This window comes from Xanthomonas sp. F1 (assembly GCF_014199855.1).
In genome coordinates this window covers 57,128-112,385 of the sequence record NZ_JACHOK010000010.1, presented here as the reverse complement: position 1 = coordinate 112,385, position 55,258 = coordinate 57,128, and the positions used below count along the sequence as shown (strand labels likewise).

57 protein-coding genes and 2 tRNA genes (2 of these 59 cut by a window edge) are annotated in these 55,258 nt (G+C 69.8%); 28 read left to right on the top strand and 31 right to left on the bottom strand.

Annotated features, from left to right (window positions below):
• Positions 1-186, top strand: the 3' portion of a protein-coding gene (locus tag GGR71_RS18235) for a DUF2752 domain-containing protein (RefSeq protein WP_160958017.1). It extends 222 nt beyond the left edge of the window; the window shows 186 of its 408 coding nt (coding positions 223-408); its start codon lies beyond the left edge, outside the window; its stop codon occupies positions 184-186.
• A 219-nt stretch (positions 187-405) separates the two neighbouring features.
• Here GGR71_RS18235 and GGR71_RS18230 read toward each other — a convergent pair whose 3' ends face one another.
• Genes GGR71_RS18230 through GGR71_RS18210 form a run of 5 tightly spaced genes read right to left on the bottom strand, consistent with a single transcriptional unit; the run spans position 406 to position 3,945 of the window.
• Entirely contained in the window at positions 406-1,302 is an 897-nt protein-coding gene (locus tag GGR71_RS18230; protein ID WP_160958019.1) for a hypothetical protein, read from the bottom strand.
• 52 nt (positions 1,303-1,354) lie between these two features.
• A complete protein-coding gene (nudC, locus tag GGR71_RS18225; protein WP_160958021.1) occupies positions 1,355-2,284 on the bottom strand; it encodes an NAD(+) diphosphatase in 930 nt (309 codons plus the stop codon).
• A gap of 48 nt (positions 2,285-2,332) precedes the next feature.
• The gene (gene erpA, locus GGR71_RS18220; RefSeq protein WP_017908990.1) at positions 2,333-2,719 is read right to left on the bottom strand and encodes an iron-sulfur cluster insertion protein ErpA; all 387 of its coding nucleotides are present in this window, start codon (positions 2,717-2,719) and stop codon (positions 2,333-2,335) included.
• A gap of 31 nt (positions 2,720-2,750) precedes the next feature.
• On the bottom strand, positions 2,751-3,200 hold the full coding sequence (locus tag GGR71_RS18215) for a bactofilin family protein (RefSeq protein WP_048489312.1): 450 nt from the start codon (positions 3,198-3,200) through the stop codon (positions 2,751-2,753).
• A gap of 7 nt (positions 3,201-3,207) precedes the next feature.
• Positions 3,208-3,945 (bottom strand): DUF6776 family protein, encoded by a 738-nt coding sequence (locus tag GGR71_RS18210; protein WP_160958023.1) that lies wholly within the window; start codon positions 3,943-3,945, stop codon positions 3,208-3,210.
• 186 nt (positions 3,946-4,131) lie between these two features.
• Between GGR71_RS18210 and GGR71_RS18205 the strand changes: the two genes are divergently transcribed.
• The 3 genes from GGR71_RS18205 to GGR71_RS18195 are packed head-to-tail and all read left to right on the top strand — an operon-like array spanning position 4,132 to position 9,400.
• Positions 4,132-4,758, top strand: coding sequence for a DUF4126 domain-containing protein (locus tag GGR71_RS18205; protein WP_184452188.1), 627 nt, complete (start codon positions 4,132-4,134; stop codon positions 4,756-4,758).
• 35 nt (positions 4,759-4,793) lie between these two features.
• Positions 4,794-6,728 carry an EAL domain-containing protein gene (locus tag GGR71_RS18200; RefSeq protein ID WP_160958027.1) on the top strand — a complete coding sequence of 645 codons (1,935 nt, stop codon included), beginning with the start codon at positions 4,794-4,796 and terminating at the stop codon, positions 6,726-6,728.
• Between the two features lie 2 nt (positions 6,729-6,730).
• The gene (locus GGR71_RS18195) at positions 6,731-9,400 is read left to right on the top strand and encodes a hybrid sensor histidine kinase/response regulator (protein ID WP_202404830.1); all 2,670 of its coding nucleotides are present in this window, start codon (positions 6,731-6,733) and stop codon (positions 9,398-9,400) included.
• Positions 9,401-10,064: 664 nt separating this feature from the next.
• Here the strand turns inward: GGR71_RS18195 and bfr are convergent.
• The 3 genes from bfr to GGR71_RS18180 form a co-directional block, all read right to left on the bottom strand.
• Complete coding sequence (gene bfr / locus GGR71_RS18190; protein ID WP_048489308.1) at positions 10,065-10,535, bottom strand: bacterioferritin; 471 nt, start codon at positions 10,533-10,535, stop codon at positions 10,065-10,067.
• Positions 10,536-10,640: 105 nt separating this feature from the next.
• Positions 10,641-10,853, bottom strand: a complete 213-nt coding sequence (locus GGR71_RS18185; protein WP_160958029.1) for a (2Fe-2S)-binding protein — start codon at positions 10,851-10,853, stop codon at positions 10,641-10,643.
• Positions 10,854-10,932: 79 nt separating this feature from the next.
• A complete protein-coding gene (locus tag GGR71_RS18180; RefSeq protein WP_160958032.1) occupies positions 10,933-11,544 on the bottom strand; it encodes an RNA pyrophosphohydrolase in 612 nt (203 codons plus the stop codon).
• Between the two features lie 120 nt (positions 11,545-11,664).
• On the opposite strand from GGR71_RS18180, the gene GGR71_RS18175 reads away from it, so the two are divergent.
• Positions 11,665-11,741 (top strand) — tRNA-Met (locus GGR71_RS18175).
• A gap of 41 nt (positions 11,742-11,782) precedes the next feature.
• Positions 11,783-11,857, top strand: a tRNA-Gln gene (locus GGR71_RS18170).
• A gap of 442 nt (positions 11,858-12,299) precedes the next feature.
• On the opposite strand, the gene rpsI is transcribed toward GGR71_RS18170, so the two are convergent.
• Both rpsI and rplM read right to left on the bottom strand, forming a co-directional pair.
• Positions 12,300-12,692 (bottom strand): 30S ribosomal protein S9, encoded by a 393-nt coding sequence (gene rpsI / locus GGR71_RS18165; protein WP_010341421.1) that lies wholly within the window; start codon positions 12,690-12,692, stop codon positions 12,300-12,302.
• 2 nt (positions 12,693-12,694) lie between these two features.
• A complete protein-coding gene (rplM, locus tag GGR71_RS18160) occupies positions 12,695-13,123 on the bottom strand; it encodes a 50S ribosomal protein L13 (protein ID WP_010341420.1) in 429 nt (142 codons plus the stop codon).
• A gap of 214 nt (positions 13,124-13,337) precedes the next feature.
• On the opposite strand from rplM, the gene coq7 reads away from it, so the two are divergent.
• Together coq7 and GGR71_RS18150 are read left to right on the top strand one after the other, a co-directional pair.
• Positions 13,338-13,982, top strand: a complete 645-nt coding sequence (coq7, locus tag GGR71_RS18155; protein ID WP_160958034.1) for a 2-polyprenyl-3-methyl-6-methoxy-1,4-benzoquinone monooxygenase — start codon at positions 13,338-13,340, stop codon at positions 13,980-13,982.
• A gap of 183 nt (positions 13,983-14,165) precedes the next feature.
• The gene (locus GGR71_RS18150) at positions 14,166-14,675 is read left to right on the top strand and encodes a hypothetical protein (protein WP_237474264.1); all 510 of its coding nucleotides are present in this window, start codon (positions 14,166-14,168) and stop codon (positions 14,673-14,675) included.
• Positions 14,676-14,694: 19 nt separating this feature from the next.
• Here GGR71_RS18150 and GGR71_RS18145 read toward each other — a convergent pair whose 3' ends face one another.
• Both GGR71_RS18145 and speD read right to left on the bottom strand, forming a co-directional pair.
• Complete coding sequence (locus GGR71_RS18145) at positions 14,695-15,012, bottom strand: DMT family transporter (RefSeq protein ID WP_160958037.1); 318 nt, start codon at positions 15,010-15,012, stop codon at positions 14,695-14,697.
• Positions 15,013-15,130: 118 nt separating this feature from the next.
• Positions 15,131-15,925 (bottom strand): adenosylmethionine decarboxylase, encoded by a 795-nt coding sequence (speD, locus tag GGR71_RS18140; RefSeq protein WP_017910332.1) that lies wholly within the window; start codon positions 15,923-15,925, stop codon positions 15,131-15,133.
• A gap of 143 nt (positions 15,926-16,068) precedes the next feature.
• On the opposite strand from speD, the gene crp reads away from it, so the two are divergent.
• The 3 genes from crp (at position 16,069) to GGR71_RS18125 (ending at position 18,756) form a co-directional block, all read left to right on the top strand.
• On the top strand, positions 16,069-16,758 hold the full coding sequence (crp, locus tag GGR71_RS18135) for a cAMP-activated global transcriptional regulator CRP (protein ID WP_010341415.1): 690 nt from the start codon (positions 16,069-16,071) through the stop codon (positions 16,756-16,758).
• 27 nt (positions 16,759-16,785) lie between these two features.
• Positions 16,786-17,544 (top strand): sulfite exporter TauE/SafE family protein, encoded by a 759-nt coding sequence (locus GGR71_RS18130; RefSeq protein ID WP_048489301.1) that lies wholly within the window; start codon positions 16,786-16,788, stop codon positions 17,542-17,544.
• Between the two features lie 195 nt (positions 17,545-17,739).
• A complete protein-coding gene (locus GGR71_RS18125) occupies positions 17,740-18,756 on the top strand; it encodes a glycoside hydrolase family 5 protein (protein WP_160958039.1) in 1,017 nt (338 codons plus the stop codon).
• Positions 18,757-18,848: 92 nt separating this feature from the next.
• On the opposite strand, the gene GGR71_RS18120 is transcribed toward GGR71_RS18125, so the two are convergent.
• The 6 genes from GGR71_RS18120 to GGR71_RS18095 all read right to left on the bottom strand — a co-directional run bounded on the left by GGR71_RS18120 (position 18,849) and on the right by GGR71_RS18095 (position 24,535).
• A complete protein-coding gene (locus GGR71_RS18120) occupies positions 18,849-19,586 on the bottom strand; it encodes a haloacid dehalogenase-like hydrolase (RefSeq protein WP_160958041.1) in 738 nt (245 codons plus the stop codon).
• A complete protein-coding gene (gene trpC / locus GGR71_RS18115) occupies positions 19,583-20,380 on the bottom strand; it encodes an indole-3-glycerol phosphate synthase TrpC (RefSeq protein WP_010341411.1) in 798 nt (265 codons plus the stop codon). The genes GGR71_RS18120 and trpC overlap by 4 nt, the downstream gene beginning before the upstream one ends.
• 164 nt (positions 20,381-20,544) lie before the next feature.
• A complete protein-coding gene (gene trpD / locus GGR71_RS18110; protein WP_160958044.1) occupies positions 20,545-21,603 on the bottom strand; it encodes an anthranilate phosphoribosyltransferase in 1,059 nt (352 codons plus the stop codon).
• Positions 21,604-21,656: 53 nt separating this feature from the next.
• Entirely contained in the window at positions 21,657-22,295 is a 639-nt protein-coding gene (locus tag GGR71_RS18105) for a flavin reductase family protein (RefSeq protein WP_160958047.1), read from the bottom strand.
• Positions 22,296-22,350: 55 nt separating this feature from the next.
• Positions 22,351-22,932, bottom strand: a complete 582-nt coding sequence (locus GGR71_RS18100) for an anthranilate synthase component II (protein WP_019799299.1) — start codon at positions 22,930-22,932, stop codon at positions 22,351-22,353.
• Between the two features lie 697 nt (positions 22,933-23,629).
• Complete coding sequence (locus GGR71_RS18095) at positions 23,630-24,535, bottom strand: LysR substrate-binding domain-containing protein (protein ID WP_160958049.1); 906 nt, start codon at positions 24,533-24,535, stop codon at positions 23,630-23,632.
• A 135-nt stretch (positions 24,536-24,670) separates the two neighbouring features.
• Here GGR71_RS18095 and GGR71_RS18090 point away from each other — a divergent pair, with 135 nt between their 5' ends.
• From GGR71_RS18090 to GGR71_RS18080, 3 genes are read left to right on the top strand one after another with little or no spacing between them, the layout of a single operon-like run.
• Positions 24,671-25,297: an FMN-dependent NADH-azoreductase gene (locus GGR71_RS18090; protein WP_160958051.1), complete on the top strand. Its 627-nt coding sequence runs from the start codon at positions 24,671-24,673 to the stop codon at positions 25,295-25,297.
• Between the two features lie 28 nt (positions 25,298-25,325).
• Positions 25,326-25,649 carry a YciI family protein gene (locus GGR71_RS18085; RefSeq protein WP_160958053.1) on the top strand — a complete coding sequence of 108 codons (324 nt, stop codon included), beginning with the start codon at positions 25,326-25,328 and terminating at the stop codon, positions 25,647-25,649.
• A 20-nt stretch (positions 25,650-25,669) separates the two neighbouring features.
• A complete protein-coding gene (locus GGR71_RS18080; protein ID WP_184452186.1) occupies positions 25,670-26,452 on the top strand; it encodes an alpha/beta fold hydrolase in 783 nt (260 codons plus the stop codon).
• 96 nt (positions 26,453-26,548) lie between these two features.
• On the opposite strand, the gene GGR71_RS18075 is transcribed toward GGR71_RS18080, so the two are convergent.
• From GGR71_RS18075 to GGR71_RS18045, 7 genes are all read right to left on the bottom strand, one after another.
• Positions 26,549-27,322, bottom strand: coding sequence for an SIMPL domain-containing protein (locus tag GGR71_RS18075; RefSeq protein WP_456362639.1), 774 nt, complete (start codon positions 27,320-27,322; stop codon positions 26,549-26,551).
• A 27-nt stretch (positions 27,323-27,349) separates the two neighbouring features.
• Positions 27,350-28,423 (bottom strand): aminotransferase class I/II-fold pyridoxal phosphate-dependent enzyme, encoded by a 1,074-nt coding sequence (locus GGR71_RS18070; RefSeq protein WP_160958058.1) that lies wholly within the window; start codon positions 28,421-28,423, stop codon positions 27,350-27,352.
• A complete protein-coding gene (gene trpE / locus GGR71_RS18065; RefSeq protein ID WP_160958060.1) occupies positions 28,420-29,895 on the bottom strand; it encodes an anthranilate synthase component I in 1,476 nt (491 codons plus the stop codon). The genes GGR71_RS18070 and trpE overlap by 4 nt, the downstream gene beginning before the upstream one ends.
• A gap of 428 nt (positions 29,896-30,323) precedes the next feature.
• Positions 30,324-31,262, bottom strand: a complete 939-nt coding sequence (gene yegS, locus GGR71_RS18060) for a lipid kinase YegS (protein ID WP_160958063.1) — start codon at positions 31,260-31,262, stop codon at positions 30,324-30,326.
• Positions 31,263-31,479: 217 nt separating this feature from the next.
• Positions 31,480-31,962, bottom strand: a complete 483-nt coding sequence (locus GGR71_RS18055) for a GNAT family N-acetyltransferase (protein WP_160958065.1) — start codon at positions 31,960-31,962, stop codon at positions 31,480-31,482.
• Between the two features lies 1 nt (position 31,963).
• Positions 31,964-32,632, bottom strand: coding sequence for a ribulose-phosphate 3-epimerase (rpe, locus tag GGR71_RS18050; RefSeq protein ID WP_160958068.1), 669 nt, complete (start codon positions 32,630-32,632; stop codon positions 31,964-31,966).
• Between the two features lie 9 nt (positions 32,633-32,641).
• Complete coding sequence (locus tag GGR71_RS18045; protein WP_010341396.1) at positions 32,642-32,974, bottom strand: J domain-containing protein; 333 nt, start codon at positions 32,972-32,974, stop codon at positions 32,642-32,644.
• 141 nt (positions 32,975-33,115) lie between these two features.
• On the opposite strand from GGR71_RS18045, the gene GGR71_RS18040 reads away from it, so the two are divergent.
• The 5 genes from GGR71_RS18040 (at position 33,116) to GGR71_RS18020 (ending at position 38,410) form a co-directional block, all read left to right on the top strand.
• Complete coding sequence (locus tag GGR71_RS18040; RefSeq protein ID WP_160958070.1) at positions 33,116-34,042, top strand: phosphoribosylaminoimidazolesuccinocarboxamide synthase; 927 nt, start codon at positions 33,116-33,118, stop codon at positions 34,040-34,042.
• 261 nt (positions 34,043-34,303) lie between these two features.
• Entirely contained in the window at positions 34,304-34,693 is a 390-nt protein-coding gene (locus tag GGR71_RS18035) for a hypothetical protein (protein ID WP_160958073.1), read from the top strand.
• A 311-nt stretch (positions 34,694-35,004) separates the two neighbouring features.
• Positions 35,005-35,493 carry a hypothetical protein gene (locus GGR71_RS18030; protein WP_160958076.1) on the top strand — a complete coding sequence of 163 codons (489 nt, stop codon included), beginning with the start codon at positions 35,005-35,007 and terminating at the stop codon, positions 35,491-35,493.
• A gap of 51 nt (positions 35,494-35,544) precedes the next feature.
• Entirely contained in the window at positions 35,545-37,422 is a 1,878-nt protein-coding gene (locus GGR71_RS18025) for a C40 family peptidase (RefSeq protein WP_160958078.1), read from the top strand.
• A gap of 505 nt (positions 37,423-37,927) precedes the next feature.
• Entirely contained in the window at positions 37,928-38,410 is a 483-nt protein-coding gene (locus GGR71_RS18020; protein WP_048489284.1) for an Mpo1 family 2-hydroxy fatty acid dioxygenase, read from the top strand.
• A 141-nt stretch (positions 38,411-38,551) separates the two neighbouring features.
• Here the strand turns inward: GGR71_RS18020 and GGR71_RS18015 are convergent, their stop codons facing one another.
• Complete coding sequence (locus tag GGR71_RS18015) at positions 38,552-39,487, bottom strand: NAD-dependent epimerase/dehydratase family protein (protein WP_160958080.1); 936 nt, start codon at positions 39,485-39,487, stop codon at positions 38,552-38,554.
• 439 nt (positions 39,488-39,926) lie between these two features.
• Here GGR71_RS18015 and GGR71_RS18010 point away from each other — a divergent pair, with 439 nt between their 5' ends.
• From GGR71_RS18010 to GGR71_RS17985, 6 genes are read left to right on the top strand one after another with little or no spacing between them, the layout of a single operon-like run.
• Positions 39,927-42,758 (top strand): monovalent cation/H+ antiporter subunit A, encoded by a 2,832-nt coding sequence (locus GGR71_RS18010; RefSeq protein ID WP_160958083.1) that lies wholly within the window; start codon positions 39,927-39,929, stop codon positions 42,756-42,758.
• Entirely contained in the window at positions 42,758-43,117 is a 360-nt protein-coding gene (locus GGR71_RS18005) for a Na+/H+ antiporter subunit C (protein WP_160958085.1), read from the top strand. The genes GGR71_RS18010 and GGR71_RS18005 overlap by 1 nt, the downstream gene beginning before the upstream one ends.
• The gene (locus GGR71_RS18000) at positions 43,114-44,676 is read left to right on the top strand and encodes a monovalent cation/H+ antiporter subunit D (RefSeq protein ID WP_160958088.1); all 1,563 of its coding nucleotides are present in this window, start codon (positions 43,114-43,116) and stop codon (positions 44,674-44,676) included. The genes GGR71_RS18005 and GGR71_RS18000 overlap by 4 nt, the downstream gene beginning before the upstream one ends.
• A gap of 1 nt (position 44,677) precedes the next feature.
• Positions 44,678-45,181, top strand: a complete 504-nt coding sequence (locus GGR71_RS17995) for a Na+/H+ antiporter subunit E (protein ID WP_160958091.1) — start codon at positions 44,678-44,680, stop codon at positions 45,179-45,181.
• Positions 45,178-45,462, top strand: a complete 285-nt coding sequence (locus GGR71_RS17990; RefSeq protein ID WP_010341381.1) for a K+/H+ antiporter subunit F — start codon at positions 45,178-45,180, stop codon at positions 45,460-45,462. The genes GGR71_RS17995 and GGR71_RS17990 overlap by 4 nt, the downstream gene beginning before the upstream one ends.
• Complete coding sequence (locus tag GGR71_RS17985) at positions 45,459-45,830, top strand: Na+/H+ antiporter subunit G (RefSeq protein WP_160958094.1); 372 nt, start codon at positions 45,459-45,461, stop codon at positions 45,828-45,830. Before GGR71_RS17990 ends, GGR71_RS17985 begins: the two co-directional genes overlap by 4 nt.
• Before the next feature lie 161 nt (positions 45,831-45,991).
• Here the strand turns inward: GGR71_RS17985 and GGR71_RS17980 are convergent, their stop codons facing one another.
• Positions 45,992-46,942, bottom strand: a complete 951-nt coding sequence (locus GGR71_RS17980; protein WP_160958096.1) for a calcium/sodium antiporter — start codon at positions 46,940-46,942, stop codon at positions 45,992-45,994.
• A 206-nt stretch (positions 46,943-47,148) separates the two neighbouring features.
• On the opposite strand from GGR71_RS17980, the gene GGR71_RS17975 reads away from it, so the two are divergent.
• The 3 genes from GGR71_RS17975 to fhuE all read left to right on the top strand — a co-directional run bounded on the left by GGR71_RS17975 (position 47,149) and on the right by fhuE (position 51,355).
• The gene (locus tag GGR71_RS17975; RefSeq protein ID WP_184452182.1) at positions 47,149-48,246 is read left to right on the top strand and encodes a catalase family peroxidase; all 1,098 of its coding nucleotides are present in this window, start codon (positions 47,149-47,151) and stop codon (positions 48,244-48,246) included.
• On the top strand, positions 48,243-48,812 hold the full coding sequence (locus GGR71_RS17970; protein WP_160958100.1) for a cytochrome b: 570 nt from the start codon (positions 48,243-48,245) through the stop codon (positions 48,810-48,812). Before GGR71_RS17975 ends, GGR71_RS17970 begins: the two co-directional genes overlap by 4 nt.
• Before the next feature lie 377 nt (positions 48,813-49,189).
• On the top strand, positions 49,190-51,355 hold the full coding sequence (gene fhuE, locus GGR71_RS17965) for a ferric-rhodotorulic acid/ferric-coprogen receptor FhuE (RefSeq protein WP_160958103.1): 2,166 nt from the start codon (positions 49,190-49,192) through the stop codon (positions 51,353-51,355).
• On the opposite strand, the gene GGR71_RS17960 is transcribed toward fhuE, so the two are convergent.
• The 4 genes from GGR71_RS17960 to GGR71_RS17945 form a co-directional block, all read right to left on the bottom strand.
• On the bottom strand, positions 51,339-53,060 hold the full coding sequence (locus tag GGR71_RS17960) for a sensor domain-containing diguanylate cyclase (RefSeq protein ID WP_160958105.1): 1,722 nt from the start codon (positions 53,058-53,060) through the stop codon (positions 51,339-51,341). The genes fhuE and GGR71_RS17960 overlap by 17 nt on opposite strands.
• Positions 53,061-53,163: 103 nt before the next feature.
• The gene (locus GGR71_RS17955; RefSeq protein ID WP_026143841.1) at positions 53,164-53,766 is read right to left on the bottom strand and encodes a response regulator transcription factor; all 603 of its coding nucleotides are present in this window, start codon (positions 53,764-53,766) and stop codon (positions 53,164-53,166) included.
• Between the two features lie 52 nt (positions 53,767-53,818).
• The gene (locus GGR71_RS17950; RefSeq protein ID WP_160958108.1) at positions 53,819-55,021 is read right to left on the bottom strand and encodes a histidine kinase; all 1,203 of its coding nucleotides are present in this window, start codon (positions 55,019-55,021) and stop codon (positions 53,819-53,821) included.
• Between the two features lie 100 nt (positions 55,022-55,121).
• On the bottom strand, positions 55,122-55,258 hold the final stretch of the coding sequence (locus tag GGR71_RS17945) for an ABC transporter permease (protein ID WP_160958110.1). Its footprint extends 649 nt past the window's final position; the window shows 137 of its 786 coding nt (coding positions 650-786); its start codon lies off the right edge, out of view — the gene reads right to left on this strand; it ends in the stop codon at positions 55,122-55,124.

Here is a 55,258-nt window from a genome sequence, read left to right as displayed (position 1 = left end):
GGCGCGATGCTCGGCCTGGCCCTGCTGCCGGGCCTGATCGCCTGGAAGGCCGGCTGGCGCGCGGCCTGGTTCGCGCCGGTGATCAACGTGGTCTCGCGGCCGAATTTCTGGCTGGTCGCGCTGCCGGGCTACTGGATCGCACGCAACCTGCCGTGGTTCCCGTTCACCTTGCTGGCGCCGCACTAGCCGGCCTGCCGCATCCGCCTCGTCGCAGACTCGCGCCTCCCAACACGGCGGATGGGCACCCCTCGTCACTTCGGAACGTGTCCTGTAGGAGCGGCTTCAGCCGCGAGGGGGGGGGTTCCCGATAAGCCTAAGCCCGGCGCCGCTGAAGCCGCGCCTACGCGACAACCACATGCGTGGCAGACGCAGGTTGTTAGAGGTGCCCTGATGTCGAGAGCGGCCTCAGCTGACCCAGCCGGCGATCACCAGCAGCGCCAGCAGCACCAGCCACAGCAGCAGCACCCGCCAGACCTGGCTCATCGCATCGCGCAGTTCCGGCAGGCGCCGCAGCGCCGGCACCACCATGCCCGCGTCGCTGTAGTCGTGCGCCTCGGCATCGAGTTCGCCGCGCACGCTGGCGCAGGCCACCGGCCCGAGGAAGCCGGTGTCCAGTTGCCACCGCTTGCTGCCGGCGGCGCGCCAGGCACCGAACACCGCCTCGAAATTGCCGACCAGGGCCAGCGAGAAGGTCATCAGGTGCGCCACCGGCCATTCCAGCGCCGCCAGCAACGCGCGCGCGCCGGCGGCGGTCGCCGGCGGCAGCCGCGAGGCATAGGGGCCGACCGCGGCCAGCGCCAGCAGCCGATAGCCCAGCGCGCCGAACGGCCCCAGCAGCAGGAACCAGAACAGCACCGCGAAACAGCGCCGCAGCGCGCTGACCGCCACCGCCTCGACCAGCCCGGCCGGGTCCTCACGCAGCGGCCCGCCGTCGGCCTGCAACTGTGCCACCGCCAGCTGCCGCGCCGCGGCATCGTCGGCGTCGATGATGGCCTCCACGTCGGTGTCCAGGTCGCGCGGGCCCCAACTGAAGGCCAGCACCGCGATGCCGAACAGCAGGGCCAGCAGGCCCAGATGCGGTGCCGCCAACAGCCACTGCAGCAAGCCGACCAACAACAGCGGCGGCAGCAGCGCCAGCGCGATGCCGTAACGGCCGCGCCAGGCGCTGCCCTCGCCGGCATGGGTGTCCAGCCAGCTCAGCCAGTCGCCGAAAGCATCGAAGCGGCGCAACGAGGCCACCATGCCCGGCGCGACATGGCCCAGCACCAGGGCGACGATCACAGCGACGAGGGTCGTGAACATGCAGGTCCTCCGGGACCGTTCTGAAGCGGATGCGCGCAACGCGCCGGCGTGGTCAGGTCGGCGCGCCGTGCCGGTACCAGTCCTCGATCAGCGCGCGGGCGATGGAGATGCGTGGTGGCAGGCGCAGGCCATGGCCGTCGTCGGCGCTGTCGCCGTGCGCGGCCAGGCGCGCCAGCGCGGCGCCGACTTCTTCGCGCTCGAACCAGCGCGCGTCTTCCAGCTCACCGTCCACCTGCGGCGTATCCGCCTCCGCCTGCGCACGGAAGCCGAGCATCAGCGCGCCGGGAAAAGGCCACGGCTGCGCACCGTAGTAGCGGCAGCTGCCGGGTCGCACCCGCACCTGGGTCTCCTCGGCCACCTCGCGCGCCACCGTCTGTTCCAGCGATTCGCCCGGCTCGACGAAGCCGGCGATCACCGAGTAGCGCCGCGCCGGCCAGCTCGCCTGGCGCCCCAGCAGCAGGCGCCGGCCATCGCTGACCGCGACGATCACCGCCGGATCCACCCGGGGATAGTGTTCGCTGGCGCACTGCGTGCACACACCAAGGAAGCCGCCGCGCTGCAACGCGATGGTGCCGCCGCATACGCCGCAGAAGCGGGTGCGCGACTGCCAATGCAGCATCGCGCGGGCGTAGGCGAACAGGCCCGCCTCCAGCGCCGGCCACTCGGCCGCGGCGCGGCGCAGGTCGATGCGCTGCGGTGGCGGCGCCAGCTGCGGCACCGCGTCGGCGGCCAGCGCGAACCAGGCCTGGCCGTGGTCCAGGCCGAGGAAGAGCGCCTGCTCGGCCAGCGCGCCCAGCGCGGCGGCGCTGGCGATCAGCGGGCGTCCGTCGGCATCGGCATGCGCGTGGCCATCGGCGTCCAGCACCAGCACCCGGGCCTGTTCCCAGGCCTGGCGCAGCGCGGCCGGATCGTTGCGCACGGCATCGGCGCGGTCGATCGCGGGACCGGCGAAGGCGAAGGAGTCAGGCGTCGGATCGGACATGCGCCGCAGGGTGCAGGCAAACCGTGCGTCCCGCAAGCCGCAGCGTGTCTACACGCTGAAGCTGCTGCCGCACCCGCAGGTGGTCTTGGCGTTGGGATTGCGGATCACGAACTGCGCCCCGTGCAGGCCTTCGCTGTAATCCACTTCCGCACCCATCAGATATTGCAGGCTGAGCGGGTCGACCAGCAGGGTGACCTGGTCGGTCTGCACCGCCAGGTCGTCCTCGGCGCGGTTCTCGTCGAACTCGAAGCCGTACTGGAAGCCGGAACAGCCGCCGCCCTGGATGTACACGCGCAACGCCAGCGCGTCGTTGCCTTCCTCGCGGATCAACTCGCGCACCTTGGCCGCGGCGGCCGCGGTGAAGTTCAACGGCCGGTCCAGGGACTGGTAGTCGGGCGTGGGCGCGGCGCCGGGCAGGGAGACGAGAGTGCTCATGGCGGGAGAATGGGGACGGCGGACGGCCGAATCAAGCCTCGGCGGTGAGCGCGCGCGGCGGTTCGGCGTCGCCGGCGGCCTCGCGGTGCGCTTCCGGCGGCGCCAGCGCGACCAGGCTGCCTGCGTGGATCAGGCGCCCGGTCAGCTGCGCGCCGGCGTTCATCTCCACCACCTGGTAGTGCACATTGCCCTGTACCCGCGCCTTCGACGCCAGCTCCACGCGCTCGGCGGCGTGCACGTCGCCGATCAGTTGGCCGTTGATGATCACCACCGGTGCGCGCACCTCGCCCTCGATGCTGCCGTGCTCGGACAGGGTCAGCGTGGCCGGCGCGCCGTCCTCGGCGATGACCTTGCCGAGGATGCGCCCTTCCACGTAGAGCCCGCCGCTGAACACCAGGTCGCCGCGGATCACCACCTGCGCGCCGATCAGCGTATCGACCACGGTCTGGCCGCTGTTGCGGCTGTTCTTGTTCCCAAACATAGGCTGATTATTCCCCTTTGCCGTTACCGGCCAATGTCCAATCGAAGGTCTGGCTGACCGGCGCCCCGCCGCCGCTCAATGCCACCCGCACCCGTTGCGGAGTGAAGCCCTTGGGCAGGATCACGCTGCCATCCAGTTGCTGGAAGTAGCGGAACGAGTAGTCCTGCCCGGGCACACCGGTCTTCTGGTGCAGTTCGTCCCAGCCGACGCTGGTCAGTTTGCCGCCACGCACGCCCTCCACGTTCAGGCGCAACTGCCCCTGGCTGATCGCGCCGCGGTTGAGGTTCTGGGTCAGCACCACGTTGTAGCGCCAGGTGCCGCCGGCCTCGGCGGAGAACTCCACCGAATGCACACTCAGGCCCTTGCGCTGGCTGGTCGCGCCGACCAGGCGCTCGTAGAACGCCACGTCCGCGCGCAGCCCAGCGATCTCCTCGTCGCGCTCGGCCAGCGAACTCTGCACCTCGTTGTTGGCGGCACGGCTGATCTGGTCGGAGCGGGCCAGGGTGGCCTGGCGCTGGTTGAGCGTCTCGATCTGACGCTGCTGCGCCTGCAGGTTGCGCTCGGCCTCGCGCAACTGCGCGCTGACCGCACTCAGCCGCGGCGCGGCCTGGCGACTGGCCAGCCACCAGGTCAGCGCCAGCGACAGCAGCCACAACCCGGCCAGCAGCAGCCACAGCCGGCGGCCGGGGCGCGGGCCTCCGCCGCCATTGGGCACGATCTGGAAACGGGGAACGGGTCGGTTCATGCGCGCTGCCGCGCCACCGAGGCGGCGCCGGCGTCGATCCTCACGGGTCGGCCTGCTGGGTCACCTAGTGTAAGCCACGCTCCTGAGCGGCGCCGGACTGCGCAGCTGACCGCCGCCGCGGGCTGGCCTTCGTGGCGGGCTTGGCCGATAGTGGCCGGCATCCGTGCAGTTGCAGGAGCGCCTGCCATGACCGACGCCCATCTCTTCGTAATCGGCATCCTGCTGGCCTGGCTGGCCGGCATCCGCGTCTACCTGACCGTGTTCGGCATCGGCCTGGCCGGGCTGCTCGGCTGGCTGGAGCTGCCGCCAGCGCTGCAGGCGACGCAGTCGTGGTGGGTGCTGGGCACCTCCGGCGCGCTGGCGCTGGCCGAGTTCTTCGCCGACAAGATCCCCGGCGTGGACTCGGTGTGGGACCTGCTGCAGACCCTGACCCGAATCCCCGCCGGCGCCTTCCTGGCCGCGGCCACGCTCTCGCCCGACGGCCAACTGGGCGCCGGCGCGCTGGCCACCGGGGCCGGCGTGGCCCTGACCAGCCACGCGCTCAAGGCCGGCACCCGCGCCCTGCTCAACACCTCGCCGGAGCCGGCCAGCAACTGGATCGCCTCGCTGGCCGAGGATTCGGTGGTGATCGCCGCGCTGGCCCTGGCACTCGCGCACCCGTGGCTGGCGTTGGCCGTGGTGCTGACCGCGAGCGCGCTCGGCGCGCTGCTGGTGTGGTGGACGTGGCGCCTGCTGTGGCGGGGCATGCGCCGCCTGCTGGCGCCGGCGACGGCGCCCGCCGCGCCGCAAGGCACGCAGCCTTCGCGAACTTGATCGCATAATTGCACGCGCACCAGGAACCAGACGCGATGCCTGCCAACGACGCCGCTCCGCTTTCCCACCGCGAGGACCCGCGCGCGCGCCACGTCCGCGCCGAGACCCCGCCGCCGCACTACTGGCGCCGCTGGGTCGGCGACGCGACGCACGTCGCGGCGCCCGCCGACCTGGCCTCCGATCACGCGCCTGCCGACGACGACGCGGCGGCCGCCATGCCGCTGGCCAGCAGCGAGCACGACGACGGCCCGGCCGATGCCAGCGCAGCCGCCTTCGTGGTCGCCGACACCGACGCCGATCCCGCCGCCCAGGCCGCGGCCGCAGCCGCGCCGTACCGCGTGCTGATCGTCGAGGACGACCGCGCGCAGGCACTGTTCGCGCAAAGCGTGCTGCACGGCGCCGGCATGCATGCGCAGGTGCAGATGCAGGCCGAAGGCGTGCAGCAGGCCATCCTCGACTACCGGCCGGACCTGATCCTGATGGACCTGCACATGCCGGGACTGGACGGCATGCGCCTGACCGCGCTGATCCGCCAGCAGCCGCAGCACCAGTTGCTGCCGATCGTGTTCCTGTCCGGCGACGCCGACCCGGAGCTGGAGTACGAAGTGCTCGACAGCGGCGCCGACGACTTCCTGACCAAGCCGATCCGGCCGCGGCACCTGATCGCCGCGGTGTCCAATCGCATCCGCCGCGCCCGCCAGCAGGCCCAGCAGGGCCACGCCGAGGCGGTGCCGCTGAACAACCCCGAGACCGGTCTACCGACCCGTGCCCATGTGCTGCAGCTGCTGGACACGACGCTGCGTGCACGCCGCCCCGGCAGCCTGTACTTCGTCGAGATCGCCAGCGCGCTCGGCCTGCGCGAACGCTACGGCTACGCGGCGTTCGAGCGGCTGATGGTGCAGGCCGGGCGCCGCCTGGCCGGCGTCACCGCGCCGCAGCCGCTGGCGCGGCTCAACGACAACAGCTTCCTGCTGCTGGCCGAGCAGGATGCCGATGCCGACGCGCAGCGGCAACGCGCGCAGAGCCTGCGCGACACCTTGTCCGGCCACGCCTTCCCGCTGCGCGAGGACGAGGCGCTGCACCTGCGCTGCGCGGTCGGCTACGCCGATTTCGGCCATGGTTTCGAGGACGCCGGCAGCGCGCTGGAAGCGGTCGAACGCACCGCGCTACAGGCACGGCTGCAACCGCAGGGCATCGCTGCCTACGTACCGCCGCGCGCGGACGAGGACCTGCAGCGCATCGCGATGCTGGAAGGGCAACTGGAACCTGCCTACCAGCCGATCGTCGCCGTCGCCGGCGGCGACATCGCCCAGTACCAGGTGCTGCTGCGCCTGCGCCAGCGCGACGGCAACCTGCTCTCGGCCGGCCAGGTGCTGCCGGCCGCCGAAGCCGGCGGACGCATCGCCGACCTCGACCAGCAGGTGCTGGACCACGCATTGGGTCTGCTGCATCTGTACCAGCACGCCACCCCGCCGCTGCGCCTGTTCGTCTCGCAGTCCTCGCGTACCCTGGCGCGCACCGCCTTCGCCGAGTGGCTGATCGACACCATCGGCCGCCGCGGCGTCACCGGCACCTCGCTGGTGATCGACCTGCGCCTGGACGATGCACTGGTCCACACCGCCACGCTGCAGCAGTTCTGCGCGCGGCTGATGCCGTTGGGCGTGCAGTTCTGCATCAGCCAGTTCGAACCGGGCGCCGAGGCCGAGGCCTTGCTCGCGCATCTGCCGCTGGGCTATCTGCGCCTGTCGGCGCGCTTCGCAGGCGCACATGCCGATCCCGAATTGCGCGACCAACTGCGTGCCACCATCGATCTGGCGCATCGCGCCGGCCTGCTGATCATCGGCCAGCAGATCGAACAGGCGCAGGCCGCGGCCGCGATGTGGATGGGCGGGGTCGATTTCATCCAGGGCAACCTGGTGCAGTCGGTCGGCGACCAGTTGAACTTCGACTTCCAGAACGCGGTGCTCTAGCCATGTCCGTCCGTCGACGCCGGCCCCTTCCGTGGCCGGCGGCCTTCGCCGCGGTGCTCGCCGTCGCCGGCACCCTGCTGGCGCTGCCGCCGCTGGCGCTGCCCTTGCCGGCGCCGTGGCACTGGCTGGCACCGGTCTGCATGGCCGCCGCCGCGGCCCTGGCCACCCTCGCCGGTTGCCGCGCGCGACAACAGATCGAACGCCTGGATGCGGCGCTGGCGCGGGCCGCGCTGGCCGAGTCCGAACGCAACGCCCTGCAGCACGACGTGCACGCGCGCGAGCGGCTGGAACAGGAGCTGCTGCAGGCCAAGCAGGCCGCCGAGGCTGCAACCCAGGCGGCCGAAGCCGCGGTGCTGGCCAAGGGCGAGTTCCTGGCGACGATGAGCCACGAGATCCGCACCCCGCTCAACGGCATCATCCCGATGCTGGAGTTGATCGGGCGCGGCCCGCTCGGCCTGGACCAGCGCGAGATGCTGCGCGCGGCCAGCACCTCCTCGCTGCAGTTGCTGCGCATCGTCGACGACATCCTCGATTACTCCAAGCTGGAAGCGAACCGGCTGGAGCTGGAGATCACCACCTTCAACCTGCGCGAACTGCTCGACGGCGTGCTGGAACTGATGCAGCGCGCGGCCGAAGCCAAGGGCCTGCGCATGGCGCTGCAACTGGACCCGGCGGTGCGCCTGCCGGTGCGCGGCGATCCGGTGCGCCTGCGCCAGGTGCTGAGCAACCTGCTCGGCAACGCGGTCAAGTTCACCGCGCGCGGCGGCATCGACCTGGGCGTACGCCGGCTCGGCGAAACCCCGGCACAGCACCTGCTGCGCTTCGAGGTACGCGACACCGGCATCGGCATCAGCGCCGAACGCCAGGAACACCTGTTCCAGGCCTTCACCCAGGCCGACGCCTCCACCACCCGCCTGTACGGCGGCACCGGGCTGGGCCTGACCATCTGCAAGCGCATCGTCGAACTGATGGGCGGGCGCATCGGCGTCGTGTCGCGGCAGGGCCAGGGTGCCACGTTCTGGTTCGAGATCCCGCTGCTGAAGGTGATCGGCGACCTGCCGCAGAGCCCGGGCGGGCTGCCGCGGCTGCATGCGCTGCTGGTCGGCGCCGACCAGCGCCTGCAGCAGCGCCTGAGCGTGCTGCTGCCGAACTGGGGCGTGCAGGTGAGCAAGGTCGACTCGACCCAGGAGGCGCTGGAGCGGCTGCGCGGCAACGGCAGCAGCAGCGGCGTACGTCCGGCCTACGACCTGGTGATCGGCGACCTGGACGGGCTGCGGCAGAGTGCGCGCGCGCTGCAGCGCGCGGTGGCGCGGCTGCCGACACCGCAGACCACGCGGCTGATCTGGCTGTACGGCGAGGCCGACATTCCCGAGGAGATCCGCGCGCACGGCGCGCTGCTGTCGCGACAGGCCGCCGACATCGACCTGCGCAGCATGCTGGCGCTGTCGCCGGCGACCCCGAGCCTGGCCAACGAGACCGTGGGCGCCACCGACGACGCCGATACGTTCTACCACGACGCCTTCGCGACGAACGCCGTGGATACCCCCGCGCCCGCTCTCGCCGTGGCCGACGCCCCGCCGCCGCGCAGCGGCTACCGGCTGCTGCTGGTCGAGGACAATCCGGTCAACCTGATGGTGGCGCGGCGCCTGCTGGAATCGCTCGGCCACCACGCCGACAGCGTCGAGGACGGTGCCGCCGCGCTGGCGCAGTTGTCGCGGCAGCCGTACGACCTGGTGATGATGGATTGCCAGATGCCGGTGCTGGACGGCTACGCCGCCACCCGGCAGTGGCGCCAGCGCGAGGCGGAGGCGGCGCGCCCGCGCCTGCCGATCGTGGCAATGACCGCCAACGCGATGGCCGGCGACCGCCAACGCTGCCTCGATGCCGGCATGGACGATTACCTATCCAAGCCGATCGACCGCGCACGGCTGGAGGCCTGCCTGCAGCGCTGGCTGCCGCTGCAACCGGCAGCCATGCCGGCCTGCGCGACGTTCGCGCCGGAGCCGGCATCCGCGGCCATCGCGAGCGGGCCAGCGGCAGATGCGCTCGCCGACGCGATGCAGGTCAGACCGCAGGACACCCGCCACACCGCCATGCACACGGCGGACGCTGCCACGGCGTCCAGCCCCACCGCTACGTCGACCGCCTCGATGCCATCGCCCGATCACGCCACACTCGAAGCCCCCCTGGCAGCGCCTGCGCTGGAACAGGATGTGGCGCCGCGCGGCGCCACCGCGACATCGATGCCACCGCTCGCCGCGACGGAGGCAGACGATCCGGAACCGCCATCGGCAGTGCCGGCGCCGGTGCTGGAGATCGCCGTGCTCGACGAGTTGCGCGAGGTCATCGGCTCGGCCAGCGTGGCGCAGATCGTCGAGCTGTTCCTGGCCGATGCGCCGTTGCTGATCCAGCGCCTGGAGGAGTCCGCGGCGACGGCGCAGAGCGACGCACTGCGCGAGGCCGCGCACACGCTGAAATCCTCGGCCGCCAATCTCGGCGCACTGGCGCTGTCGGCGGCGGCGCTGCGCATCGAGTCGGGCGTGCGCACCGGCACCCTGGATCGTCCCGTGGTCGCGGTCGCCCTGGTGATCGCCGAATTCGCGCGCGCGCGCCTGGCGCTGAACGGCTACCGCGCCAGCGTCCGCGACACCACCGAACCCGCTGCGCCATAGCGCGCGATCTTGCGCTGCGCCACGACTGTAGGCGAAACGATCGCCCGCAGGACCTGGTCAAGCGCATCGCCCAAAGCGCAGACGCTCGCCTGCTGCTTTTTCCCTCGTAGGAGCGGCTTCAGCCGCGACAGGCTTTACCTCTGACGCTTGTCGCGACCAACCATCGCCCGCCGAACGCCGCCACCGCGCCGCATCTCTACCGCATCTCTACAAAGGGCAGATGCACTTCCGTCTGCTGTTCTTGTAGGAACGGCTTCAGCCACGACGGACTCCACCGGTAAAGCCCGTCGCGGCTGAAGCCGCTCCCACAGAAGAGCGACGTCGTGCGATGCCGATGCCATGTCGGCCGCATGGATTCGCGCAGGAGCGGCATGTGCCGCCGTTTGGGATCAGCGGCGACTTTCGGCCTGCAAACGCGTCGCGGCGGAAGCCGTTCCAACAAATGGGCAACGCCACACGATGCGGATGCGGATGCCATGTCGTCACCATGGATTCGCGCGGAAGCAGCGTGTGCCGCTGCGCGGGATCAGCGGCGTCTTCAGCCACGCGTCGCGGCTGAAGACGCCGCTATACGTGCATGGCAACGCCATCCCGGGGTGCAGAGCGAACAGCATCCAGCGCGGCGCGGGCACAGGCCAGCGCCGTGGCGTCATGCGCCGACGATTCAATCCTCGAGCTTGGTCAGCAGGTAGTTCGGCTCGCCGATGCGCTCGATCAGGTCGAGCTGGGTTTCCAGCCAGTCGATGTGCTCTTCTTCCGATTCGAGGATGTCGGCCAGCAGCTGACGGCTGACGTAGTCCTGGATCGATTCGGCATAGGCGATGCCGTCGCGCAGGGTGACGGTGCCCTCCCGCTCCAGCGCCAGGTCGCACTCGAGGATTTCCTTAGGGTTCTCGCCGATGCGCAGCTTGCCCAGCGCCTGGAAGTTCGGAAGCCCCTCGAGGAACAGGATGCGGTCCGCCAGCTTGTCGGCGTGCTTCATCTCGTCGATGGATTCCTTGTACTCGTGCTCGGCCAGTTCCTTCAGGCCCCAGTTCTTCAGCATCTTGGCGTGCAGGAAGTACTGGTTGATCGCGGTCAGCTCGTTGTAGAGGACCTTGTTGAGGAACTCGATGACTTTGCTGTCGCCCTTCATGATGTCGCTCGCGTAAATCCGGAAAGCGCAGACTCTAGCGAATCGCGCCGCGGCGTGAAGGAACGCGAATCGTGATCATCCCGCGCTGGAGCGCGGCGGACGGATTCAGGCGGCGCGGGCCAGGCCGCCTACCAGCACCGGCAACGGCAACTCGCGGCTCAGTGCGCGCTCCAGCAGGTCGCCGGCCATGTCCAGGCAGGAGCCGCAGGTGGCGCCACAGCCCGTGCGCATGGTCAGTTCGGACACGCTGCGGCAGCCGGCTTCGGCGGCTTCGCGGATCTGGCGATCGGTGACCCCATTGCAGATGCAGACGTACACGGCGGGCTTGGCGGCGAACGGCGCGGACTGCGCCTGCCGCCATTCAAACCAAAGTGAGAATGGTTGTCAATTCCGCCCGTTAATCGTTATTAATCCGCGCCACCCAGGGCCCGCCGCGCTTGCGGGGCCGCTTGCGCGGCCGATCGTGCCCGGCGGTATTGCCCGGCAACCAGGCCTCCTGGGCCAGGGTCGGCATGGCACGGATGCCGGCGCCGGCGATGGTCTGCGCCAGCGGCGCCAGATGGCGCAGCGCCCGCGCGTAGACGCCACGCTTGAACAGGACCACGTGCTCCACCGGGTACCAGAAATCGACCCAGCGCCAGTGGTCGAACTCCGGCGTCTCGGTCAGTTCCAGGTTCAGCTGGCTTTCGTCGCACTGCATCCGCAGCAGGAACCAGACCTGCTTCTGGCCGATGCAGACCTGGCGTTCGTTGCGGCGGATGGCCCGGCTGGGCAGCCTATAGCGCAGCCAACCGGGGGTGGCGCCGAGCACTTCCACATGCTCGGGCAACAGCCCGGTTTCTTCGCGCAACTCGCGGTACATGGCCTCCACCGGGGTCTCGTCGGTGTTCATGCCGCCCTGCGGGAACTGCCAGCCGTCCCGGCGCACACGGCGTGCCCAGAACACCTGACCATCCGGCCGCATCAGCACGATGCCTACGTTCGGTCGATAGCCGTCCGGATCGATCACGATGCGGACTCCTGAAAAATCTACTGGCTCCGACTCTGCCATGGCTGCGGCCGGGCCACAAGCTGCGCAGAAACCCGTTGACAGCCGCCCGCGTCTCCATAAGAATTGGCGGTTCACCAGGGCTATGTAGCTCAGCCGGTTAGAGCACAGCACTCATAATGCTGGGGTCGGTGGTTCGAGTCCACCCATAGCCACCATGGTGTGTACGCCCAAGGCGTGCGATACTTGCAGTCCACATTGCCCCGTCGCCAAGCGGTAAGGCACCTGACTCTGACTCAGGCATTCGGTGGTTCGAATCCATCCGGGGCAGCCAAACACACAAAAAAGGCCGATCGAAAGATCGGCCTTTTTTGTGTGTTTGGCTGCGGGTTCGCGCAGGCGCGTAGCGCCTGCGCCCCACGCCTTGCTGCGCAAGGCGCGGGCCCCGGCCTTCCGCCTCCACATCCCCGCGCCTGTCGGCGCGCCCCCTTGGACTCCAAGGGGGCTTTTCACCAGACAGTTGATGCAGCTTGACGCAGTGAAGCCTCGATGGGCGAGCCGTGATCACCTTCCACGCCCGCTGAACGCCGACACTGTGTCAGGCGACGGAATCGCGAGGATCCATCGACGCTACCACTGCCCAGCTCCGCCAACCAGATGGAATGCCGGCCAGCAAGACGCGGCGCCGAACCCCCAGACGACAAAAGCCCGGCCGAAGCCGGGCTTTTGCTTGGTCCCAGCGGGTTCCCGAGGGAACCCACGCCAGGCGCGATGGATCAGCGCTTGGAGAACTGGGTGGCGCGACGGGCCTTGTGCAGACCGACCTTCTTACGCTCGACTTCGCGGGCGTCGCGGGTCATGAAGCCGGCCTTGCGCAGCTCGGTCTTCAGGGTTTCGTCGTACTCGACCAGCGCGCGGGCGATGCCCAGGCGGATCGCACCGGCCTGGCCGGTGGTGCCGCCGCCGGTGGCGGTAACCAGGATGTCGAAGCTTTCGGTGTTCTTGGTCAGCTCCAGCGGCTGGCGCACGATCATGCGCGCGGTCTCGCGGCCGAAGAACTCGTCCAGCGGACGGCCGTTGACGGAGATGTTGCCGGTGCCCTTGCGCAGGAACACGCGGGCAGTGGAGGACTTGCGGCGGCCAGTGCCGTAGTTTTGCGAAATCGCCATGATTAGATATCCAGAACCTGCGGCTGCTGAGCGGCGTGCGGATGCTCCGCACCGGAATAGACCTTGAGCTTGCGGTACATCGCGCGGCCCAGCGGGCCCTTGGGCAGCATGCCCTTGACCGCGATTTCGATCACGCGCTCCGGGTGGCGCTCCAGCGCCTGCTCCAGGCTCTCGGTCTTCAGGTTGCCGATGTAGCCGGTGAAGCGGTGGTACTTCTTGTCCTTGAGCTTGTTGCCGGTGACGACGATCTTCTCGGCGTTGATCACCACCAGGTAATCGCCGGTATCGACGTGCGGGGTGTAGACCGGCTTGTGCTTGCCGCGCAGGCGGCGGGCCAGTTCGGTGGAAAGCCGGCCCAGCGTTTTGCCGGCGGCGTCGACGAGATACCAGTCGCGCTGGACGGTCTCGGACTTAGCAGTGAAGGTGCTCATGATCAGACTCGGTTGGTCGGGCGGATTCCTGCGGTGAACGGCCGGAACTTTGCCACGCGTTGTGAATTGCAAAAACGCAAGAGGCGAAATTCTACGCGGCCCGGTCGCCCTGCGCAAGTCCACCCTGGTGGGCGGACACGGGACGGGCCGTGCGCTTGGCAGTGCGCCGGCCGGCGGCGAAAATCGGGGTCCCCACCGCTTCCGGGCTTTCCCCATGACGGCCAGTCGCCAGCATTCCCCGCTCGATCGCGCCCTGGTCGAGGCCCAGCGCGCGCTGGAGACCGTGTTCGGCGACCCGCCGGCGCAGCGTCCCTACCCTGCCGCGGCCACCGCCGATGTGGTGCTGGCGCCGGACGAGCGCCGCCATGCCGCCGGCCTGATGCGCATCAACCATGTCGGCGAGGTCTGCGCGCAGGGCCTGTACTTCGGCCAGGCCGCGGTCGCGCGGGACCCGGCCACACGTGCGCACCTGCTGGAGGCGGCGCAGGAAGAAACCGACCATCTGGCCTGGTGCGCGGCGCGGCTGCGCGAACTGGACAGCCGCCCCAGCCTGTTCAATCCGCTGTGGTACGCCGGCAGCTACACGATCGGCACCCTGGCCGGGCTGCGCGGCGACGGCTGGAACCTGGGCTTCGTGGTCGAGACCGAGCGCCAGGTCGAAGCGCATCTGGACGAACACCTGCAGACCCTGCCGCCAGCGGACCTGCGCAGCCGCGATGTGCTGAAGGTGATGAAGGCCGACGAGGCCCGCCATGCCGAGCACGCCGAACAGGCCGGCGCGCGGCGCCTGCCCCCGCCAATTCCCACGGTCATGGCCGCAGCGTCGCGGCTAATGAAGGCCGTCGCCTATCGGCTGTAGCCGCCCGCCGGTCGGGCCGGCACCACCCCGACTGGCATTGCCGGCCGGATCGGAGTAAAGTGAACGAACGCTGACTGATTCCACGTCGGCGCACGCCGTTCCAGCTGCGGCACCGCCATGTGCCGCAGCCACCGATGTACCCGTGCCGAGCCGCGCCCGCGTGCGCTCCGCCTGCCGACTGCCATGCCCGTATCTTCGCTCCACCTGCCATCGCCCCGAACCCGCTGGTTGTCGCGCCTGCTGTTCGCGACCCTGTTCGCGCTCGGCGGCGGCGCCCTGCTGCATCACCTGCTCGGCGACTACCGCCAGGCCAGCGCGATCCTGCGCGACCATTCGGTCGCCACCGTGCCGGTGATCGCCGACGGCGCCTTCGGCGTGCAGACCGAGCCACTGGTGCGCTACCGCTTCCATTACGTGTTCGAGAGCAGGGGCCGCCTGCACAGCGGCGCCTTCGAAGCCAGCGGCGCCGAAGCCGCGCCGCTGTTGCTGGACGGCGCCACCGTCGAGATCGCCTACGCCAACGCCGACCCTTCGCGCTTCGGGCGCCTGGACCAGTTGCAGCACGCCGGCAACCTCGGCAGCGTGTTCACCCGCGCGATGATCGCGCTGTCGATCGCCGCCCTGCTGGCGGTGGTGGCGCACCGGCTGCTGATCGGCCGGGTGCTGACCCGGCGCCGCATCGCCGCTGCCTGAGTTCCCGTGCGCGCCGCGCTCAGTGCGCGACCAGTTTCAGCCCGATCACCCCGACCACGATCAGGCCGATGCAGGCCAGCCGCGCCGGCGAGGCGCTGTCGCCGAACAGGACGACACCGAGCACGGCCGTGCCCAGCGCACCGATCCCGGTCCAGATCGCATAGGCGGTGCCCAGCGGGATGTGCTTGAGCGCCTGGGTCAGCAGCCACAGACTGATGCCTGCGCCGGCGATGGTCCCCAGGGTCGGCCACAGCCGGGTGAAGCCTTCGCTGTACTTGAGGCCGAGGGCGAAACCGATCTCGAACAGGCCGGCGAGCAACAGGTAGATCCAGGGCATTGTCTTTCTCCGTAGACAAATCCAAATGAAAACGGCCCGATGTCTGCACATCGGGCCGCCGTCGGCAGGGGTCGCAGCGCAGGCTGCGGGCGGGCCGTCCCGCCGGTGTGGAGACTGCTTACTCGGACAGGTTGCGCCCGTGGAACAGCTCCTCGATCTCGCGCTTGAGCAGCGCCTCGATGCGCATGCGCTCCTTGAACGAGAGGTTCTTGGCCTTTTCCTCGAACAGGTACTGGTCCAGGTCGAAGTCCTTCAGGTGCATCTTGGTGTGGAAGATGTTCTCCTGGTAGACGTTGACGTCGAACATCTCGTAGCGCGACTTGACGTTCTTGGCCAGGAAGTTCTGGATCGAGTTGATCTTGTGGTCGATGTAGTGCTTCTTGCCCTTCACGTCGCGGGTGAAGCCACGCACGCGGTAGTCCATGATCACGATGTCCGATTCCAGGCTCTCGATCAGGTAATTGAGGGCCTTCAGCGGCGAAATGACGCCGCAGGTGGCGACATCGATGTCGGCGCGGAACGTGGCGATGCCGTGCTGCGGATGGGTTTCCGGGTAGGTATGGACGGTGATGTGGCTCTTGTCCATGTGCGCGACCACGGCGTCGGAGATGATCTCCTTGCCAGCGGCCTTCTTGTCAATGACCGGCTCTTCGGAGATCAGGATCGTCACCGAGGCGCCCTGCGGATCGTAATCCTGGCGCGCGATGTTGAGGATGTTGGCGCCGATGATCTCGGCCACATCGGTGAGGATCTGGGTCAGGCGATCGGCGTCGTACTGCTCGTCGATGTACTCGATGTAGCGCTGGCGCTCCTCTTCGGAGATCGCGTAGCAGACGTCGTAGATGTTGAAGCTCAACGCCTTGGTGAGGTTGTTGAAACCTTGCAGCCTCAGGCGAGGCAACGGCTTGACCACGGCGTGGATCCTCTGGAAGTGGGGGGGAAAGACAATCAATTATGAGCCAAATGGCCCGGCTGCGAAACGTGGCGTCCGTCTCTTGTTTGCCGCCGCGAACGCGTCCCGTTAAGCTTCAGGAATTACGCCGTAGCGAAGCCGCCATGAGCCCCGGAAACACATCCACTGCAGCACCTGTGCGCATCGCTCCAAGTCCTCTGACGTTGGACACCGCCACCATCGACCGCTTCCTGGCCCACAGCCACCGTCGCCGCTACCCGGCGCGGACGGACGTGTTCAGGCCAGGCGATCCGGCCGGCACCCTCTACTATGTCGTCAGCGGCTCGGTCAGCATCATCGCCGAAGAAGATGACGACCGCGAGTTGGTGCTGGGCTATTTCGGCAGCGGCGAGTTCGTCGGCGAGATGGGCCTGTTCATCGAGTCCGACCAGCGCGAGGTGATCCTGCGCACCCGCACCCCGTGCGAGCTGGCCGAGATCAGCTACGAGCGCCTGCACCAGCTGTTCCTGGGCTCGCTGTCGTCCGACGCGCCGCGGGTGCTGTACGCGATCGGCGTGCAGCTGTCCAAGCGCCTGCTGGACACCTCGCGCAAGGCCAGCCGCCTGGCGTTCCTGGACGTCACCGACCGCATCGTGCGCACCCTGCACGATCTGGCCCAGGAGCCGGAGGCGATGAGCCACCCGCAGGGCATGCAGTTGCGCGTGTCGCGGCAGGAGTTGGCGCGGCTGGTCGGCTGCTCGCGCGAGATGGCCGGCCGGGTGCTGAAGAAGCTGCAGGTCGACGGCATCCTGCACGCCCGCGGCAAGACCGTGGTGCTATACGGCGCGCGCTGACCGCCATGGGTCGCTAGGCCCGGCGCGATGGTGCTGAGCGAGACCTTCTACTGGTTCGTGCTGGTCGGCCTGGCCGCGCAGCTGGTGGACGGTGCGCTGGGCATGGCCTTCGGCCTGGTGTCCTCGTCGGTGTTGCTGAGCCTGGGCCTGCCGCCGGCGGTGGTCAGCGCCAGCGTGCACAGCGCCGAGGTGTTCACCACCGGTGCCTCCGGGCTGTCGCACCTGGCCTTGGGCAATGTCGAAAAGCGGTTGTTCCTGCGCCTGGCGCTGCCGGGCATGGTCGGCGGCGTCGCCGGTGCCTACGTGCTGACGCAGCTGCCGGGCGAGCTGATCCGCCCCTTCGTCTATCTGTACCTGCTGGCCCTGGCGGTGTTGATCCTGCTGCGTGCGGCCGGCCGTGCGCTGCCGCGCCGCGAGGTGCGGCGGGTGCCGCTGCTGGGCTTCGTCGCCGGCCTGCTGGACGCCAGTGGCGGTGGCGGCTGGGGACCGGTGGCGACCTCGACCCTGCTCGCCCACGGCGGCCAGGCCCGCACCACCATCGGCACGGTCAACGCCGCCGAGTTCCTGGTGACGCTGTCGATCTCGCTGACCTTCTTGCTGACCATGGGCGTGCAGCACCTGGACATCGTGCTCGGCCTATTGGTCGGCGGCATGCTCGCAGCGCCACTGGCGGCGCTGCTGGTCAAGCGCGTGCGCGAGCGCTGGGTGCTGGTGGCGGTCGGCCTGCTGGTGCTGGGCATCAGCCTGTATCAGGTGGGTGGGGCGCTGTTTCGGTGGGTGGGCTGACGCGCGGGATTGGGGAGTCGGGATTGGAGATTCGCAACGGCGGCGTTCTGCGCGCCTGAGGCATCTGCTCTGGTGGACTGATCTGCGGTCAGGTCGCGTTCGCCTTTCCTGCGGCCGCTGGCGCGATGATCGCGGCCGGGACGCTGCAGCGCCGATGGCACGCGTCTCGCCCGCCCCCTGCCCCGCGAGACCGCCATGCACCGTGCCATCCCGCTCCTGCTGGCCTTGCTGTGTCTGGCGCTGCCGGCGCCACACGCACGGGCCGACGACGCCTTCGCCCGGCTCGGGCGGGGGGTCAACATCCTCGGCTACGACCCGCTGTGGAACGACCCGGCGAAGGCGCGCTTCCGCCCGCCGCTGTACCGCACGATCCGCGACGGCGGCTTCCGTACGGTGCGGGTCAACCTGCAGGCCTTCGCGCACATGGACGCGGCCAACCGGCTCGACCCGACCTGGCTGAAGACGCTGGACACGGTGGTCGACCAGGCCACCGCGGCGGGCCTGAACGTGATCCTGGACGAACACGATTTCCACCCCTGCGCCGCCGATGCGGCAGTGTGCCGGACCAAGCTGCTGGCGTTCTGGAGCCAGATCGCCCCGCGCTATCGCCACGCGCCGCCATCGGTGCTGTTCGAGATCCTCAACGAGCCCAACGGCCAGATGACCAGCGCGGTGTGGAACGACCTGCTGCGTGATGCGCTGCAGATCATCCGCCGCGACAACCCGACCCGCACGGTGGTGGTGGGCCCGGGCAACAGCAATTCCTTCACCGCGCTCGACAGCCTGCGCCTGCCCGACGACGACACCCACCTGCTGGTCACCGTGCACTACTACAACCCGTTCCGCTTCACCCACCAGGGCGCGCCGTGGGCCCCTGCGGACATCCGCGACCACACCGGCGTGGCCTGGGGCAGCGCGGCCGACCGCACCAAGCTATATGGAGAATTCGACCGCATCGCGGCCTGGGCCAAGGCGCACCACCGGCAGGTGCTGCTGGGCGAGTTCGGCGCCTACGAGCAGGCGCCGCCCGCCAATCGCCTGGCTTGGACGGTGGCCGTGGTCAACGCCGCGGAGAAACGGCATTTCGCCTGGGCGTACTGGGAATTCGAGGGCAGCTTCGGCGCCTACGACATCGACCGCGGCCAGTGGGTCGCGCCGCTGCACCATGCGCTGGTCGGCAGCGACGGCACCTACGCCAAATTCGGCGGCTGATCGCCGCAGGGCGGGCGCGGCGGCATCGGCGCGAACGGCGCTGACGAGGCGCGGGTAGACACCGCGTCCCGAATGCGCCGCAGCGCCGTGACTTACTCGGAGCCGACGGCCTCGCCGGCGCGGTCGCGGCAGCCCCAGTTGAGGATGGGCGTGCCGGAGGGCAGCAGCCGGCGAAACACCGCCACCGCGCCGTGCTTGGGATTGACCACCACCGGCGCGGCCGCGGCCTGCAGCAGCGGCAGGTCGGCGGTGCTGTCGGAATAGGCCATGGCGATCTCGCCGTAGCCCAGTTCGCGCAGCATGCGCATCTTTTCCTCGTTGTGGCAGTGGCGCGTGGCGGTGACCGCGCCCAGGCGCGGGCCGATCAGGCTGCCGACCACCGGCACGTCCTGGTGCGCGACGAAGCCGAGGATGGCGCGTGCCAGTTCCGGTGGCGCGCCGGTGGCGACCACCACGCGGTCGCCGGCGGCACGGTGCCGGGCGAACACGTCCAGCGCCTGCGGCAGCAACCGCTGGCGGATCTGCGCCTGATGCTGCAGCACGTACTGGTCGATGATGCGGTTGAACTCGCGCGCGCGGCGCAGGCCGAAACTGGCGATCCAGACGTAGCCGGAGATGCCGGTGCGCCGGGTCGGCAGCATCGCCACCAGCGGCCCCAGCAACGGCGTGGCCAGCACCGCAGCGGCCAGGCGCAGCGGATTGCGCTTGATCAGCCAGGCGAACAGATGGCTGCCGGAATCGCCGTCGTACAGGGTGTGGTCGAAATCGAACACCACCAGCGGCGCATCGGCGCGCGGCAGCGGGTGCGGACTCGGGCTCTGCCCGCTCATGCGGCGAAGAACAGCTGGCGCAGCGCCTCGCCCGGCTCCTCGGCGCGCATGAACGCCTCGCCGACGAGGAACGCGTGCACGCCGGCGCCGCGCATCAGCGCCACGTCGTCCGGGCCGAGGATGCCGCTTTCGGTGACCAGCAGGCGATCGCGCGGCACCGCGTTCTGCATCGACAAGGTGGTCTGCAGCGACACCTCGAAGGTGCGCAGGTTGCGGTTGTTGATGCCGATCAGCGGCGCCGGCACCTGCAGCGCGCGCTCCAGTTCGTCGATGTCGTGCACTTCCACCAGCACGTCCATGCCCAGTTGCAGGGCAAGCGACGACAGCTCGGCCAGTTGCAGGTCGTCCAGCGCGGCCACGATCAGCAGGATGCAGTCGGCGCCGAGCGTGCGCGCCTCGTACACCTGGTACGGATCGATGGTGAAATCCTTGCGCAGCACCGGCAGCGTGCAGGCATCGCGCGCCTGCTGCAGATAGCGGTCGTGGCCCTGGAAGAAGTCCTCGTCGGTCAGCACCGACAGGCAGGCGGCGCCGCCGAACTCGTAGCTGACCGCGATGTCGGCCGGATGGAAGTCCGGGCGGATCACGCCCTTGGACGGGCTGGCCTTCTTGACCTCGGCGATCACCGCCGGATCGCCGTTGGCGATGGCGGCCTGCAGCGCGCGGGCGAAGCCGCGGGTGGGCGGCATGGCCTCGGCGCGGGCGACCAGCTCGGCCAGCGGCACGCGCGCGCTGCGCTCGGCGATCTCGTCGGCCTTGCGGGCGAGGATGGTGCGGAGAATGTCGCTGCTCATGCGGTTGGGATCCTGGGGGATGGCTGGATTATCGGCGATGCGGGGTAAAGAAGGGATCGGGACCCGGGACCCGGGACCCGCAACAGCCTAGGCCGCCGTGCACGTGTTGCAACTGACGACTGGATGGCCGGACGCGAATCGCCGCAGATCGGCGAACTGCGCTCCTACCGGGTCCCGGGTCCCGGGTCCCGGGCCCCGACCAGACCCTGCGTACACGCCACATACGCCTCCAACTTCGTCCGCGCGCGCCCATCGGCGATGGCCGCGCGCGCCAGGGCGATGCCGGCGCCGATGTCCTCGGCCAGGCCGGCCACGTACAGTGCCGCGCCGGCGTTGAAGGCGACGATGTCCAGGGCCGGGCCGGGCACGTTGTCGAGCACGGCGCGCAGCATCGCCATCGATTCGGCGGCGTCGGCGACCTTGAGGTTGCGGCTGGCCGACATGGCGATGCCGAAATCCTCCGGGTGCACCTCGTACTCGCGCACCTGGCCGTCGCGCAGTTCGCCGACCAGGGTGCCGGCGCCGAGCGAGAGCTCGTCCATGTCGTCGCGGCCCCACACCACCAGCGCGCGCTCGGCGCCCAGTTCCTGCAGCACGCGCGCCTGGATGCCGACCAGGTCGGGGTGGAACACGCCCATCAGGATGTTCGGCGCACCGGCCGGATTGGTCAGCGGGCCGAGGATGTTGAAGATGGTGCGCACGCCCATCTCGCGCCGCACCGGCGCCACCACCTTCATCGCCGGGTGATGCACCGGCGCGTACATGAAGCCGATGCCGGTGGCCGCCAGCGCCTGCGCCACCTGTTCGGGCTGCAGCTCGATCGCCGCGCCCAGCGCTTCCAGCGCGTCGGCGCTGCCGGACTTGGAGGAGACGCTGCGGTTGCCGTGCTTGGCGACCTTGGCGCCGGCCGCGGCGGCCACGAACATCGCGCAGGTGGAGATGTTGAAGGTGTGCGAGCCGTCGCCGCCGGTGCCGACGATATCGACCATGTGGGTGCGGTCGGCGACCGGCACGGTGCGCGAGAACTCGCGCATCACCACCGCCGCGCCGGCGATCTCGCCGACCGTTTCCTTCTTGACCCGCAAGCCGGTGAGGATGGCCGCGGTCATCATCGGCGACACCTCCCCGCGCATGATCTGCCGCATCAGCCCGACCATCTCGTCGTGGAAGATCTCGCGGTGCTCGATGGTGCGCTGGAGGGCTTGCTGGGGGGTGATGGTCATGGGGGAGGATCTGCTCGTAGGCTGGAAGATGGGAAGCACCGCAACGAATGCGGTCAGCGCGCCTGCGTCGGCCGCGGCATGCGCAGGCGCCCTTGCGCCAGCACCTCGAAGTAGTCGGCCGGGCCGCCGGCGCGCAGCAGGGTGGCGACCGCGGCCGGGTCGTAGATCCCGTCCTGCAGCGCGTGCTCGGCGATGTGCACGCCAACCACCTCGCCCAGCACCAGCCAGGTCTCGATCGGCTCGCCACGCGCGCTTTGCAGCGGCAGCAGCTGGCTGAGCCGGCATTCGAAGCTGACCGGGCTGGCGGCTACCCGCGGCACCCCGATCAGGCGCGACGGCGCGGCGGCGAGGCCGGCCAGCGCGAACTCATCCACCTCCGGCGCCACCGCCGCGGAACTGGCGTTCATCGCCTCGGCCAGCGGCCGCGTGGCCAGGTTCCAGGTGAACTCGCCCGTGGCCTCGATGTTGCGCACGCTGTCCTTCCAGCCGATGCTGGCGAAGCCGACGATCGGCGGGACGTAGTTGAAGGCGTTGAAGAAGCTGTAGGGCGCCAGGTTGGCGACGCCGTCGGCACTGCGCGAGCCGATCCAGCCGATCGGCCGCGGCCCGACGATGGCATTGAACGGATCGTGCGGCAGGCCGTGGCCGTTGGCCGGTTCGTAGAAATGGAAAGCGTCGTTGCGATCGTGCATCAGAGCAGGGTCCGGCAGTGACGGAAGGCGCGGCGGTGGTCGCGCCGCAGCGCGCTCAGCGCTCCAGGAAGTTCTTCAACAAGGCGTGGCCATGCTCGGTGAGGATGGACTCGGGATGGAACTGCACGCCCTCGACCGGGAACTGGCGATGGCGCAGACCCATGATCTCCTCCACCGTGCCGTCGTCGTGTTCGGTCCAGGCCGTGACTTCCAGACAGTCGGGCAGCGTGGTCTTCTCCACCACCAGCGAGTGGTAGCGGGTGGCCTCGTAGCGGTCCGGCAGGCCAGCGAACACGCCGCGGCCTTCGTGGCGGATGCGCGAGGTCTTGCCGTGCATGATGGTGCCGGCGCGCACCACCTGCCCGCCGTAGACCTGGCCGATGCTCTGGTGGCCCAGGCACACGCCCAGGATCGGCGTGCGCTGGCCCAGCCGCTCGATCAGTTGCAGCGACACCCCGGCCTCGTTCGGCGTGCACGGCCCCGGCGAGATGACGATGCGCTCGGGCGCCAGGCGCTCGATCTCGTCCACGCTGAGCGCGTCGTTGCGCACCACCTTGACCTCGGCGCCGAGCGCCTGCAGGTACTGCACGAGGTTGTAGGTGAAGCTGTCGTAGTTATCCAGCATCAGGACGGTCATCGACTTAACCTATTGATTTAAATTGCATGTCTTGGGGAGAGAGCGCCGATCCGCGTGCGGAACTGACACGATGGCTAGGTGCGGTGCAACCGCATCGCATCGTCCGCGCCCGCCATCGTGGCTGCGCAGAACCCGCAACGACAGCACGGGAAGCGGCTGACCGCGCATGCATGCATGCCGCCGAGCCGTGGAGGGAGGCGCCGGCTCCACGGACGCGGGCGAGCGGACAGGCGCCGTGGCGCACGGCAGGCATGGGCGTCGTGGATCGATTGGGGGACAAGACAACTCTCCTTCGCTGGGAGCCGCCATGCCGGGAGCCGAGGGGAGCCGCCACCGGTCACGGCGGCGAACGTGCAGTCATGGACCGCAGGGGTGCGCCGCTTCTAGGAGAAGCGCCACCAGTGCACCACGTTGAACGGGATGTTGCGGGTCATGCACTCGGCCACTTGATCGATGGAGGGTCCGGCCACCGCTGCAGGCAGCGGCGACGGGCCGGTTCCGAGTGTAATGCCCGCGTTCGGCACTGTCGATTGCGCGCCGCGCCGGTCGCGTCGCCCGGGCAACGGAGCACGCGAACACGCTGCGGCGCCGCTCCGGCGACGGCGAGCACGCCGCGCCAGCGGCCCGTTGCCGCGCTCCGTGACGGCACGGCGGACCGGTCGACCTTCCGATCCGCCGGTCGCCGCAGGCGCTGCGCTCAAACGTCCAGCGGATGTCCGGCAAAGGTGGCGACCGCCTCGCGGAACGTGGCGACGATCGGACGCGCGTCGTCGCTGCGCCAGACCAGATAGAGCCTCACCCGCAGTTTCAGCCACGCCAGATCGCGGAACACGATGCCGGCCGGCGCGCGCTCCTTCAATGCGGACTGGACCAGCGCCACGCCGAGTCCGGCACTCACCAGGTACAGCGAGGCCAGCGGATCCGAGGTCTCGTAGGCGATGTCCGGCGTGAAACCGGCATCCTGGCAGGCGGCGAGCAAGGCCGAGCGGATCGTGTCCACCGGCTGGCGCGTCACCGCGATCCAGGTCTGCCCGTCGAGCTGCGCTGGCTTGATGCTGCGCGAGCGGGACAACGGATGCCCCTTCGGCAGTGCCAGCGTCAACGGCTCGTCGAGCACCAGGGCGCCGCTCAGGCCGGCATCACGCTCCGGCAGCCTGTAGGCGAGTCCGACGTCGAGCATGTGTCGGCGCAGGTAGTCGAACTGCACCGCGGTGCCCAGTCCCTGCAGCGACAGCAGCACGGACGGGCTGGCGATCCGGAACGCGCGCACGCTCGGGCTGACCACGTTCGCATACATCGCGCCCTCCACATAGCCGATCGCCAGGCGCCCGGCGCTGCCAGCGCCGAGACGCCGCGCGAAGGTCTCGACCCGATTGGCGTTGGCCATCAGCGTCCGCACTTCGCCGAGCAGATCGCGCCCCTCCTGGGTGAGCCGGATGCGCTGCTTGCTGCGCTCGAACAACAGCACACCCAACTGCTCCTCCAGCTGCTTGATCTGCCTGCTCAGCGGGGACTGCGAGATGTACAGCTGTTCGGCCGCGCGACCGACGTTCTCGGTTTCGGCCACCGCAACGAAGTACCGAAGCTGGCGCAGATCGAGCATGGGGTGTGTCCTTTTGGGTCTCAACTTTCCCATATTCCGTCTTGGACGCCCAGCGGCCCGACGGCCATCCTGCGCATCGCCGAGCCGGCGCCGACCCGCGCGCAGCTCCACTCCCCCAACAGCGGACAGAACACCATGCACATCCTCCACCTCGATTCGAGCATCCTCGGCGATGCGTCCGCGTCCCGAGCGCTGACGGCATTGGTCGTGACCCAGTTGCTGGCACACGCGCCCGCGGCACAGATCCGCTACCGCGATCTCGTCGCGGAGGCGATTTCGCATCTGGACGGCCCCATCGCGGCTGGATTTCGCCCCTTGACCGCACAGGCGGACACAGCAAGCGTGGCCGCCGAGCATGCGCGATCCGAAACGCTCGTTGCCGAATTCCTGGCCAGCGACGTCGTGGTCATCGGCGCGCCGATGTACAACTTCTCGGTCGCCACGCAACTGAAAGCGTGGATCGACCGGATCGTGCAGCCCGGCCGGACCTTCCGCTACACGCCGGACGGTCCGGTAGGCCTGGCCACTGGCAAGCACGTGGTGATCGTGACCACGCGCGGCGGCGTCTACACCAGCGGTCCGCTCGCGCCACTGGACTTCCAGGAGCCCTATCTCAAGGCCACGCTGGGCTTCATGGGCATCACCGATGTGCATGTCGTCCGTGCCGAACCCCTGTCGAAAGGCGATGTGCTGGCCACACAGGCCATGTCCGCCGCCCGCAGTGCCGCGACCGACGTCGCGCGCCAGATCGCCCTGCACTGACCACCCCACACCTGCTCGAGGAATCCGCATGCTCTACATCGTCGCGTTGACCTACATCCGCCCGCCCGAGGACATCCAGGCGCATCTCGATGCACATCGGCACTGGCTGGCGCACCACATCCAGGCAGGCCGCATCCTGGCGGCAGGACCCAATGCGGACAAATCCGGGGGGATCGTGCTGGCGTCATGCACGAGCCGCTCCGAGCTCGACACCATGATGGCGGACGACCCGTTCGTGACCCAAGGCCTGGTCGCGGTGTCGGTGCAGGGCTTCGAGCCGGCGATCCGCGCCGACGCACTGGCCGCGCGCTGGGCAAGCGCCGCTGCCGTGGTCTGCGTCCAGCCCGCCTGAGCACACGGCAAAGGAATTCCATGGCATTCACCATCAAGCTTCTTGCAGGCCTTGCGGTCGCCGGCGTACTCGCCGCCAGTGCGTTTCCGCAGTCGAGCCGGGCCGAGACGCTCCGCGCTGCCGTGCCGAACATCGTGCTGGTGCACGGTGCATTCGTCGACGGATCGAGTTGGGGAGAGGTCGTGCGGCGACTGCAGCGCAAGGGCTACCACGTGACGGCCGTGCAGAACCCGCTGACCTCGCTGGCCGACGACGTCGCCGCGACCCGCCGCGTGCTGGCGCGTCAGGAGGGGCCGGTCCTGCTCGTCGGGCACTCCTGGGCGGGCGCGGTCATCACCGAAGCCGGCAATGCCGACAACGTCCGCGGCCTGGTCTATCTTTCCGCCCTCGTGCCCGACAGCAACGAGTCGGTCGCCGACCTGCTGACCCGACTGCACGCGCCCATGGACGGCCTGACGCCCGATGCGGACGGATTGGTGTGGCTCGACGCGCCGACGGCCTTTCGAACCGTCATGGCCGGCGATGTGCCGATGGACAAGGTGCGCGTGCTCGCCGCCACGCAACAGCCCATGGCCGCGCGCGCCTTCGCCGACAGGATTTCGCATGCGGCATGGCACAGCAAGCCCAGCTGGTATCTGGTCACCGACAACGATCACGCACTGCCGCCGACGATCCAGCGGCAACTGGCGCACGACATCGGCGCGCAGGTCCGGCACGTGGCGTCCAGCCATCTGTCGCCGGTGTCGCACCCACAGGTGGTCGCCGATTTCATCGACCACGCGGCGCGCGACGCAGCACGATGAGCGGCTGGCCCATGCCTGGGCGCCACCGCGCGGCGCGTCGGGCGGATTAGCCGAGGCACCACGCTGGTGTCTGCCGCACGTCGCGCGGCACCAGACTCATTGCGCGATCAGGAAGACCGCATAGACGTTTTCGGAAAGGGTGAGGGTGCCGGCTTCGAGGGATTCGGCCAACGGCGCCGCGGCCGCGCGATTGCCCGTCACCTGGATGGCGTCCAGGCTGTATCCGTAGCCGTCGCCAACCTGGCTTCGCCCTCCTTGCCATGTCCCTGCCTGAATTCCGTAGGCAAAGTTGGGGGCGACCGTGGAAATCGTGTACAGACCGCCCAGCGACACCCCGTAGGCGCGTGCCAACTCTTGTGCCGAGACACGCGTCTGCTCAACCGCCTGGCGCTTGAGTTCAGCGCGCACCTCCGCTTCCTTGGTGTAGGCGGGAGTGATCGCGGAGACCTGCAGAGACTGGCTGGTCTTCAACCCGGCCAGGAACTGGCGCACATCGTCGAGCGTGGAAAAGTCGGCAGACAATGTGCGTTGCACCTTGGTCCCCTTGAACACCTGACGGTCATTCTCATAGCGCCGTTCCGGCGCGATCGACAAGGTGGACGCCTGTACGCTGTTGCTCAGGGCATGGTGCTGCTTGAAGGCGGACAGGACACTCGCCGCATCCTCCTGCACCCGCGCACGTGCCGCTTCCGGCGCAACATCGACCGCTTCCAACGTCAATTTGATATTGAAGCGATCAGGAATCACCTCGCGCTGCGCCTCACCCTTCACCAACAAATGCGGCTGCGACGGCAGGCTGTTGACCTGTGCGCTGACGACGAGCGGCGAGGCCAGCACCGCGGCAAAGGCCCAGGCAACAAGCGTGCGGATGTTCATCGTCCTCTCCTCGGTGGAATATCAGCCGGCCGCACGCGGCGCGCCCGACTGGATCAGCGCCGCGAAATCCGCGATCAACGCATCGACCGCCGCATCCTGCGTCGCCCATGAGGTCACGAAGCGGATCACCCAGCGGCCATCGCCCAGTGCCTGCCAGCGCTCGAAGTCGTAGCGCTGCGCCAGGGTCTCGACCGCGGCGGCGGGCAGGATCACGAACAGCTGGTTGGTCGGCGAGTCCGAGGCGAATTGCGCACCCGCCGCGGCCAGCCCGGCGCGCAGCCGCGCGGCCATGCGGTTGGCGTGCGCGGCCAGCTGGTAGAACAGCCCGTCCTCGAACAGCGCGGCGAACTGCGTGCCCAGCACCATGCCCTTGGCCAGCAGCGCGCCGCGCTGCTTGAGCAGGTAGCGAAAATCCGCTTTCAAGGCCGGGGCAACGATCACCAGCGCCTCGCCGAGCAAGGCGCCGTTCTTGGTACCGCCGATGTAGAACGCATCGGTCAGCGCGGCGACGTCGGCCAGCGTCAGGTCGTTGCCCTCGGCGGTGAGCGCGCTGCCGATGCGCGCGCCGTCCAGGAACAGCAGCAGGCCGTGCGCGTCGCAGAACGCGCGCAGCGCCTGCAGTTCGTGCCTGCGGTACAGCGTGCCGACTTCGGTGGTGTTGGACACGTAGACCAGCCGCGGCTGCACCATGTGCTCGTTGCCATGCTCGGCCAGCAGCGGCGCGATCCGCTCCGGCGTGAGCCGGCCGTCGGCCGCGTCCACGGTGAGCACCTTGTGCCCGGTGGCCTCGATCGCGCCGGTCTCGTGGGTGGCGATGTGGCCGCAGGCCGCGGCGATCACCGCCTGGTGCGGGCGCAGGAACGCGGCAATGGCGGTGAGGTTGGTCTGGGTGCCGCCGACCAGCAGGTGCACGTCGGCGTCGGCGCAGCCGATCTCGGCGCGGATCAGCTGCGCGGCGCGCGCGCTGTGCCGGTCCAGGCCATAGCCGGCGTTCTGCTCGTCGCTGGCCGCGGCCAGTGCGGCGAGCAGGCGCGGATGCGCGCCTTCGCTGTAGTCGTTGCGGAAGCCGATCCGCGGCGATGCGGCGCCGCTCACAGCCCCTTCGCCGCTTCGGCGACCGCACGGAACAGCGCGCGGCCCTTGTTCATCGTCTCGTCCCATTCGGCCTGCGGGTCGGAGTCGTAGACGATGCCGGCGCCGGCCTGCACGTGCAGGCGGCCATGCTTGATCACCGCGGTGCGGATGGCGATGGCGGTATCGGCGTCGCCGTGCCAGCCCAGGTAGCCGATGCTGCCGGCGTAGACGTTGCGCTTGATCGGCTCCAGCTCGCGGATGACTTCCAGCGCGCGGATCTTCGGCGCGCCGCTGACGGTGCCGGCAGGGAAAGTGGCGCGCAGCACGTCGGCGTAGCTGAGGCCGGGCAGCAAGGTGCCGGTGACTTCGCTGACGATGTGCATGACGTGGCTGTAGCGCTCGATCACGAAGCGCTCGCCGACCGCGACGCTGCCGGCCTGCGAGACCCGGCCCGCATCGTTGCGGCCCAGGTCGATCAGCATCAGGTGCTCGGCGCGCTCCTTCGGATCGGCCAGCAGTTCCGCCTCCAGCGCCTGGTCCTCTTCCGGGGTCTTGCCGCGCGGCCGGGTGCCGGCGATCGGGCGTACGGTGACCTGGCCGTTCTCCAGCCGCACCAGGATCTCGGGCGAGGAGCCGACCACCTGGGTGTCGCCGACGTCGAGGAAATACATGTACGGCGACGGATTCAGCGCGCGCAGCGCGCGGTACACGTCCACCGGGCGCGCGGTGAACGGCACGCTCAGGCGCTGGCTCAGCACCACCTGAAAGATGTCGCCGGCGCGGATGTAGTCCTTGGATGTCTCCACCGCGGCGATGAAGCCTTCGCGGGTGAAGCCGGAGACGAAATCGCTCTCGTCCAGCACGTCGCGCGCCAGCGGCGCGGGGTAGCCGGCGCCCGGCTGACGCAAGGTGGTGGTGAGCGCATCCAGGCGCGCCTGCGCACGTTCCCAGGCCTCGGCCTCGGTCGGGTCGGCATGCACGATCAGGTACAGGCGGCCCTTGAGGTTGTCGAAGACCGCCACTTCCTCGGACAGCATCAGCAGGATGTCCGGCGTGTCCAGCTCGTCGCGGGCGACGGCGCCGGCCAGGCGCGGCTCGATGTAGCCGATGCATTCGAAACCGAACCAGCCGACCAGGCCGCCGGTGAAGCCGGGCACGCCCGCCAGCTTGGGCACCACATGCTGCGCGCGCAGCGCCTCGACCTCGGCGAAGGGATCGGCGACCTCGCGGCGCTCGACCAGTTCGCCATGGTCGCGCACGTCCAGGGTATGCCCGCGGAAGGTGTACACGCGGCGCACCGGCAGGCCGATGATCGAGTAACGCCCGAAGCGCTCGCCACCTTCGACCGATTCGAACAGGTAGGTGTGCGGGGCGTCGGCGAGCTTGAGATAGACCGACAGCGGCGTGTCCAGGTCGGACAGCACTTCGCGGACGACGGGGATGCGGGTATGACCTTCAGCGGCGTAGCGCTGGAACTGCTCGCGGGTAATCAAGACGGCTTTCCTTCCGGGACTCGGTGACAGGGCGGACGACGGCTGCAGGCCACCATCGCCACGCACGGCGAGCGGAAGTGAGGGAAAGCGGGGTCGTCAGGCTGGGCACGGCGGCTACTTTACCGCAACTGCGGCGACTGGCAACGGTTGCAGGCGCGACCGATCGATCGCGGTGTAGAAGCGGTCGGCGAGGGTGTCGCGTCGGGGCTGAAGTCCCTCCCACATGGGCGCACTTGCCCAGTGCGCCGTGTGGAGTCAAAGGTGTGCGCTCTGGTCATCGCGTGCGCATCCACGATCGACCCGATCATCGTAACGCCGCCTGTCGTAGGAGCGGCTTCAGCCGCGACGGGCGTCGCGGCTGAAGCCGCTCCTACGAGAGCAACACGCGAGCAACACGAGCGCAGATGGATGGCGTGCGCTGCGGCCCACTAGCCTCGGCGCGCCTGCAGCAACGGCGACGCCGGCGGCAGGTGCATGCGCAGGCGACCGGGCACGCAGTCGATGCGGAAGTGGCGCGAGGTTTCCGGCTCGCCGTCCAGGTTCAAGGTCAACGGCTGCGCCGCCTCGATCCGCAGCCACGGCAGGCATGTGCGCACCGCCACCCGCTCCAGCGCGGCCTGCTTGCCGGCGGTGACCAGGGTGCCCAGGGTCGCGGCGACCTCGCCGGTCAGCTCCGGCACCAGGGTCAGGTCGAGCAGGCCGTCGTCGAGCAGCGCGTCCGGGCACAACACCTGGCCGCCACCGGCCTGGCGGCCGTTGCCCAGGCCGAGCGCGATGAAATCGCCTTCCCAGGCAAAGTCCGGCCCCTCGAAGCGCGCGCGGATCGGGTCGATCCGGCCCAGCCGGCTCATGCCGGTGACCAGGTAGGCCAGCCCACCGAGCATCTTCTTCAGGCCTTCGTCGGTCTCCACCGTGACCTGGGTGCCGAAGCCGCCGCTGGCGACGTTGGCGCACCAGTGCGGGCCGTGCTCGGCTTCGATGCGCAACAGGTCGATCGGCAGCGCCGGCGTGCGTGCGATCAGCTCCAGTGCCTCCAGCGGCGGCAACGGAATGCCGGTCGCGGTGGCGAAATCGTTGGCCGTGCCCAGCGCCACCAGGCCCAGGGCCGGCAGCGCCGCAGCCGGTTCCTGGCGATGCGCCAGCGCCGTGGCGACCTCGCTCAGGGTGCCGTCGCCGCCAGCGGCGACGATGCAGGCCGCGCCGTCGGCCACCGCCTCGGCCACGTAGCGTTCGGCATCGCCCTGCTCCCAGGTCACCCGCACCTGCAGCGCCACGCCGCGCGCGCGCATGGCCATGACCGCCTCGCGCAACGCCTCGTCGCCGGCCGATTTGCCGTTGAGGATCAGACGCCAATGCGCTGCGGCCATGCGAACCATCCCAGGGTGAAGCGGCCACGCTAGCCGGCGCGGCATGGGCGATGCGTGAATCCAGGCGCGTGCGTTGTCATACGCGCGTCACCGAGCGTCCGGAACATGGGAGGCCATAGCAAGGAAGACGGATGGAGGCAGGATCAGCCTCCGATTTCTCTCCCAGGGGCCGCACCGGCGACGGTGCGGTTCTTTTCTTTTGGCCGCCCGGCGCCGCTCAGCCGGCGGCGAACCGGGCCAGCGCCTCGCCCTGCAGCCGGTACACGGTCCACTCGTCCTGCGCGCGGGCGCCGACCGCTTCGTAGAAGTCGATCGCCGGCTGGTTCCAGTCCAGCACCGACCATTCGAAGCGGCCGCAGCCCTCGGCCACCGCCTGCCGCGCCAGATGCTGCAGCAGCGCCTTGCCGGCACCCACGCCGCGGTGCGCCGGATCCACGTACAGGTCCTCCAGGTACAGGCCGTTGCGGCCGAGCCAGGTGGAATAGTTGTAGAAGTACACCGCGTAGCCGATCGGCTGGCCGTCGGCCTCGCAGATCAGCGCATGCGCGCGGGCGTCGGCGCCGAACAGGCTGGCACGCAGGCCGGCCTCGTCGGTCTGCACCGCGTCCTCGGCGCGCTCGTAGCGCGCCAGGTCGCGGATCAGGCGCAGGATCAGCGCCGCGTCGTCGGCCACCGCCGGGCGGATGTGCAGCGCCGCCATCTCAGCGCCCCGCCACCGCGGCGCGCATCTGCTTGATCACCTCGGCGTAGTCCGGCGCATTGAAGATGGCCGAGCCGGCGACGAAGGTGTCGGCGCCGGCGGCGGCGATCGCGGCGATGTTGTCCGGCTTGACCCCGCCGTCGATCTCCAGCCGGATCGGCTTGCCGCTGGCGTCAATGCGGGTGCGGATCGCGCGCAGCTTGTCCAGCGCCGAGGGAATGAAGGCCTGGCCGCCGAAACCCGGGTTGACCGACATCACCAGCACCAGGTCCAGGTCGTCCAGCACCCAGTCGAGGATGTCCACCGGGGTGGCCGGGTTGAGCACCAGCCCGGCCTTGCAGCCGTGCGACTTGATCAGCTGGATGCTGCGGTGCACGTGGCGGCTGGCCTCGGGGTGGAAGCTGATGATGCTGGCGCCGGCCTCGGCGAAATCCGGGATCAGCCGATCCACCGGCTCGACCATCAGGTGCACGTCGATCGGCGCGGTGACGCCGTGCTTGCGCAGCGCCTGGCAGACCATCGGACCGATGGTCAGGTTCGGCACGTAATGGTTGTCCATCACGTCGAAGTGGATCCAGTCGGCGCCGGCGCGCAGCACGGCATCCACTTCCTCGCCGAGGCGGGCGAAATCGGCGGACAGGATGGACGGGGAGATGAGGCAGTCGGACATGGCGGGGTCTCAGCGCTTGCGCAGGGTGCGGATACGGTCGTAGGCGGTGTTGAGCTGGCTGGCCTTCTTCTCGGCGCGGGCGCGCAGCTCGGGGCTGGCGCTGGCGACCTTGTCGGGGTGGTACTGGGACATCAGCCGGCGATAGGCCAGTTCGATCTCGGCGTCGGTGGCGTCGCGGGTCAGGCCCAGTTCCCGGTAGGGATCCTCGCGCTGGGACAGCTTGAACCAGTCAGCGTCGAAGGCATGCCCGATCAGCAACCCGATCAGCGCGCCCAGCACCGGCGTGGGCCGCAGCAGCAGGGCCCCGGCGATGGCGCCGAGCAGTTTTCCGTACCAGGGCATGGGCAAGGGCGGGCGCGGCGTCAGGGCCGGCCATTTTACGGCACAGCGGGGCATTCCGGCCGTACACTACGCGGCCCGCCGTCCGCCGCGGGCCCGCCGGGTCCCGGGACGGTCGCCATTGCGAAGTCCGTAGGAGTGCCTGTGTCCACCACGCTGTTGCAATCCGATCTGCCCGGCCTGCCCTTGCGCCACCGCGGCAAAGTCCGCGACGTGTTCGATCTTCCCCGCGAGCGCCTGCCGGCCGACGCGCCGCCCGGCGACTACCTGCTGATGGTCGCCACCGACCGCCTGTCGGCCTTCGACGTGGTGCTGCCCGACCCGATTCCCGGCAAGGGCGAGATGCTGTGCCAGGTCTCCAACTTCTGGTTCAAGAAGACCGACCACCTGATGCCCAACCACCTCACCGGCATCGACGTGGCCGCGGTGCTGCCCGAGGGCGTGGACAAGGCCCTGTACGCCAAGCGCGCGGTGGTGACCCGCAAGCTCAAGCCGGTGCCGGTGGAAGCCATCGCCCGCGGCTACCTGATCGGCAGCGGCTGGAAGGATTACCAGCGCACCGGCAAGGTCAGCGGCATCGAACTGCCCGACGGCCTGCGCCAGGCCGAGAAGCTGGCCGAACCGATCTTCACCCCCTCGACCAAGGCGGCCGTCGGCGACCACGACGAGAACATCGACTTCGACGCCATGGTCAAGACCGTGGGCGCCGAACTGGCCGAGCGCGTGCGCGACGCCACCCTGCGCATCTACCGCTTCGCCGCCGACTTCGCCGCCGAGCGCGGCATCCTGCTGGCCGACACCAAGTTCGAGTTCGGCACCGACGCCGACGGCCGCCTGTACATCATGGACGAGATGCTGACCCCGGACTCCTCGCGCTACTGGCCGGCCGACCAGTACGAAGTGGGGACCAGCCCGCCGAGCTACGACAAGCAGTTCGTGCGCGACTACCTGGAGACGCTGGACTGGGGCAAGACCGCCCCCGGCCCGCGCCTGCCGCAGGACGTGATCGACCGCACCCGCGCCAAGTACGCCGAGGCGCTGCAGCGGCTGGCGGGGATTTCGGTCGACTGAGTGGAGCCGTGCGCCGGGTGCGCGGGCGCATGAGGGTGGCCGCTGAGGGCGGCCACCTTGCGGTGGCCAGCCGCCATTCGCGCCGCTTCACGGCTCGGAGCATCCTGGTCAACTAGACTCGGTCACCCGCGCGAGCGCTCGTGCGTCCGACCTGATCAGGAGGATCCGTTGGCTAGTGCACGCCCCATTCTGACTTCACTGGCCCTTGCCGCCGCCCTGGTCGCCTGTAAGGGACCCTCTGCCGGCTCCGAGCCTGCAGCAATGGCGCCAGCGACTCCACCGGCCCCTGCGGCCGCAGCAGCGCCGCGCTGCCAGGATGCTGATTTCGACGCCTTTCTCAAGCGTTTCAGCGCCGACATCGCGGCCCAGGAAAATGCCACCGCCGATCCGTTGACGATGATCCACGTCGATCCGGACGCGCAGCCGGAGCCGGCACCGGTCACCCGCAACGTGCCGCTGGCCGAGGTCGAATGGCCGGTGATCCCGAACCTGGACGCGGCCCGCAAGGGCGGGCGCGAGGTCGTGGTGACGCAGAACGCCCAGGGCAGGCAAGTCATGGTGCGCACCCCCGATACCGGTGATCAACAGGTCTACCGGTTCGCGCAGAAGCCGTGCTGGACGCTGGTGGAAGTGGACGATCAGGCGCTGTAACCAGCGCGCTCTGGCCACGCGGCACAGGCACTCTTGCAGCCCTCTTTTTCCTTCACCAAGCCGTATCCCGCCCGCGCTACATTTCCATAACCCTGCTCTCACGTGAGGTAAAGATGCGCTCATCCCGTCCTTCCCGCCGCCTGGGCAATCGTGTTGTGTGGCCCGCCGTTTCGGTGCTGCTACTCGCATTGAGCGCATGCAGCAACGGCCAATCCGCTGCCCCTGCCGCGGTGGCCGCAGCCGCCCCAGCGCCCGCCAAGCAAGCGCCTCCCGCCGTATCTCCGCCTACAGACGCCACGTCGAATGATCCAGTGCAACAGCTGCTGCAGTCGAGCGGCGTGCAGTGCGAAGACGGCAAGACGGCACGGAACTGTACGGCGGGCAATCTGGACGCAGGCGACTACTACGACGTCGAGCTGACCGCAGACTGTGGCGCGCAGGGATTTTTCGCAGGCGTTGCAGACGCCAAGGGCACGCCTGCGCTGAATGTCGTGCCGACCACGGGAAGCCATGCCACACCGCGAGCCACCCTCTCGCAAGGCCAGCTCGTCTGCGTCCAGGGCATCGCCCGCGCCGGCCAAAACCCCATGTACTACTACGTCGTCGCGATTCCGGCCGACAGCGTGGCGAAGTGCAAGGGCAATGCGCTGTGCAAGCAGTATGGAGACCGCCCAATCCAGTGGGCGTCCCCCGCAAACGGCGACGCTTGCCACGCCACCGCGCCAGGTCGCTATGCCGGAAACTGCGCGCAAGGCTGGGTCAGCGCCAGCGCCCTGGACGTGTTTTCAGACGGAATGTAGCAACTGTTTCTACAAGCACGTGTGCTTGTCCAATCGCAAGGAGAGCAAGGTATGTCGGACCCCAAAATCACTCGACTCGTCAGCAGCGTCGGCACCACGCGCACGGTAGAGATGGACGATGGAAGTACCGTCAGCCGATCAGGCGGATCGGTATCGTGGCGCAACAACAATCCCGGCAACCTCAAGTTCGAGTTCGCCGGTAGCGCAGACAAGACAGTGACCAACCCGCGCACACGCGAGCAGGCATTGGAGTCGGCGCAGGACCGATATCGCGGCGTCGTTGGTCTCGACCAGTGGGGCAACGCCGTTTTCGAGAGCTACGAGGCAGGCCGTGCTGCCAAGATCCAGCTGCTGGAGCGCCGCTTCGGCAACGACACGGTCGAACAGATGCTGCCGCGTTACTCGAAGGCCGATTACAGCGGCACCACGCATCATCGCGAACAGGCCGCCACCATCTTCGCGGAGGGCGACCGCCAAGGCGTGGACCTGCGCAATAAAACGGTTGCGCAGATGAGCGAGCGCGAACGTGAGGCGCTGGCCGACGGCATCAGGCGCTTCGAGGGTTGGCGGGCGGGCGACGTCACGGTACAGACACCCGCTCAGACCGCTGCACAGACCACCGCGCAATCGCAATCCCCGGCTACGCCAGTTGCATCGAACCCCGCCCCAGCTGCGTCCACCAACCCCAGCGCGGCGGTCTACAACGAGGCGTACCAGCACTTCTTCAACGAGGGCCGGCGCTACGAGTACGGCCGTCCGGATCACCCCAGGCCGGGGCGCGACAGCAGCCGCCTGGAGCGCGATGGCGATGGCGACGGCCGGCTTGGCGTAGATTGTTCAGCGTTCGTGTGGCGCGGGCTCAAGAACGCCGGCTACGACGTGCCGGGCGAGAACGCCGCAGGATTCACTACCGCCAAGCTCTTCAATGGCTCGCAGGTCACGTCATATGCGCGCGAGCATTTCGATGTCACCTCCGCGGCGGAGGCACGCAAACCCAATGGCTCGTTGCACCAGGGCGATCTGCTGATGTTTTCTTCGCCGAATGGGCAACACATCGGCATCTTCAAGGGGTACGACAAGGCGGGCAATATCCAATTCATCGGCTCGCAGGGCAGTACCGGACCAGCGGAGGTCACGATTCGCCCAGGTGGCTACTGGGATGGAGGCAGTACCCGCATCGTGGGCGCGCTGACCCCTAAGCCCGAATTCCAGGTTCGCGCCCCAGTGCATGGCAATGGTGAAGTTCCTGCACGGCAGGCGTCCGCCGCACCTGCAGAAGCGCACGGCGGCAAAAGTGCAGCCATGGCCGATGGCCTGCTCAAGCAGGGCGAGCGCGGCAATGACGTCGAAGCGTTGCAGCGCCAACTCAACCGCATGGGCGTGCGCGATGCGCAAGGCAAGGCGTTGGCCGAGGATGGACGCTTCGGCGAGCATACCCGCGAGGCAGTCCTTGCCTTCCAGAAACAGCGCGGCCTCACCCAGGACGGCATCGTCGGCCGCGACACCCGGGCCGGGCTGGCGGCCGCCGAGCAGGCGCAGGCCAAGCCGGCGAAGGGTCCGCAGCTGGGTGAGCCGGGACATCCGGATACGCCGCTGTACGACAAGATGCGTACCGAGGCCGATCGCGGTGCCGAGAAGGCCAATCCGCCGCACGCCAAGCTGTCGAACGAGGCGGTGGCCAACCTCACCCTGCAGGCCAAGCAGGCCGGGATCGACAGTCCCGACAAGCTGAAGGAGGTCAACGTGGCGAACGACAAGGCCTTCGTCGCCGGGACCACGCCGGGCTTCCGTGCGGTGGTGGACCTGCAGCAGCCGGCACCGCCGCTGGAGCAGACCAGCGCGCAGTTGGCCAGCCAGTCCGCGCAGCAGCAGGAGTCGGTGCAGCGCGAGCAGCAGCAGGAGGCGAACAAGGCCATGGCGCGCGCCTGAGCGGCCGAGCCGTGGCGGGGCGATCGCGCCGACAGCGCGATCGCCCCTGGTCGGCCATGCCACCGCTCGCCTGCGGTGATCGATCAGGCGGTGTCCGACATCGTTGGGACGCCGTTCGTCGAAACGAAAAGGCACCTCTCATCCCCTGTATCCGGCACGAGCGAACCAGATGCCCGTTGCCTTGTGGTGGCGACTCCAACCCTGACCGGTGCGTCCCCCGGCAACCCCCGTCGCGGCTGAGGCCACACTTCACGAAAGTGCAGTGCTGCGCCAACGCTCGCTCCGTTGGCGGGAGCGGCCTCGATGCCGGCTGCGCTGATGAGCGACTGCGCGGTGTCGGCGCGACCTGCGAACGGGAAAGGCGTCCGTGCTGGAGACAATGGCTTTTCGCTTCGCCAGATCGCCTCAGACGATCCCGTCACCGTGATCGCCGCCCTCCGCCGGGCCAGTGTCTCCGCATCACTCCGGCGATGGCGCTATGCTGGGCCGGTTCCTGGGAGGGAAGATGGATACCACCGCCTACGCGCGCCCGATCGACCGCTATTTCGCCAGCTATTCAGACGATCACCGCAATGCCGCCAACCAGCGCATCCACGTGGTCGCGGTGCCGGCGATCCTGTGGTCGGTGGTGGCCCTGCTGTGGTGCATCCCGGTCGGCGGCACCTGGTTCCAGAGCGGGCTGTGGGCGGCGCTGGGCATGTTCGCGGCGTGGATGTACTACAACCGCCTGTCGCGCACGCTGGGCTACGGCATGCTGGCGGCGTTCTTCTTCTGCGGCTGCCTGTGCCGGCTGCTGGAGGCGCACCTGGGCCTGCAGGGGCTGCTGTGGCTGGCGGTCGGCGTGTTCGTGGTGGCCTGGATTGCCCAGTTCATCGGGCACGCGCTGGAAGGCCATCGGCCCAGTTTCCTCACCGACCTGACCTATCTGCTGATCGGCCCGGCCTGGGTGCTGGCCAAGCTGTACCGGCGCATGCACTGGCGCTACTGAGCGCGGTCGAGAACGCTGCCGCGCATCGCCGCCAGGCGGACGCGGCCACTACGGCATCCCCCGCTCCCTGGTCCATCGCGGTGCCTGCGAGCCATCCGCGCCTGACTGGCGCGTGCGGGCGCGTGCGGGCGCGACGTTGCATCACCCCTGCTGCGCCGTGTCCCCTGATTCCAGGCCCAGCATCGCCGCATCCGGCGCGAAGGCGCGCGGCGCGTAGCCGAAATCTTGCCGCGCCGGTTGCAGATCGAACGCCAGGTCTTCGCGTATGCGCTGCAGCGCGGCGCGGTTCATGCCCTGCAGGCGACCGCAGGCGTGGGCCAGCGCCAGCGCCGACGCGAACAGCGCATGCGGCAGCGTCAGCAGCCGCGCCGGCGGCCGCAGTGCGGCCAGCACCCGCCGCACCATCTCGCGGTAGCTGAGCGTCTCGCCGCCACCGAGGGCGTAGCTGCGCCCGTGCGTGGCCGGATGCGCCAGCACCGCCAGCGCCGCGTCGGCCAGGTCCTGCACGTGCACCGGCTGGCGCAGGCCGCGGGCGCTGCGCGGCAGCACGAACCAGCCGGTGCGCCGCGCCAGCGCCGCGATCGCGCTGAGGGTGCGGTCGCGGCCGGCGCCGTAGACCAGGGTCGGCCGCAACACCGTCGCCGCCGCGCCGCGCTCGGCGGCGACCGCGAACACGATCGCTTCGGCCTCGCGCAGGCGCCTGGCGACGTCGCGTTCGGCGGCATCCAGCGAATCGCGCTTGACCTCCAGGCTGGTGGAGCCGAAGGCGACCACGCGCGCTGCGGCGACCGGCGCGCGCCGGTACCAGTCGGCGAAGGCGTCCAGCGGCCCGCAACTGAACACCACGTCGGCCGCCACCGGCGGCGCCTGCAGCGCACTGAGTTCGCCGGCATGCCAGTGCAGGCGGGGTTGCGGCGCACGCGCCTGACGCGAGTAGGCATGCACCTCCCATCCGTCGGCCAGCAAGCGCTGCAGCAGGCGCTCGCCGATCTGGCCGCTGCCGCCGAACACCAGCGCGATGCGCGGCGAGGCGACGGAAATCGGGGAGGCGGATGCAGCAGCAAGCGAATCGGTCATCTGCACAGCATAGTGGGTGCGCCGCCGTTTGCGCCTGGAACCACGCTGGATCGGCCTGCAGCACGTCAAGCCACGGACGGTGAAGCCTGACAAGCGATGCGTGGCGCAGGCATGCGCAGCCGCCAGCGATCGTCCCCTCTCACCCGTGACCCGACCCGAGCCGCACGCACCAACGCCTGGATGGAGCGCGACGCGCGACGCGCTGCAGACCGCGCTCACCCACGGCGATGCTTGGGCCACACGCCAGGCGCGCGCCGCGTCGCACGCATGGCGTGTAGCGCATCGCCAGTGTCCCCATCCCACGCGCGCTCGCAAGCACATCACCTGCCTGCAGCTACGCTGTCGCCATGACCGTGCACGCTTCTCGTTCCCGCGCCGGCCACCGCCGTGACGCGCCTGTTACACTCGGGCTCCTGCTCGCGAATCTCGTATTCCCTGCATGATCCCCGCCCTCGACATCCTGCTGGCCTTGCCGTTTCTGATGGCGGCGGCCGTGGTTGCCCTGCGCCACCGCTCGCGCGCCACCCTGGCCTGGGCCGCGGCGCTGGCGCCATTGGCGGGCTTGGCAATACTGGGCGCACTGACACCGACCGTGCTCGAGGGCGGCATCGTCCGTGCCGACCACGCCTGGCTGCCGCAGATCGGCCTGCAATTCTCGCTGCGCCTGGACGGGCTGGCCTGGATGTTCGCCGGCCTGGTGCTGGCGATCGGCGCGCTGGTGGTGATGTACGCGCACTACTACCTGAACGCGCGCGAGAACGCGGCGCGCTTCTACGCCTATCTGCTGCTGTTCATGGGCGCGATGCTGGGCATGGTGATCGCCGGCAATCTGTTGCTGCTGATGGTGTTCTGGGAACTGACCAGCATCAGTTCGTTCCTGCTGATCGGCTTCTGGTCGCATCGCCAGGACGCGCGCGACGGCGCACGCATGGCCTTGGTGATCACCGGCGGCGGCGGCCTGGCGCTGCTCGGCGGCGTGCTGCTGCTCGGGCGCATCGTCGGCAGCTACCAGCTCGACGCGGTACTCGCCGCCGGCGACGTGATCCGCGCCAGCCCACTGTATCCGTGGGCGCTGGGGCTGATCCTGCTCGGCATCTTCACCAAGAGCGCGCAGTTCCCGTTCCATTTCTGGCTGCCGCACGCGATGGCCGCGCCCACCCCGGTGTCGGCCTACCTGCACTCGGCGACGATGGTCAAGGCTGGCGTGTTCCTGCTGGCGCGGCTGCATCCGGCGCTGGCCGGCAGCGACCTGTTCTTCTACACGGTCAGCGGCATCGGCGCGGTCACCCTGCTCACCGGCGCCTGGTTCGCGATCTTCCAGCACGATCTCAAGGGCCTGCTGGCGTATTCGACGATCTCGCACCTGGGCCTGATCACCATGCTGTTCGGGCTGTCCACGCCGATGGCGGTGGTGGCCGGCGTGTTCCACATCCTCAACCACGCGGTGTTCAAGGCCTCGCTGTTCATGGCCGCCGGCATCATCGACCACGAGACCCACACCCGCGACATGCGCCGGCTCGGTAATCTGCGCCGCTGGATGCCGATCACCAGCGCGCTGGCGATCACCGCCTCGCTGTCGATGGCCGGCATCCCGCTGCTCAACGGCTTCCTGTCCAAGGAGATGTTCTTCGCCGAGGCGCTGGGTGCCGACGGCCCGGCGGCGATGCGCCTGTTCACCGCGACCTCGGCGCTGCTGGCCGGCGTATTCGGCGTGGCCTACAGCCTGCGCTTCGTCTATGAAACGTTCTTCGGCAAAGGCCCGCGCGATCTGCAGACGATGCCGCACGAGCCGCCGCGCTGGATGAAGATTCCGGTGGAGATCCTGGTGCTGGTGTGCGTGGCGGTCGGCATCGTGCCGGCGTTGACCGTGGCGCCGGTGCTGCGCGCCGCCGCCGGGGCGATCCTCGGCGACGCGCTGCCCGACTACAGCCTGGCGGTGTGGCATGGCTGGAACGCGCCGCTGGCGATGAGCATCGCCGGTGTGGTCGGCGGCGTGGCGCTGTATTTCGGCCTGCGCCGGCTGACCGCGCTGTACACCGAGGTGCGCAGGTCGCTGGGCAAGCGCGTGTTCCACTGGCACGTGCAGACCCTGTTCGGCGTGGCCGCGCGCTTCACCCGCGTGCTCGCCAACGGCCGCCTGCAGCGCAGCCTGCGCTGGTTGGTGCTGGCCGCGGTGGTGGTGGTGGCCGCGCCGCTGCTGCGCGCGCCGCCGCTGTGGCAGCAATGGCCGGCGCCGCAGGGCATGCCGCTGCTGGGCTGGGGTCTGTGGCTGCTGATCCTCAGTTGCGCGTTGTCCACGCTGTTCCTGTACCAACAACGCCTGTTGGCGGTGCTGGTGCTGGGCGGCAGCGGGTTGGGCGTGAGTCTGGTGTTCGTGTTCCTGTCGGCACCGGACCTGGCCCTGACCCAGTTGCTGGTGGAGATGGTGACCCTGGTGCTGATGCTGCTGGGCATGAATTACCTGCCCAAGGCCTCGCCGCCGGAACCGCGGCGCTGGCGGCGCTGGCGCGATGCCGCCCTGGCGATCGTCGCCGGCGGCGGCATGGCGCTGCTGGCGTACTCGGTGATGACCCGGCCGGCGACGACGATGGCCGGCGAGCTGCTGCAGCGCGCGCTGCCCGAAGCCTATGGCCGCAACGTGGTCAACGTGATCCTGGTGGACTTCCGCGGCTTCGATACCTTCGGCGAGATCACGGTGTTCGGCATCGCCGCGCTGGTGGTGCACGCGCTGCTGCGGCGCGCGCGGATGGCGCCGGAGAAGGTGATGCCCGGGCCGCCGATCAAGCTGCCGGTGCCGGCCGACCTGGCGCAGCTGATGTTCCCGCTGACCCTGACCGTGTCGATCTTCCTGTTCCTGCGCGGCCACAACGCGCCCGGCGGCGGCTTCATCGCCGGGCTGGTGCTGGCGGTGCCGCTGCTGATGCAGTACGTGATCCAGGGTGCGGCCTCGGTGGAGTCGCGCTTCGGCTTCGACTACATCCGCTGCATCGGCCTGGGCCTGCTGCTGGCCACGGTCGGCGGCATGGGCTCGATGCTGTTCGGGGTGCCGTTCCTGACCAGCGGTCATCTGGATCTGCAGTTGCCACTGATCGGCACCGTACCGCTGGCCAGCGCGCTGGTCTTCGATACCGGCGTGTACCTGGTGGTGTTCGGCGGCACCATGCTGACCTTGTCGATGATGGGCACGATCAAGCCTTCGCGCACCCGCGATTCGCAGCGTGGGCAGATCGACCCGGCGCGGCGTTCGCCCATCACCGGGGAGATGCACTGATGGAACTGGCACTGGCGAGCGCGATCGGCGTGCTGACCGCGGTGGGCGTGTACCTGCTGTTGCGCGCGCGCAGCTTCGACGTGATCCTGGGGATGACCGTGCTGTCCTACGCCACCAACCTGCTGATCTTCGCCGGCGGCCGGCTGGTGCAGGGCAAGGCGCCGGTGCTGCGCGACGGCATCGCTCCGACCCTGGCCGAGCACGCCGATCCGCTGCCGCAGGCGCTGGTGCTGACCGCGATCGTGATCGCCTTCGCGATGACTGCGGTGAGCATCGTGCTGGCGATGCGCAGCCGCGGCGACAACCATAGCGACCACGTCGATGCGCGCCCGGACCCGGCCGAGGGCGAGGCGCCATGACCCATCTGCTGATCCTGCCGATCCTGATCCCGTTGCTCGGCGCGGCGCTGTCGCTGTTCGTGGAGCACCGCCGCTATGGCCGCAAGGTGCGTCGCGCGGTGGCCTGGACCGCGATGACGGCGCTGGCAGCGGCGGTACTGGCGCTGTGCGTGCAGGTGAGCGATGGCCAGGTCCACGCCTACCTGCTCGGCGACTGGCCCTCGCGGCTGGGCATCGTGCTGATGGCCGACCGCCTGTCGGCGTGGATGCTGGCCACCACCACCCTGCTCGCCGGCGCCTGCCTGCTGCACGCCTGCGCCGGCTGGGACCGGCGCGCGCCGCATTTCCATGCGCTGTTCCAGTTCCAGCTGGTCGGCCTCAACGGCGCGTTCCTGACCGGCGACGTGTTCAACCTGTTCGTGTTCTTCGAGGTGATGCTGATCGCCTCCTACGGCCTGCTGCTCAGCGGCGGGCGCGGCCTGCGCCTGCGCGTGGGCTTCCACTACGTGGTGTTCAACGTCACCTCCTCCACGGTGTTCCTGATCGCGCTGGGCCTGCTGTACGCGCTGCTCGGCTCGCTGAACATGGCCGAGCTGTCGCAGCGCGTGGCGCAGGCGCCGCCGCAGAACGTGGCGCTGATCAAGGCCGCGTTCGGCCTGTTGCTGCTGGTGTTCTGCGCCAAGGCCGCGCTGCTGCCGCTGTACCTGTGGCTGCCGGAGACCTATGCGCGCGCGCCGGCGGCGGTGGCGGCGCTGTTCGTGATCATGACCAAGGTCGGGCTGTACGCGGTGCTGCGGGTGAGCACGCTGATCCTCGGCAGCCAGGCGCAGGCGCTGGACGGCTACGGCCGCGACTGGCTGCTGTGGCTGGGCCTGGCGACGCTGCTGTTGGCCGCGCTGGGGGTGCTGGCGGCGGTGCGCCTGCGGGTGCTGATCGGCTATCTGGTGATCGTGTCGGCGGCGACGCTGTTCGTGGCCTTCGCCCTGGATGCACCCGGCACGCTCGGCGCCGGGCTGTACTACCTGGCGCACAGCAGCTTTGTCGCCGCGGCACTGTTCATGATCGCCGACCTGATCCGGCGGCGCCGCGGCGGCGCCAGCGATCGCAAGGAGATCATCGCGCCGCTGCCGGGCAAGACCGTGCCCGGTGTGCTGTTCCTGATCGCGGCGATCTCGGTGGCCGGGCTGCCGCCGCTGTCCGGCTTCCTGGCCAAGGTGGCGATCCTCAGCGCGACGCCGGGCGGGCTGACCGGGCCGGTGTGGGCCGCGGTGCTGCTCAGCAGCCTGATGGTGATCATGGGCCTGACCCGCGGCGGCGTGCGCCTGTTCTGGCGCGTGCCCGGCGACCAGGACACGGCGGAAGACGGCACCGTGGAGCTGCCGCGCCCGGCACCGCGCAAGGCGCCGGCGCGGCCGCTGGAAACCGCCGCCACCGTGCTGCTGCTCGGCTACGGCGTGGCGATGACCGTGGCCGCCGGGCCGCTGCTGCATTACAGCGAGGCCGCCGCCGCGCAACTGCTGCGCCCGGCCGACTACACCACCCAGCTGCGCGGCACCGCGCCGATCCTGCGGGAGCCCTGACATGTCCGCCCGCCCCTGGTCGCGCCGCCTGTTCCCGTCCTGGCCGCTGAGCCTGACCGTCACCGCGTTCTGGCTGCTGATGAGCGACAGCTTCAGTCTCGGCCAGTTGCTGCTGGGCGCGGTGCTGGGCGTGGCGGTGCCGCTGTTCGCCGCGCGCCTGGATCGCGAGTTCGCCCGCATCGGCTCGCTGCGCTCGGTGCCGAAGATGCTGTGCGTGGCGGCCTGGGACATCGTGCGCTCCAACGTGGTGGTGGCGCTGCAGGTGCTCGGCCCGGAAAAACGCATCCACCCCGGCTTCATCTGGGTCCCGCTGGACATCGCCAACATCCACGGTATCGCCGCGCTGACCAGCATGATCACCCTGACCCCGGGCACCGTGTCGGCAGCGCTGTCGGACGACCGCAAGTACCTGCTGGTGCACGTGCTGCACCTGGACGATGCCGAGACCGTGATCCGGCAGATCAAGACGCGCTACGAGGCGCCGTTGATGGAGATCTTCCCATGACCAGCCACATGTTCATCGAGACCACGATCGTCGTGTGCATGCACGTGGTGGCGCTGGCGATGCTGCTGGCGCTGTGGCGGCTGCTGCGCGGGCCGACCGTGCCCGATCGCATCCTGGCGCTGGACACGCTGTCGGTGACCGCCATCGCCGAGCTGATGCTGTTCGGCATGTACCTGGATTCGCCGGTGTACTTCGAGGCGGCGCTGATCATCGCCATGCTCGGTTTCGGCAGCACAGTGGTGCTGAGCAAGTACGTGCTGCGCCGGGACATCGTCGAATGATCGCCGCACTGCAGGTCGTGCTGTCGCTGCTGCTGATCGTCGGCTGCTTCTTCATCCTGATCGGCGCGCTGGGGCTGGTGAAGCTGTCGGACTTCTTCAAGCGCCTGCACGCCCCGACCAAGGCCAGCACCCTCGGCGTGGGCTGCGTGCTGCTGGCCTCGGTCGGCTACCACCTGTTCCTGGGCCAGGACCCGCAGCCGCGCGAGCTGCTGATCACCGCGTTCCTGTTCATCACCGCGCCGATCAGCGCGCACATGATGGCCAAGGCGGCGCTGTCGCTGATGCTGGAGCAACGCCCGCAGGTGCCGGGCAGCGACCACGCCGACCAGGAAGGCTTGCCGCCGCCGGAGCAGCCGGACGGGCCGTAGCACACGGCCTGCCTCGCAGGAGCGGCTTTAGCCGCGACGGGGCGTTCCCGGTGAAGCCCCGCCGCGGCTAAAGCCACTCTTACGACCGAGGCCAGCCGCTTTTTCGAATTCCCGCTTTCAACAGCCGCAGGCTGGTCATCCCGAATCTCCACTCTCGGCACTCAAGCCAGCAACGCCAGCTCCAACCCCACCCACGCCAGGAACGCCACCAGCAGCACCGCGCCCTCGCCACGGCTCAACCGCATGTCGCCGCGCAGCATCGGATACAGCACCACCGCCAGCGCGATCGCCGCGGGCAGTTCCAGGCGCACGAACGAGGCCGGCAACGGCAGCGGCCGCAGCGCTGCCATGCCGCCGATCACCACCAGCAGATTGAACAGGCTCGCGCCCAGCACGTGGCCGACCACCATGTCGCCCTGGCCACGGCGCGCCGCGGCCACCGCGGCGGCGGCTTCGGGCAGCGCGGTGCCGATCGCCACCGGCAGCAGGCCCACCAGCAGCGGCGACAGGCCCCAGGCCGCGCCCAGCCGCGGCGCATGCGCCACCACCAGGTTGGCGCCGGCGTTCAACAGCACGATGGCGATCAGCAGGCGCAGCAGGTTCAGCACCAGCCCGGTGCGGGTCACCGCATAGCCGGACACGCCGAGCTGGCGCGCGGCCGGCTCGTGGCGTGCGCGCAGCAACAGGAACGCGACCACGCCGACGAAGGCCAGCAGCAGCACCACGCCTTCGGCGCGCGAGATCGCCCCATCCAGGCCGAAGCCGATCAGCGCCAGCGTCGCCAGGGTCAGCAGGATCAACAGCGGCGGCAGCAGGCGGGTGCGCAGCAGCAGCGGCGCCGCCAGCGCGGCCAGGCCCAGGGTCAGGCCGAGATTGGCCAGGTTGCTGCCGACCGCGTTGCCCAGCGCCAGGTCCTGCGCGCCGACTGCGTAGGCATGCGCATTGACCGCCAGTTCCGGCAGCGAGGTGCCGAATGCCACCAGCAGCAACCCGGCCACGAACGGCGAGGCACCGCAGCGCTGGGCAAGGCCGGAGGCCGCCTTCACGATCGAGTCCCCACCCAGCGCCAGGAACGCCAGCCCCAACACGACCCAGCCGATCGCACCCGCCATCGTCGACTCCCTGCCCCAAGATGCGGCGATTCTATGCGCAGCGCCGATGACGCCGCCGTGGTCGTGCCGGCCGCGACGGCGCAGCGCGAAGGCCAGCCAGCACGCGCACCGCGACGACTGCACCACGTTCATGCCCGAGCGTGTCTGCTAGCGCCTGCCACGCGCCCGACCACGCCCCTCCCTCGCCGCCGCCACAGGAGCCGCCCATGTCCCGTCCCGATCCCACGCCGCCGCCCCGGCGGCCCTGGCTGGCGCTGGCCGGCATCGCCGCGATCGCCGCCGTGCTCGCCGCCGCCTTCGCCTGGAGCGCCGGCTGGCTGGGCGGCCCGCAGCGGCTGACCGCGCAGCGCATGACCGACGCCATCGAAGCCGGCGGCCCGCCGCATCCGGGCTTCCGCCGTGCGCATAGCAAGGGCGTGTGCGTCAGCGGCCATTTCGAGGGCAATGGCCAGGGCAGCGCGCTGTCCTCGGCCCGGGTGTTCGCGCGATCCTCGGTGCCGGTGCTGGGCCGGCTGTCGATCGGCGGCGGCGACCCGCATGGCGCCGACGGTGCCGCCCGCGTGCGCAGCATGGCGCTGCAGTTGCGCAGCGACGACGGCCAGGAATGGCGCACGGCGATGAACAGCTTCCCGTTCTTCGTGGTCGCCAGCCCCGAGGGCTTCATGGCGCAGACGCTGGCCGCGCGGCCGGATCCGGCCACCGGCAAGCCGGACCCGGCGAAGATGGCGGCATTCCTGCAGCGCTACCCGGAGGCGAAGAAGTTCCAGGAGTGGGCCAAGACCGCGCCGTGGTCGGACAGCTGGGCCAACACCCAGTACAACGGCGTCAACGCGTTCCGCTTCACCGCCGCCGACGGCAGCACGCATGCGGTACGCTGGTCGATGCGCCCGCAGACCCCGTTCGCGCCGTTGTCGGCCGAGCAACGCGCCAAGGCCGACGCCGACTTCCTCAGCGAAGACCTGCAGGCGCGGCTGGCGCGCGGCCCGCTGCGCTGGGACCTGGTGCTGACCGTGGCCGCGCCCGGCGACCCGGTCGACGACCCGTCGCAGCCGTGGCCGCAGGACCGCCAGCAGGTGGTCGCCGGCACCCTGGTGCTGGACCATGCCGAGCCGCAGGCCACCGGGCCGTGCCGCGACCTCAACTACGATCCGTTGATCCTGCCGCACGGCATCGCCGGCTCCGACGATCCGATCCTGGCCGCGCGCTCGGCGGTGTACTCGCAGTCCTTCAACCGCCGCGAGCGCGAGATCGCCCGCGGCCAGGCGCCCGACGCCACCGGGAAGCCGCACGGAGGTGCGCAATGAACCGCGACGACCGCTCCGCCCACTTCAACCTGCTCGCGCGCGTGCTGCACTGGCTGATGGCGGCGATGATCCTGACCATGCTGTTCGTCGGCGTGGGCATGGTCGCCTCGGTGTCGCAGCGGCCCTGGCTGCTGGACCTGCACCGCCCGCTGGGCATCGCGATCCTGTTGCTGGTGCTGGTGCGGCTGGGCAACCGCCTGCGGCACCGGCCGCCGCCGCTGCCGGCCGACCTGCCGCGCTGGCAGCAGGCCGCCGCACACGCCTCGCACTGGCTGCTGTACGCGCTGATGCTGGCGATGCCGCTGCTGGGCTGGTCGATGCTCTCGGCCGGCGGCTACCCGATCGTGCTGTGGCCGGGCGTGCAATTGCCGCCGATCGCCCCGCACAGCCCGGCGCTGTACGCCTGGCTGCGCAGCGCGCACGGCTGGCTGGCCTACCTGCTGTTCGCCACGGTGCTGGCGCACCTGTGCGCGGCGCTGTTCCATGCCTGGGTGCGCCGCGACGGCGTGTTCTCGAGCATGGCGCGCGGCCCGACGACGCCTGCTGCGCCGCGCAACCAGGCGTAGTCCACCCATACACGCAGGCGGGACCGCGCGAGTGGGGCCGGCGCATGCACCACCGCCGCGCCGGCCCTGCTCGCGCGCATCGGCCGACGCGGCCCTATCTCCGGGCCGCGCCAGGCGTTTGTGTCGGCGCCGACATGGCCGCGGCCCCAGGCCGCCGTTACACTTGTCGGCGGACGAGCGCGCTCGTCCGCCCGTGTTGTTCCCGCGCACCGGTTGCCTCCATGGCGATCCGGCGCCGCGACCGCGCCAGCCAGCGCCGATGTTTCGCAGCCGCCACGCCGGCCTGCGAGCCCACGCGCCAAGCCAGCTCACCCTCGACGTCGTCCGGCGCTGCATTCGCGCCGGCGATGGCCCTGCCTGCTGCCTTGGAGTCCGCGATGTCCCGTGTTGCCCCCGCCTGCCGTTTTCCGCGCCGTTCGGCCCTGGCCGCGGCCTGCCTGCTGGCCGCCGTGCCGGCGTTCGCCGCGAACCCGGCCGCACCCGCCGCCGACGGTGCCGACGACACCGAACGCGACGTCACCACCCTCGACAAGATCAGCGTCAAGGGCGAGCGCGCCGAGGGCTACAGCGTGCGCAAGACCAGCGCCGGCACCCGCTTCGAGCTGGCGCCGCGGGAGATCCCGCAGTCGGTGAGCATCATCAGCCACCAGCGCATCGAGGATCAGGGCCTGGACGACATCATCGACGTGCTGGAAAACACCACCGGCGTGTCCAGCACGCGCTCGGACAGCGAGCGTTTCGAGTTCTACGCGCGCGGCTTCTATATCGACAACTACCAGTTCGACGGCATCCCGACCACGATGGTGCAGAACTGGAGCTACGGCGATTCGGCGCTGGACCTGGCCCTGTACGACCGCGTGGAGGTGGTGCGCGGCGCCACCGGCCTGCTGACCGGTGCCGGCAACCCGTCGGCCTCGGTCAACCTGATCCGCAAGCACGCCGACAGCGCCGAACTGACCGGCAGCGTCACCGTCAGTGCCGGCAGCTGGGGCCGCACGCGCTCCACGGTCGACGTCACCACGCCGCTCAACGCCAGCGGCACGGTGCGTGCCCGGGTGATCGGCAGCTACCTGGACACCGATTCGTACGTGCAGCGCTACCGCCAGCGCAAGGCGCTGGGCTATGCGGTGATCGATGCCGACCTGACCCCGGACACGCAGCTGAGCGTGGGCTACGACTACCAGAACAAGCAGTCCGACGGCGTCACCTGGGGCGGCTTTCCGCTGTGGTACGCCGACGGCAGCCGCACCGACTACCCGCGCTGGTTCAACCCGGCCGCGGACTGGACGTTCTGGGACACCACCAGCAAGCGCGCCTTCGCCACCCTGCAGCACGCCTTCGGCAATGGCTGGCAACTCAAGCTCAACGCCACCCACGACCAGACCGACGTCACCGACAAGCTGTTCTACCCCTATTACACGATCTACGGCTTCGACCGGCAGACCGGCGCCGGCGTGGTGCCGTATTCGGGCTACTACATCACCGGGCGCAAGGTCGATGGCCTGGATGCCTACGCCGAAGGCCCGCTCCAGCTGGGCGGACGCGAACACGAACTGATGGCCGGGCTCAGCTACAACCGCCGCCGTTACGTGAACACCGGCGCCTTCGACTTCCCGGGGCCGCTGCCGAGCTACCTGGGCTGGACCGGCGCCTATCCGGAACCGGCCTGGTCGCCGATCAGCGAGTTCAGCCGCGGCACCGTCACCCAGAAGGCCGGCTATGCGGCGGCGCGGCTGTCGCTGGCCGATCCGCTGAAGCTGATCGTGGGCGCGCGCTACACCGACTGGAAGGTGGACGGCGCCGAGAGCGGGGTGGGCTACGTGCTGCACCAGGAGAAGACCACGCCCTACGCCGGCCTGGTGTACACGCTCGACGACGTCTGGTCGGTCTACGCCAGCTACACCGACATCTTCCAGCCGCAGACCGCGCGCGCCGCCAGCGGTGCCTACCTGGACCCGGTGATCGGCAAGAGCTACGAGGCCGGGATCAAGGGCGCCTGGTTCGACGACCGCCTCAATGCCGCGCTGTCGGTGTTCCGCATCGACCAGGACAACGTCGCCCAGGCCACCAACGGATTCGTGCAGGGCACCACCGAGACCGCCTATATTGCGGCGCAGGGCACGGTCAGCCGCGGTTTCGAACTCGAACTCAACGGCGAATTGGCGCCGGGCTGGAACGCCACCTTCGGCGCGTCGCGCTACGTCGCCAAGGACGTCGCCGGCGCCGACATCAACAGCCAGCTGCCGCAGACCACGCTCAAGCTCTACAGCAGCTACACCCCGCGCAGCTTGAGCGACTTGACCTTCGGCGGCGGTGTCAACTGGCAGAACCGCATCTACTACGTCGACGCCACCTATGGCCGTTTCGAACAGAGCGGCTACGCGCTGGTCAGCGCCTTCGCGCGCTACCGCCTGTCGCCGGCGTTCTCGGTGCAGCTCAACCTCAACAACCTGCTGGACAAGCGCTACTACGCGCAGATCTACGGCTACGGTGCCTGGGGCGAACCGCGCAGCGGCGCGCTGAGCTTCAGCTGGTCGTTCTGAGCAGGCGAACGCCGGAGTCCGTCTCGGCGCGCAACGGCGCGTCGCCGGCGGCGGCGACGCGGTTGCGGCCGCTGCGCTTGCCACGGTACAGCGCCGCATCCGCGCAGCGCAGCAGTTCCGCGGTACTGCGCCCGTGGTCGGGATAGGCGGCCACGCCGATCGACACGGTCACCGGCGGCAGTGTCTGGCCCTGGTGCTGCACCTGCAGCGCCGCCACCGCGGCGCGGATCTGCTCGGCGCGGCGCTTCGCCACCTCGGCGCTGGCGCCGGGCAGGATCACCGTGAATTCTTCCCCGCCGTAGCGGCAGGCGATGTCCTCCGGCCGCACCAGCCCGGCCAGCAACTGACCGAACGCCGCCAGCAAGGCATCGCCGCCGGCATGGCCGAGGCGGTCGTTGAGCGCCTTGAAGTGGTCCAGATCCAGCATCATCAGCGCCAGCGGCTGGTCGCGCCGCTCGCAGCGGGCCAGCTCGCGCAGCAGCGATTCTTCCAGGTAGCGGCGGTTGTACAGCCCGGTCAGCGGATCGCGGATCGACTGCGTGCGCAGGCGCTGGCGCAACTGCAGGTTGTGCAGCGCCATCGCCAGCTGTTCGGCCACCACCTCGACCAGGTGCAGGCGTTCCAGCACGGTCGGATCGCGGCTGGACAGATGGATCAGGCCCAGCGGTTCGCCCTGCACCATCATCGGGACGCAGGTGCCATGCCGCGCACCGCCGGCGGCGTGCGCGCAGGCCGGTGCCTCGCCCGGCCGCTGGATCTGGGTGGCGCGGCGGCGCAGCCCTTCGCAGCCGCTCAGCGACAGCGCCGGCGCGCATACCGCATCCTCGCCCCAGTGGGCGACGCAAATCGCCTGCTCGCCCGCCGCGTCGGTGCAGTACACGCTGCAGCCGGCAGTGCCGAGCAGGCGCTCCAGCGCCTGCCGCGCGACCTCCACCGCCTCGTCCTGCTGCACGCAACTCTGCAGCCCGCGGCTGCAGCGGTTGAGCGTGCGCAGATCCTGTTCGGTGCGCTGCATCTGCTGCACGGTGCCCACCAGCAGCGCATTGGCATGGTGGCCGCGCTGCTCGGCCTGGCTGCGGCGGCCGATCTCGCGGCGCAGCAGCAGGTACAGGCACAGGGTCAGCGCGCACACCGCGGGGATGCCGACCACCGCCAGCCGGCGCAACAGGTCGGCGTTGGCGGCGGTGGAGCGGGCGCTGCTGGCCAGCGCCGCGCGCTCGCTGCGCACCATGCGGTCGGTGTTGCGGCGGATCGCCTGCGACATCTCGCGGCCCAGGCGCGCGCGCACCGGATCCGGCTTGCGCGCCCCCACCGCCTTGCCCTCGAAGCGGGCCACCGCGCGCGCGCTGTCGCGCATGCGCGTCTGGATCTGGGCCTGAACCTGCTGCAGCCGTTGCTGCTGGGCGGGGTTGCCCTGCAGCAGCGCGGCCAGTTGCTGCAGCCGCGATGGCAGCGCGCGCTGGCACGCCTGGAAGTCGGCCAGGTGTTCGCGGCTGTCCAGCAGCAGGAAGCCGCGCAGGGAGGCATCGCAGTCGGCGAGGTTGAGCTGCAGGCCGTTGATCTCGGCGATGACCTGGTGGCTGCGCTGCACGGCAGCCGCATCGGCGAGGAAGCGCTCGCTGCCCACCAGCACCCCGCCGCTGATGCCCAACAGCAGCAGCAGGGCCAGCGGCACGCCATAGCGGTTGATCGTGGTGGAGGGCATGGCGTCGGCCAATGGATGGGAGGAGGGCCGCGCGCGCCCCGCACTGCGCTGCGCAGTCAAGCGCAGGGAGCCATGCAAGTTTCAGGCCGAACCGCGCGTCGCGTCACAGCCAGCCCTTCTGCCGGGCCAGCCGCGCCGCCTCGATGCGGTTGCCGACCCCGAGCTTGCCGATCGCCTCGGACAGGTAATTGCGCACCGTGCCCGACGACAGACCCAACTGCGTGGCGATGTCGCCGGCCGAGGCGCCCTCGCCGGCCAGGCGCAGCACCTGGCGCTCGCGGTCGTTGAGCGGGTCGGCCTCGGACCAGGCTTCCAGCGCCAGCTCCGGATCGATCGCGCGGCCGCCGCGATGCACCTGGCGAATCGCCTCGATCAGCCGCTGCGGGGGCGCATCCTTGAGCAGATAGCCGCCGACCCCGGCGTCCAGCGCCCGCCGCAGGAAGCCGGGGCGGGCGAAGGTGGTGACGATGATGACGCGCACCGGCAACTGCTGGCGCTGGATGCGCTGGGCCAGTTCCAGGCCGCTGAGGCCGGGCATTTCGATATCGGTGACCAGCAGGTCCGGCGCATGCGCCTGCAGCGCGCGCCAGGCCGCCTCGCCGTCGGCCGCGCTGGCGACCAGGTCGAGATCCGCTTCCAGGCCCAGCAGTGCGCCCAGCGCACCGCGCACCATCGCCTGGTCCTCCGCCAGCACTAAACGAATCACGGCACCCCCCGGTCCTTGTCGGCCCATTGTAGTGCCCGGGCCGGGCCGGCGCTCAGCCGAGGGCGGCGTCCTGGTCCGCCGGCGTGGGCATCCGCGTCGCCGCTGCGGCCTCCGGCACGACGGTCGCCTCGACCCGCGGCAACGGCGCGGCGGCGACCAGGCAGGTGCCCAGGCCGCGCTCGGAGGCGATGCGCAGGCTGCCGCCCACCGCCTCCAGCCGCTCGCGCATGCTGCTCAGCCCGGTACCCGGCTGCAGCGCCCCGCCGCGGCCGTCGTCGCGCAGTTCCAGCAGGGCCTGACCGCGGTCGCACCACAACCGCAGCTGCGCGTTGCGGGCGGACGCATGGCGCTGAATGTTGGTGGCGGCCTCGCGCAGCACCAGCGCGAACACCGTCTCCAACTGCGGGCACGGCGGCAACGCCTCGACCTGGTAACGGAAGGTCACCCCCGACGATTCCAGCAGCAGCTTGGCCGAGGCGAGCTCCGCCGCCAGCTGCGCCGCGCGGATGCCGCTGACCGCGCGCCGCACCTGGCTCAGCGCCTCGCGAGCGACCTGGCCCACTTCCTCCATCTCGCGCTGCGCCGCGGCCGCATCGTGGGCGAGCAGGCGCGTGGCCAGGTCCGACTTCAGCGCCACCAGCGACAGGGTATGGCCGAGCAGGTCGTGCAGGTCGCGGCCGATGCGCTCGCGCTCGGCCACCGCCGCCAGGCGCCGGACCTCCTCGTGACTCAGGCGCAGTTGCGCCTCGCCGCGCGCACGGCGCTCGAAACTGATGTTCATCAGCCCCACCGACAGGCCGATCACCACCGCACTGACCATATACAGCGGCGACCAGCCGCGCAGCGTCCAGGCCAATGCGAACGAGGCCAGCACCAGCAGCATCGCCGCCACCGCTCGCTTCGGCTCGAAGCAAAACGCCAGGAAGGCGCAGGCATAGATGATGTAGCACTGCGCGCCGGGGTTCCGCGGCAACAGCACGAACGCCAGCACCGTCATGCCTGCCACGCACCAGGGCAGGTAGCGCCGATGGCGGTAGTAGGCCACGTAGTACAAGGCGAGGAACACCAGGTAGCTGGCCAGCGTCGGCGGGAACCAGTTGCGGAAGTAGTACGGCTCGTACAGCGGGGTGACGAACAGCCAGATCGACCACACCAGCGACAGCCACACGAACCAGTGGGTGCTGGACTTGGCCGAGCTCCAGCCGATGCGGCGGGCGATCAGCGAGTCGGGCGAGGCGTGCAGCAAGGCGATCACGTCGGGCTCCCAGGGCGGCACGGCCGCCGCGGCGCATAGCTTAGCGAAGGCGCCGCCACGCGGGATTGCGCGGCGGCACCGGGATCGGCGCGGCGTGCCATCAGCCGCGGCGCAGGCGCCGCTGCGCCAGCGCGTAGAACACCACGGTCACCGCCAGCAGCGCGGCGACATGGCCGGCACTGCCGTAGCCGTCGCCCTGGCCGACCACGCGCAGCGCCAACTGGCCCAGGTGATAGG

Coding starts and splice junctions, on each gene's coding strand:
- GGR71_RS18215 (WP_048489312.1), bottom strand. CDS start 3,200: ATGTTTGGGAACAAGAACAGCCGCAACAGCGGCCAGACCGTGGTCGAT.
- rpe (WP_160958068.1), bottom strand. CDS start 32,632: ATGTCCGACTGCCTCATCTCCCCGTCCATCCTGTCCGCCGATTTCGCC.
- GGR71_RS18025 (WP_160958078.1), top strand. CDS start 35,545: ATGTCGGACCCCAAAATCACTCGACTCGTCAGCAGCGTCGGCACCACG.
- GGR71_RS18150 (WP_237474264.1), top strand. CDS start 14,166: ATGCCCGTATCTTCGCTCCACCTGCCATCGCCCCGAACCCGCTGGTTG.
- GGR71_RS17990 (WP_010341381.1), top strand. CDS start 45,178: ATGACCAGCCACATGTTCATCGAGACCACGATCGTCGTGTGCATGCAC.
- GGR71_RS18105 (WP_160958047.1), bottom strand. CDS start 22,295: ATGCACGATCGCAACGACGCTTTCCATTTCTACGAACCGGCCAACGGC.
- GGR71_RS18205 (WP_184452188.1), top strand. CDS start 4,132: ATGACCGACGCCCATCTCTTCGTAATCGGCATCCTGCTGGCCTGGCTG.
- rpsI (WP_010341421.1), bottom strand. CDS start 12,692: ATGGCGATTTCGCAAAACTACGGCACTGGCCGCCGCAAGTCCTCCACT.
- GGR71_RS18035 (WP_160958073.1), top strand. CDS start 34,304: ATGGCGCCAGCGACTCCACCGGCCCCTGCGGCCGCAGCAGCGCCGCGC.
- GGR71_RS18120 (WP_160958041.1), bottom strand. CDS start 19,586: ATGAGCGGGCAGAGCCCGAGTCCGCACCCGCTGCCGCGCGCCGATGCG.
- crp (WP_010341415.1), top strand. CDS start 16,069: ATGAGCCCCGGAAACACATCCACTGCAGCACCTGTGCGCATCGCTCCA.
- GGR71_RS18145 (WP_160958037.1), bottom strand. CDS start 15,012: ATGCCCTGGATCTACCTGTTGCTCGCCGGCCTGTTCGAGATCGGTTTC.
- GGR71_RS18125 (WP_160958039.1), top strand. CDS start 17,740: ATGCACCGTGCCATCCCGCTCCTGCTGGCCTTGCTGTGTCTGGCGCTG.
- GGR71_RS18090 (WP_160958051.1), top strand. CDS start 24,671: ATGCACATCCTCCACCTCGATTCGAGCATCCTCGGCGATGCGTCCGCG.
- trpC (WP_010341411.1), bottom strand. CDS start 20,380: ATGAGCAGCGACATTCTCCGCACCATCCTCGCCCGCAAGGCCGACGAG.
- erpA (WP_017908990.1), bottom strand. CDS start 2,719: ATGAGCACTCTCGTCTCCCTGCCCGGCGCCGCGCCCACGCCCGACTAC.
- GGR71_RS17960 (WP_160958105.1), bottom strand. CDS start 53,060: ATGCCCTCCACCACGATCAACCGCTATGGCGTGCCGCTGGCCCTGCTG.
- GGR71_RS18200 (WP_160958027.1), top strand. CDS start 4,794: ATGCCTGCCAACGACGCCGCTCCGCTTTCCCACCGCGAGGACCCGCGC.
- GGR71_RS18095 (WP_160958049.1), bottom strand. CDS start 24,535: ATGCTCGATCTGCGCCAGCTTCGGTACTTCGTTGCGGTGGCCGAAACC.
- GGR71_RS17985 (WP_160958094.1), top strand. CDS start 45,459: ATGATCGCCGCACTGCAGGTCGTGCTGTCGCTGCTGCTGATCGTCGGC.
- GGR71_RS18230 (WP_160958019.1), bottom strand. CDS start 1,302: ATGTTCACGACCCTCGTCGCTGTGATCGTCGCCCTGGTGCTGGGCCAT.
- GGR71_RS18100 (WP_019799299.1), bottom strand. CDS start 22,932: ATGACCGTCCTGATGCTGGATAACTACGACAGCTTCACCTACAACCTC.
- GGR71_RS18005 (WP_160958085.1), top strand. CDS start 42,758: ATGGAACTGGCACTGGCGAGCGCGATCGGCGTGCTGACCGCGGTGGGC.
- GGR71_RS18080 (WP_184452186.1), top strand. CDS start 25,670: ATGGCATTCACCATCAAGCTTCTTGCAGGCCTTGCGGTCGCCGGCGTA.
- GGR71_RS17995 (WP_160958091.1), top strand. CDS start 44,678: ATGTCCGCCCGCCCCTGGTCGCGCCGCCTGTTCCCGTCCTGGCCGCTG.
- GGR71_RS17975 (WP_184452182.1), top strand. CDS start 47,149: ATGTCCCGTCCCGATCCCACGCCGCCGCCCCGGCGGCCCTGGCTGGCG.
- GGR71_RS18130 (WP_048489301.1), top strand. CDS start 16,786: ATGGTGCTGAGCGAGACCTTCTACTGGTTCGTGCTGGTCGGCCTGGCC.
- GGR71_RS17980 (WP_160958096.1), bottom strand. CDS start 46,942: ATGGCGGGTGCGATCGGCTGGGTCGTGTTGGGGCTGGCGTTCCTGGCG.
- GGR71_RS18085 (WP_160958053.1), top strand. CDS start 25,326: ATGCTCTACATCGTCGCGTTGACCTACATCCGCCCGCCCGAGGACATC.
- GGR71_RS18195 (WP_202404830.1), top strand. CDS start 6,731: ATGTCCGTCCGTCGACGCCGGCCCCTTCCGTGGCCGGCGGCCTTCGCC.
- GGR71_RS18015 (WP_160958080.1), bottom strand. CDS start 39,487: ATGACCGATTCGCTTGCTGCTGCATCCGCCTCCCCGATTTCCGTCGCC.
- bfr (WP_048489308.1), bottom strand. CDS start 10,535: ATGAAGGGCGACAGCAAAGTCATCGAGTTCCTCAACAAGGTCCTCTAC.
- GGR71_RS18055 (WP_160958065.1), bottom strand. CDS start 31,962: ATGGCGGCGCTGCACATCCGCCCGGCGGTGGCCGACGACGCGGCGCTG.
- GGR71_RS18210 (WP_160958023.1), bottom strand. CDS start 3,945: ATGAACCGACCCGTTCCCCGTTTCCAGATCGTGCCCAATGGCGGCGGA.
- GGR71_RS18010 (WP_160958083.1), top strand. CDS start 39,927: ATGATCCCCGCCCTCGACATCCTGCTGGCCTTGCCGTTTCTGATGGCG.
- GGR71_RS17970 (WP_160958100.1), top strand. CDS start 48,243: ATGAACCGCGACGACCGCTCCGCCCACTTCAACCTGCTCGCGCGCGTG.
- coq7 (WP_160958034.1), top strand. CDS start 13,338: ATGACGGCCAGTCGCCAGCATTCCCCGCTCGATCGCGCCCTGGTCGAG.
- trpD (WP_160958044.1), bottom strand. CDS start 21,603: ATGACCATCACCCCCCAGCAAGCCCTCCAGCGCACCATCGAGCACCGC.
- fhuE (WP_160958103.1), top strand. CDS start 49,190: ATGTCCCGTGTTGCCCCCGCCTGCCGTTTTCCGCGCCGTTCGGCCCTG.
- yegS (WP_160958063.1), bottom strand. CDS start 31,262: ATGGCCGCAGCGCATTGGCGTCTGATCCTCAACGGCAAATCGGCCGGC.
- GGR71_RS18000 (WP_160958088.1), top strand. CDS start 43,114: ATGACCCATCTGCTGATCCTGCCGATCCTGATCCCGTTGCTCGGCGCG.
- GGR71_RS18045 (WP_010341396.1), bottom strand. CDS start 32,974: ATGCCCTGGTACGGAAAACTGCTCGGCGCCATCGCCGGGGCCCTGCTG.
- rplM (WP_010341420.1), bottom strand. CDS start 13,123: ATGAGCACCTTCACTGCTAAGTCCGAGACCGTCCAGCGCGACTGGTAT.
- nudC (WP_160958021.1), bottom strand. CDS start 2,284: ATGTCCGATCCGACGCCTGACTCCTTCGCCTTCGCCGGTCCCGCGATC.
- GGR71_RS18020 (WP_048489284.1), top strand. CDS start 37,928: ATGGATACCACCGCCTACGCGCGCCCGATCGACCGCTATTTCGCCAGC.